Below are 57,671 nucleotides of genomic sequence, written 5' to 3' on the forward strand. Positions count from 1 at the left end.
GAAAAAGATCAATGTATTTTATATTTATGGAAAAATGATAAAACTGTAGTCATAGGTAAAAATCAAAATCCGTGGAGAGAATGTAATATATCACTTTTGGAAGATGAAGGAGTCAAATTATCAAGAAGAATAACTGGAGGAGGAGCTGTTTATCATGGACTTGGAAATCTTAATTTTTCATTTGTAATGAATAAATCTGATTATGACTTGAATAGACAGCTATCAGTAATATTGAATATGTGTGAAAAACTAGGTATCCATGGTAAGCTTACTGGTCGTAATGATTTAACTGTCCATGATAAGAAATTCTCTGGTAATGCATTTTATCACGGCAAGACAGTTTCGTTACATCATGGTACTCTACTTATTAATGAAAACATGAGTAATCTAGCAAGATATCTAAATGTTTCTAAAGAAAAAATAAATTCAAAGGGTGTAAAATCAGTTAAGTCAAGAGTTACTAACTTAGTAAGTTTCTATGAAGGTTTAAGTACTGAGATTGTTAGTGATATGTGTATTAAGAGTTTTGCTGATGAATATGCACATGGAAGTGATGGTATAATTACTGAGAAAGATCCTAAGTGGTTTAATAATGAAGATATTAATAGACTATATGAAAAGAATGCATCATGGGACTGGAGATATGGCAAAGCAGCCAAATTTCAAGTACTATTTGAAACAAGATTTAATTGGGGAGAAATACAGATTCATATAAATACTAAAAATGCTATAATAGATGAAGTAGCAATATATTCAGACTGCTTAGATCAAGATTTTATTGGATTGTTACCTAATATGTTTATACAGGAGAAATATAATTCTTCAAAGATAGCAGTTAAGTTAAGAAATAATAAGTTATCACAAGAAAGACAAAAAATGTTGGATGATATTGCTGATTGGATAGAAAATAAGAAATTTTAGTAATAAATAAGAAGTATAAGGATGATATCGTATGGTAGAAAAATATTTGACTATATATGAAGATAATGAAGCTGAATTAGTAGAGAAAAAATCTCGATTCATAGCCACAATAACACATGTAGAAACAGAAGAAGAAATAAAAGACTTTTTAGAAGGAATACGTAAAAAATATTGGAATGCAACTCATAATGTATTTGCTTACACTATAGGACTCAAACAGCCTTTGGAAAGATGTAGTGATGATGGGGAACCTAGCGGTACTGCTGGTATGCCTATTTTAGAAGTAATTAGAGGTAGCAAATTACATAATGTAATAGTTGTTGTAACTAGATATTTTGGAGGGACTTTACTTGGTACAGGGGGTCTTGTAAGAGCTTATGGTGGTTGTGCTAAGCTGGGAATAGAAGCATCAAATGTTGAAGAGAATATATTATATTATTTAATGGATGTGAAAGTGGACTATACTTTATCAGGTAAAGTACAATATGAAATATTACAGAATAATTATATCATCTATGATACTCAGTATGTGGATCAAGTTTGTTACTCAGTATTAGTTGAATATAACAAGAAAGAATCATTTGTAAATAAAATGGTTGATATAACTAGTGGAGTAGCTAGTATTGTTAATAAAGGAGTACATTACGGAACAGGTACTAATGATGAAATAAAATTAAAAAAAGTAGATCTGCCAGAAGGCTTGTAATTGTAAAACTGATAATTTTGATAAATAATGGCAGCTCTTTTTACGATTGATTAGTGTTTTAATAGAGAATATATACATTTACCATCAATGTTTTTCATTGGTATATTAATTATCTTAGCTATGGTTGGTGCTACATCAACCAGTGTAGCTTGTGGTACATAAGTGTTATTAATGTTATTACCTTTTGCAAAAAGAAGTGTTCTCATATTAGGATGAATAGGTAAAAAACCGTGATCAGCTATATGAGGTCTTGATAATCTGGTTCTAGAGATTATCAATTGATTGCATATGTGATTATTAAAAACATAGCCATCCTTAGCTTCTAGAACAAACTGAAAGCTATTATCTAGGTGGAATAATCTATTGGTTTCTATGCTTGTATATACTTTATTTATTCCACTTTCAGGATTAGATTGTAATGCTAATAATTGAGTATAAACCTTTTTGTATAATTGTATATCTTCTTTAGGTTTGATACATATCTGTGCAGAACCACCACATGCGTTACAGAATGCTTTCCAAGATATAATTCTATTTTTATCATCTGTTATTATTAATTTCTTTTCTTTGAAAAAAGAATTAATACATATATAATTCTTATAGTCATTCATACCATGATCACCTAATATTATGAAGTCTGTTTGATTATATATATTAGCTTTTTTTGTAGAGTTAATAAGTCGTTCTATACGAGTATCCATAGTATTTAATATACTTTTGATTTTAGTTAATTCAGTACCTAGTCTATGCATAGTGTAATCCAGTTGAGTAAAATGTATGAATAATAAGTTTGGTTGTTTTTTTAAGATTAGATAGTTGGAAATATTATCAGCTATATTATCTAAAGTAGGTTGAACTGAACAACTTAATTTTACATTTTTTAATGCAGGAATAATAAGTTTTTTACTACTGTTTTTTATATAATTACTTATAAAACAACTAGGTTCTATAGGCCATAATTCAGGAATGTTATATGTTATAGAAGCACCAGCCATTACTGGCCATAATATAGAAGCGCATGTATATTCCTGTTTCATTGCATAGTCAAAGATAGTTGGAACCTGTATGGAGCTTTCATACCAATACCATTCTGGGTTTTTAGATCTTTCTGGCTGACATTTTTTGTTGGATACAATACCATGTTTATTAGGATATGTGCCGGTTATTATGGAAGTATGACAAGGATATGTTAAGCTAGGATATATACTATACATATTTCTCACATAAGAGCCTTCTGAGATGAATGATTTAAAAGTGGGTAGGTCTTTTATATAATTAAAATGGTGAGCATTTAATGCATCAATACTAATGACTATAATGTACTTATTATATTTGTTCATTGTGTTGCTCCTGTTTTGTTATTATATTATACATCTATGCTCATATATATAAAATTGTGTTAATTATATAGCTATAAATTGTATATATGTAAGTGTTTATAGACACACGATGGATTATTACAAATGATTCTTGACAATAGTATGTATATCATTATATAATTTTAGAAGTGAATCTTATATTATTATACATACCTTTTAGACATCTAGCCATGGGTTGCGTTAACATGGCTTTTTATATTGTAGAAAAAGTTGTTTTCCAAACATATAATCTTTTTCATATGAATTTATTGAAAAGTGGGTTCATTTATAAAGTTTCTATTACAAGAACTAATACATAAAAGGAGAGGCTAGGATTATGAAGAGGTTAATAAAAATATTAGCACCATATCGAGGATTAAAAAGAGAAATATATATTATATTTATAGCAAAAACTGTAAATGCAATGGGAGCTTTTGTTTTCCCATTTCTAACATTATTATTAAATAATAAAATAGGTTTATCGGAAGGAGAAACAGGAACTTTCATAGCGATCGGCGGGTTGTTATATGTACCATCAAGCTTGATGGGTGGGAAGTTATCGGATGTTATAGGTAGAAAGAAACTTATAGTTATTTTTGAGACACTAGGTATATTATGCTATGGTTCTTGTTGCTTTATACAACCTACTATGTTAATGGCTTATTTACTATTATTGTCTGGAGTATTATTTGGTATAGCTGGGCCAGCTCATGATGCAATGACTGCTGATTTAACTACTCCTGAAGAGAGAGAAGGGGCATATTCACTTAATTATTTAGGGTTTAACTTTGGTTATGCAATTGCCATGCTTTTTGCAGGAACTTTATTTGAATATAATCTAAAGCTGTTTTTTCTAATAGATGTTGTAACTGGTTTAATTGGAGTTGCACTTATAGGATTATTTGTTAGTGAGACTCTACATAATAGTTATGAAGAGATACCTAATGAACGTGAATTAGAAAAGAAAGAAGAAGGCTCTATACTAAATGTACTATTCTCTAGACCAATACTTATTGCATTCGCATTGGCACTTTTTGGTTATAGATTTGTGTATTCTCAATGGTCCTTTTTGTTACCATTACATGCAAAAAGTAATTTTCTAACTGATGGAGCAGCTTTGTATGGTACTTTAGGAAGTTTTAATGCAGTTATTGTTGTTGTATTAACACCTGTGCTGACTTCATTATTTGGTAAAAAGACTAATATAATAAGAGTATTTTATGCAGGTATATTATTTACAATAGGATTTGGTATGTTAGGATTTATCTCAACGAAAGTAGCATTCTTCACATCGGTATTTATATTCACTCTTGGAGAAATACTTGAAGCTATAAGTGTAATGCCGTTTATTATGAATCATACGCCTGCTACTCATAGGGGAAGGATGAGTTCAGTTTTACCTATTATCATGGGAGCAGGTTTTAGTGTAGGACCATTAGTAATGGGACATGTTCTTGAAGCAACAAGTTTTTCTACTGCATGGAAAATATGTGCTTTGATTGTAGGTGTATCCACATTGTGGATGATAAGAATCAACAAAAATGAGATTAAAAGTAGAGAAGATTAAGAAGAATCTGTTGTTACTAATTGATTATAGTTAAATAGATATATAAATAGAAAATGCAAAGGGTAATTAAATATATTCTTTGCATTTTTTGATTTAGAATTGTTAACCTTTATTCTATAATAGTTGACAATGTGGATTAACAAATGTATAATACAATTAATTAAATTAATGAGGAGATAAAATTATGAAATTACAACTTAGAGAAATGATTATGATTGGTATTTTTGCAGCGTTAATGGTAGTTGGAGCTAAGTTAAGTATACCTACACCTTTTGGTGTGCCTTTAACATTTCAACTATTTTTTAGTATTTATGCAGGCCTATTATTAGGGGCAAAAGCAGGGTTTTTATCTCAATTAATATACATACTCTTAGGTCTTGTAGGACTTCCAGTATTTACTATGGGAGGGGGTATAGCTTATATTTTTAATCCTACTTTTGGATATATTATAGGATTTGCTGTTGCTCCATTGATTGTAGGTATCTTATTAAACAATAAAAAGGATATTAATTTTGTTAAAGTTTTAGGTATATCTATAGTTGGATTTGCTGCCATTTATATCATTGGTAATGTGTATCTTTATTTTATAAAAGATTTATATCTTAATAAACCAACTTCTCTAGTAGGTATATTTAAATCAATGATACCTTTTATGATAAAGGATTTTATACTAGTTATTATAGCTGCTTATTCTTCAACTATAATAATTCCTGTTCTAAGAAAATCTGGAGTTATGAATTAAGCTTTTAGGCCTATTGTATTATATAATATGTTATTTGATTTTTTCCAGGTATGAAAATTCTAAAAAAAGCGGTATCTAGCTAATTATCTACGTTTAAGGTTGTTTTTGGGATTAAAATATTATTTGGATAATTTAGTTGGAAAAAATTGAGAAAAAGTTGATATTTTAGGCAATTTGTGCTTTAATATTAGATAGAGAATGTTGGATTTGTATTGGTTGAACCTTAACAAGAGTTGTATTGAAATTCAAATTTGGACTGCCAATTCTGTAGTAACGGATTTGTTGAACCTTAACAAGAGTTGTATTGAAATACATTTTAACGAGACACCCACAATATACCAAAATAAGTTGAACCTTAACAAGAGTTGTATTGAAATTTTTCTAGTAATAATACTTTGTTTTCTAAATCTTCATGTTGAACCTTAACAAGAGTTGTATTGAAATTCACATAAGACACAGTAAGATACATAGCCCATGTCTGTTGAACCTTAACAAGAGTTGTATTGAAATATGAGGACAACAAAGAGGTACTTGAATTGCTAAATAAGTTGAACCTTAACAAGAGTTGTATTGAAATCAGACCAACACCCTTTATCCTGTCCAACTGTTAGAGTTGACCCTTAACAAGAGTTGTATTGAAATTGTGCTGTTGTGGGACGGTCTTTTACTGCTTCTGGTTGAACCTTAACAAGAGTTGTATTGAAATTTTAATGGTTCAATTACAGGTATGAGAGGTAATATTGTTGAACCTTAACAAGAGTTGTATTGAAATTGCTTAAAGCATATTGGCTTCTAGCGTATTTTACCTGGTTGAACCTTAACAAGAGTTGTATTGAAATTTTTAAACAACCTATTAATCTAGGTAATGGAAAATTAGTTGAACCTTAACAAGAGTTGTATTGAAATTTAATATATAATAATATAGAGAAAATAGGTGACAAGTTGAACCTTAACAAGAGATGTATTGAAATATGAATACCTACACATCAGCAGACTACTTCCTTGGGTTGAACCTTAACAAGAGTTGTATTGAAATAAGGCTGCTTGTATTGGATTAGCAAACAAGGAAAGGTTGAACCTTAACAAGAGTTGTATTGAAATAGTAAATGAATTACTAGATGTTATGGGCAACGTAGCGTTGAACCTTAACAAGAGTTGTATTGAAATGAAAATGGTATTGAAATAGTAGAGGATAGGGGTTCTAGTTGAACCTTAACAAGAGTTGTATTGAAATTCAAGATATATTTTCCATTTATTTCTCCAGCGTAAGTTGAACCTTAACAAGAGTTGTATTGAAATTGAAGTAATCCACATAGCCTTTCTTATGGCGATGTGTTGAACCTTAACAAGAGTTGTATTGAAATCTTAATGGGGTTAAGTTTAAGACCTTTGTTTGAGGAGTTGAACCTTAACAAGAGTTGTATTGAAATAGATAAAGTTACTAATAGATATTTTATCAAAGGTGGGTTGAACCTTAACAAGAGTTGTATTGAAATAATAGTTTAATGTCTGCTTTTTCTAGGTCCTGTATTCGTTGAACCTTAACAAGAGTTGTATTGAAATATAAAATATCAGAATTTTTTGGAGTAACTGTAGATTAGTTGAACCTTAACAAGAGTTATTGGAATCTAAGTATAATATATAAAAAAGTTTCATGTTATCTTTATTGAAAATATGAAACTTTTTTACTTGCAGATTTATGATGTTACATATAATATGCTATAATAAGAGTGAATATTGTTGATATATGAAAGAAAGGTGATTTATTAATTGAAAAAAAGATTAGAAGAGTATTTGGGTAATTATAAAAAAACCTATGTACACCTAGATGATATGATAAAAATTTATGAGAATAGTTTAAGTTATAGTGAGTTAGCAAGTATCATAAAAAGCATAGAGGTGAATGGTGGTATAGCGCCAGTAAAAAAATCAGGTCTTAATAATATGACAATACCTCTTTATTATAAATATAGAATTAACAAACCCTATTTTCACCAAAGCTATTATACTCGTTTATATAAAAAACAATTAGAAATAAATCTACAACTAAGTTTAGAAGATTATTTTTCATTAAATGAAAACATATTTAATAAAGATGAGCCTTATATTGATTTAATAAGTGATTATATTAATAATAATTCAGATATGAAAGAAGAAAAATTCATTCCTGAATTGTCTTTTGATATGGTTGGAGATGAAAAATGGATACAAGATAAAGGTGGGGAAGCAGTATTAAAAAGACTGCATTTGTGGGATGGATTATTATTCTATGAACGTATTGAACCTCTATCTTTTGCTATTAATAAAAATAAATGTAATGAAGATATAAACTATCATTTAATTATTGAAAATAAGACTCCCTTTTTGCATTTAATTAATTATATAAATGAATCGAAATACTCTACTATTATCTATGGTAAGGGTTGGCAAATTATTTCTAATATTAAACTACTTAGCAAGCAGTTTAATATTAAGGGTCAACATATTTACGAATATTTTGGAGATATGGATAACGAGGGGCTTAGTATATTTGATAGTCTCACTAAAAAGATTAATGTTAAACCTGCTATTAATTATTATACAGCCATGATGGATTATAGAAGTGTTAAAGGTAAAGAAAACCAAAACATGAATGAAGATGCAATTGATAATTTTATTAGTTATTTTCCTACTAAGCAGCAAGAAATAATTAAAAAAGTATTAAAAGATAAAGAATATTATCCACAAGAAATTTTAAGCAAAAATATTCTATTAAAATTATTAAAAGGATGAAAGAATTATGGATTATAGTAATGTGACAAAAGGATATAAGGACAGGATAGAGAGAGTAGCGTTATTTGACTGTTTATTCCGTTTAGAGAAAAAACAGAAAAAAGATAACGATGGTAGTTCCATTGATTTTTTTGGCTTAGGATTACTAACTTTGATGTTTTTCTTTGAAAATATGCTCATAAGGAACAAAAAAACAGGTATTATGGAATTAGCAAATTATCTTCAAGGGGTATCACTTAATAAGATAAAGCTAGATCAAGCAGGTTTCGTTGAAATAAGTAAAAATATTATTGATGTTTTCCGTCCTTCATCAGGAAAAAGAAATAGGAGAGAATTCTATAATTATGAAACTGGAGTAATGGATTATGTTGATTATTCAATATTAAAAGCTGATTCTTGGGATAGTGTTAGAAATATACAATATTATGTTTTAGACGAACAAGGGTTAGAACTTATTTTTGCAACTAAAGAGTATTATAGTGAGTTTCAGATATCTATTAGCCAGTTATTATTGAGAAAACAATTAGAAAAAGGTGAATTTTCCAGTGCATTAAGACAGATTGACGAAATGCGGATTAATGTAAATACTATAAAAGATAAAATACATAATATAAAACATGATATTCAAAGAAACATAATCTCTGATGATACTTATGAAAGATATAAAGAGCTAATAGATGATATTAATAGGAGACTTGCAAGAGAACACGAAGAATTTGAGGAACTAATGGAATTTATTAGAGATACTAAAATAAGGTTAGATGATAATACAGGGCATACTAAAAAAGAAAAAGAAGCTTTAGTTAAAATAGTTAAAATAGATAATGAACTTGGAAATGTCCACTACTTGCATGCAACTTTGCTAGAAGAAAGCATTGAATTAAAAACAACAGCACTTGAATCTGCTACAGAATCTCTTTATTTCGTAGGATTGACGTCTTTTAATTTTGATCAAGAAATAACTAGAAAATATATGAATACTCCGTTACCTTTTGAAAGTGGTAAGATATTGGCTAGTCCTTTTTTAAAACTAAAAAATTATTCAACTTGGTCATTATTAACAATATTTGAAAAACAAAAGATAAGAAGAGAAGAAGAACAGTTAAAAAATGAAGGTTATATAGATGTTGATAATGAAAAAGAACTTAATGAAATTTTAGAACGACAACAAAGATTATACTCATATATAATTGAAGAATTATTAGTATTAATGAAAGATAAAAAGACCATCACAATAAAAGAAATAATTGAAACACACAAACATTCATTGTTTAGTACTAGAGAGTTTTATGATTTCTTCATTATATTACATCAATTATCACCTATAAATATATTAGATATAGCTAATAGTAGGGAGCATGTTTTTGCATTAGCTTTTAAAAAGTTGATAGATATTTGTGATATTATAACAGCTACTGAATTAACAGATGAAATAACTTATGATGGTAATTATTGTCTAAGAAATATGCTAATAGAACTAGGGGGAATGAAGATGATTAATCAGGACTTGGTAATTGAAGCATTTAAAATATTTTCCAAATTAAATGCTAATGGAGAAGTATTAAAAACAGAATGTAATGAATTTTTTACAGATGAAACTGTAAGAAGTTTAGTAATGGAATTCGCTATAGAGGTAGACTGTACCATAATTACTGCTGCTGACTATATATATTTAGTACCTCTAACCAAAAATTCCATTTATCATATAACCAATAGTGATATAAAGAGAATATATTTCCCTGGTAGATCACTTAATATGGACATTTATCTTATGTATGTTGCTATTATTATTTTTATAGGAGAATTCTATGATAGTTATCAATCATCTGATTCAACTAGAGATTTTATTACTATAAATGATTGGCTTGATAGTATTAATAAACGTATGGAAAGCCTGAATCAAGTTGACAAGGAAACTCTTGATAATTTGGAACAAGAATATGAATATAATTGGACTGGAATATTAAAAAAATGGGAAGCTATGGATAATATCAAAGAAGGAGTTCAAAAGCAGACTGCTAAAACAGTAAGCCGTATGGGATTTATGACAATTGTTAAAAAGTTTATGTTAGATCAAAATTTAGTAAATGAGATAGGTCCAGATGAATTGGAATTAACAGAAAAAACTAAAGCTATTGTGGCAAGATATTTTATGGAATACGAATATAACAGGGGTATATTAGATGTTATATATCAATTGGAGAATAAGGAGTGATAGAATATGCCAACAATTTCAAAAATAAGATTTACAAATGTAATATATGAAAATGGAGCAAAAAGATATAATGATATGCTTTTTGAGTTTGATGGACAAAACGGAGCTCTATTATTAGAAAATGGTGGTGGAAAAACAGTTTTTATCCAAACAGCTATACAGGCTATCATTCCTCATATTGATATGGCTAATAGAAAAATAAAAGATACTTTATCTTTAGAAGGTGGACCTGCTCATATTGCCATTGAATGGATATTAAATGAATCACCTAGAAGGTATGCTCTTACAGCTACTAGTTTATTTATTGAAAAAAACACTTTATGTTCTCTAAAATATGCTTATGAATATGGGATGAAAGATGAACATGAAATCGAAAGTATACCTTTTTCTATAGAACAACAAAATGGGAAAAAACGTCCTTCAAGTAAAGGTGAAATATCCGAATATTATCATCGCATGAATAATAGATATATTCAAGCAAAAGTGTTTAATAGTATTTCTGATTACGGTAATTATATAGAAGAACATTTTAAGATTGTTCCATCAGAATGGCGTAATATTGCTTTAATTAATAGTAGTGAAGGTGATGTGGACAAATTTTTTAATGAATGTAAGACAACTACCTCTTTATTAAATAATCTTCTTATACCAGTTATTGAAAAAGCTATTGAAGGGGATCAAGCAAAGGGATTTGTTGATACTTTTGAAAAGCAAAGAGAGCATTTTAAGAAAAACAAATATTTACAAGAAAAGATAGTTCAGAGTAAAAATGTAAAAGAAGAAGTTGATAATTTTGTTATAAAGTACAAGGAATATGATGATTGTCTTAAGGAATACGATGAGAAAAAGAAAAAGGCAAAAACATTAAATAAATATTTACAAGAATTAATTGTTGAAAATGAAGAAAATCAAAGGAAAAATGTAGAGAGAAAAGAAAAATTAATAATTAAAAAAGATAAATATAGACAAAAAGACCTGTCATATAAAATAATAGTTATTGATGAACAATTAAAAAAAGAAACTAATAAGCTTGATATTGAAGAAAAACAATTATGTAAATATTATGAGGAACTAAATAAATTCCAATCAAGAAAACAAAATATTGAATGGACAAAGATACAAGAAAAAATAAAGGTTAATACTGAAAATATCGACCTTTATAGACAGAAATTACAAGAATATGAAGAAGATATATCAATTAGTGAATTAAAAGAGCAGCTTGAATTAAACAACAGTAATCTAAAGGGATATTTTGAAAATGAATTGCAAATGATAGAAAAAGATAAGCAACAATATGATATACAACACGAACGATATGAAACCCAATATACCGAGACGGAGGCTAAATTAAATGAAATTAAAAATAAGGAAGATAAGATAAAAGAAGACATTCATAGATTAGAAGCTCAAAATGAGATGTTAGATATAAGTATGGAGCAAATCGCTAATGGGATGCTTATACAATTAGATAAAGAAAATGTTACAGAAAATATTAGAGAGTGGAAGAATAGACTCACCTCGCTAGAGGAGAAGAAATTAAAGCTTATAGGTAATAAGACAGAATTAAATAATAAAATAGATGAACAAAGGCAGTTGAAGATAAAAATAGGAGAAGTATATTATTCTACTAAGTTAGAATTAGAGGAAAAGAAAAGAGAGTTAAAACAACAAAAACTTGCTGAGGAAAAACTATATCAAGAGTTAATAGAACAAGGACAATATATAAATACACATTCAGGTATATATACGAAAGAAGAAAGTATATTACAAAGATTAATTGAGAGACAAAAATTTCTTAATGAAATTAAGGAAAAATCATTGTTAAAGGAACGCCTTAGTAAGAGATTACAAGATTTGTATGAAAATATGGATATTTTTTGTGCAGAACCTGTTATGGAAAGAATAGTTAATAGCCTTAAGAACAAAGTTGGTTTTATCAGTCTTGGAAGTAATTATTTGCAATCACTTATTAATGAAGATAATTTGTCAAAAGATATCTTGTTTAATAAATTTCCATATTGGGCAATTACTATTATAACTACTGCTAAAGATAAAAAAGAAGTTGAGAAAAAGATAGATTCTTATAGAAAAGAATTAATGTATCCTATTTTTATTATGACCTTAGATGATATGAAAAAGTATTTAGTTAATGAAGATAGTTATTATATATTAGGTGAAAATAAACCTATACTTCCAAGTATATGGCTAGATAATCTATCGAATAAGGAATTTGGAAAGTGGAAGTTGAATAATGAACAATTGGCAAAAGAAACAGAGAATATAAGAAAAAAAGACGAACAAGAGTATATTAATTGTACTGGTGTACTTAATAATGCAAAAGATTTTTTTATACAATATCCTTATGTAGAGATTAGTGATTTAGAAAAAGCTATTAGTGAGCTCGAACAGAAATTAATTAATCTAAAAGAAAACAAAAGTAATATTGATATTAATATTACTAACGCAAATAAAGAGATCAATAGTATTAACAATGAGCAAGAAGAATGCAGACAAGAAATTCAATTATTGGAAGAGTGTGTAACAAAAGCTATAGAGTATAATAATAAAAGCATTGAAAAAACTACAAAATTAAAAAGTCTAGGATCAAAAATGAAATTAATAGAGACTTATAGTAATGATAATAAACTATTAAAAATAGAATTAGATAGAGTTAGGGATATTATAGCTGACCTTTTAGATAATATAGCAAAATTAACTCGAAAAAAAGATGTTATATTTGATAATGAAATATACAAAGATGTCAAAATGTGTGAAACAATATTTAATAATACTTCAAGAGAAGTATTATCTGAAATAAGAAAATCACTTAAAGATAAATTAAGGGGAATAAATGCTAGTAGAAGTAATATTGAAGATGACCTTATACGAGCAGAAAAAAGCTTAGAAGAAAATACAAGAAATGCTGATTATAAAATACAAGAAGCAGATTTTCCATTAAAAATAGTGGACATATATTATGAAGAAGAGATAAGTGAGATTATTAACAAAATAAAAGAAATTAATCAACAAGTTAAACTGTTCGATGTAAAAACTAAGAAGTTAAAAGAGACTTGTAGTAAATTAAATTGGAAGAAAGAAGAAATAATAAATGTTTTAAAAGAAGAAAATAAAGTATTTTATTATTTTAACATTGATATTAACGATATTCCAGACATATTACAAAAAGAAAAATCAGAGATTAATAAGTTAGAAAATGAAATTACAAGAAAACAACAAAATATTGAACTTAGAACAAAGCAATTAATTACTATTAAGAATAGATTTGATGTTGAAAACGCCAAACATAATATTTTACATGAAACAGTTGAAGTAATATCTTTAGAAGAACAGGTTTTATTAGATTTTAATTATCAAATGAAAGATAATATGGAAACCTTATGCAAAGATTTGGAAATTTTACAAGAAAAATGTCATAAGAAATATAATATTATAAAATATAATAGAGAAACTTTTATTGAATATTGTAATGGACATATTGAAGATAGCCGACTTAGAAAAATGGCTGTAAGTGGCATAAAAAATAAAGATGACTATAAAGAACTAGTAGATTATCAATATAGAATGAGCAAAACTATTGTTAATATAATAAAAGTGGCAGAAGATGATAGAAGACAAAGTGATATTGAATTACAGACATTTCTTACACATATTCATGGATATCTAAAAAATGTTGCTAATGAACTTAACGTTATCCAACGTAAAACAAGTGTTAAAGTAGATGGTGAGAACAAGCAAATATTTATTTTTAATATTCCTATATGGGAAGAGGCTCAAGGTAAAGAGGAATTAAGAAAATATATAGACATTATTATTGATGAATTTGACAGAGAGAGTGAAAAGAGTAATGCTGATTCAATATCTATTCGTAAATTAATTGAAAAAAAATTAAGTATAAAGAATTTACTAAATGTAGTAATGAAGGATAAAACTATTAAGGTTAAATGTCGTAAAGTAACTAATGATATGAAAATAACTAAAATACCTATGTCGTGGGAAAATTCTAATAAATGGTCTGGAGGAGAGAAATGGAGTAAGAATATGACTCTATTCTTAGGTTTGCTTAATTATTTGGCAGAGAAAAAACAACATTTAAGTATTGGACAAAAAAACAACCGTACAGTTATACTAGATAATCCATTTGGAAAAGCTTCTAGTAAACATGTGTTAGAGCCAGTATTTTTTATTGCAGATAAGTTAGGCTTTCAGATTATTGCATTAACTGCTCATGCTCAAGGGAAATTTATATCCGATTATTTTCCTATAGTTTATAGCTGTAGATTAAGAGATGCTGTAGCTATAGACAAACAAGTTATGACTAAAGAACGTCATATTAATATGGCTTATCTAAAAGAAAAGTCACCTTTATCAGTTTACAGATTACAAGAAATTGAACAATTGGAATTGTTATAATGATTAATTAGAGTTTTATTAATTTTTTATATGATTCCTGAATAGAATATAATAAAGATTTATAGAAGTGTGATGGAGGTTTATGAATAGAACACGTCTAAATACAAAGGTTTTGATTAGAGTTATAGGTGTATTGTTAATTATTTTAGCAATAATGATGCTTAGTAACGTATTGATTGAAAAAACAATAGCTACGTTATCATCGAGTAAGAAACAATTACCTATTTATTGTGTTAATACAGATGAGAAGAAGATTGCAATTAGCTTTGATGCAGCGTGGGGAAATGATGATACTGAAAATTTGTTAGAGATACTAAAAGAATATGATATTAAAACCACATTTTTCTTGGTTGGTATGTGGGTAGAGAAATATCCTGATGATGTTAAGAGAATACTAGAAGCAGGTCATGATATTGGCAATCATTCAAATACGCACCCTCATATGACACAATTATCAAAAGAAGGTATCAAAGACGAACTTATGAAAGCCCATGAAAAGGTTAAGAACTTGACAGGATATAAAATGGAATTATTTAGACCACCTTTTGGAGATTATGATGATAAGTTGGTGGAGACAGCTAGAGAATGTGGGTATTATACTATTCAATGGGATGTTGATAGCCTAGATTGGAAGGAATATGGGGTAGACCACGAAATAAAAACAGTTGTTCAAAATAAACACTTATCAAATGGTTCAATAATACTTTTTCATAACGATGCCAAATACACACCAGAAGCATTAAGACCTATATTAGATGCTCTAAAAGAAAAAGGCTATGAAATTGTTCCTATCTCTGAATTAATCATTAGAGATAACTATTATATGGATCACACTGGTAAACAAATAAAAAAAGAATAGATACATATTATTATTAAATACAATTTCTAACTAGATATTAACTAGCTAGAAATTGTATTGAAATAGCCTATAATAAAGGAGTACGTATATTATCTAACGAAAAAGCAGAAATGTTTTAAAGGTTTTTATATATTCTTGTCAAAGGAGATACTAATATAGATATTATGGCAATAATTATTAATTAAGCCGTTTTTATGAATAAGCTTAAAATAAATTATTCATTAATATTATCTACCATTTTCTTTAGAACATTTACAAAAACTTCAAGTTCTTCATTTGTAATATTCTTAGATAAAACTTTATTAGCTTTTTCGCCTTCAGGAAGCAATTGTTTTCTTAGGTTAAGTCCTGAATCAGTTAGCTCAAGAGTAGTTATTCTTCTATCATTAGAATCTTTTACACGTTTTACATAACCGTCTCGTTCCATTCTGTCAATTAATCTTACTACGGTAGAACTTTTTATATTCATTTTCTTGGCAAGATCAACTTGACTAATAGATTTGTTTCTTCCTAGATAATATAATGCAATCCATTGAACTCTGGTACTACCTAATTGGATTAACCTTTCATTAAAATAATTCTCCATTTGCTTAGAAACATTATTAGTAATAAATGCAACACAATTATCAAGATTGAACATTAAATCACTCCCTATATTATTAAGTAATTATATTAGTTTATTAAAAGAATATTTTTATAAAAATATTATGTAATTAGTTTTAGCAATCAATTAAATTATATTAAAATTATCTTGAAAAGAAAAGTCTTTTTTCATAAAAATTAATTTTGGGTAATAATTCAGACAACACTAGTAACTTTGAGATATGCAATATTTAATACATAGGGGTTATTGTAAAAAAGGCAACAGATATGTATAATATTCATGTAGCATTTCATGTTGACCGTTGCCTATCTTTTAATACTATTGTAAAATGTATTAAGAATAACTATATAATATAATAATATATATAAAAATAATAGGAGATGATTGTATGTTGAAGAAGATTCCAAGTATTTTATCACCAGAATTGTTGAAAATATTAATGGAAATGGGGCATGGAGATGAGATAGTTATATCTGATGGTAACTTTCCTGCTGCTTCAATGGCTCAGAGATTAGTTAGATTAGATGGGCATGGTGTGCCTGAAGTTTTAGAGGCTGTATTAGACTTGATGCCTTTAGATGTGTATACGGATGAACCTGTTGGATTAATGGAAGTCGTGAAGGGTGATACTTATATTCCAGATATATGGGATACATATAAGGCTATAATTAAGGAAAAAGAGGGAGACAAAAAAATATGTTATGAGGAAAGATTTGCATTCTATGAGAGAGCTAAGAAGGCTTATGCAGTTGTAGCTACTGGGGAGACTTCATTATATGCAAATATAATTCTTAAAAAAGGTGTTGTTGTTTAATAACTCTCTGTTTAATTTCTAATTTGAAAAATTAAAAACCAGATATTTTACTCCTATTAAGGAGCGTTCCAATAATAGACATATGTATTTAAGATTAATTGCAATATAGTTTAATTACTTGCCCTTTAGTTAAATAAACTATATTGCATTTGCATAATTTAATTATGCATTTTTGAATTGTTAACACGAGTAATACATTAACAAAACAGTGAGGTATAGAATACATTATATATAAATGAAAATAAGTAATGATCGAAATGGATACTATATTAATTTTATATCGATAATAATAACCAAATCGTTAACTATATTATAATACACGGTTTGGTTACTGTCAATACCTAAATTTATATTGTGTTATCTTATTGGTTATTACTATTTACAGTGATATTAATGGATTCTAAAATAAATATGAGGTGGTTAGAATGCCAAATTTTAGCAATAGATTAAGAATATTAAGAAAAAATAAAGAAATGACTCAAGAAGAATTAGGAGAAATAGTAGGTAAGACTAAAAATAATATTTCACAATATGAAAGAAATGCTAGACAAGCAGACGACGAAACAAAGATACAATTTGCAAAATTTTTTGATGTATCAATGGATTATCTAATGGGATTAACAGATAACCCAACTCCTATATCAGAACTATGTCATTTCGTAGATGTTGATAAAGAACTTAAAAGATTTATTAATAATGTAGAAAATTTACACGGACTTCGTTTTGGAAATAAGCCAATGCTTGACAGAACAAGATTAATAATAACAAAATCATTAAAGCACACTAATGACATAGCAGAAGATTCAATAAAAAATAAGAAATAATAATTAGATCACCATATTTTTATTTATCAAAAAATAGTACTGTTCCAGTTGTATTATGAAAATATTTGTCACCAAATTCTTGTTTCATCTGATTCATGGCATTTTCTCCTGTACAATGTGAAATGCCTAATTTCTTTATGCCCACAGCTTTTAAATGTTCAATGGTTTGACGAATTCTAACCTCGTCAGCCCTAACTAGATGAGTTCCACCAATGATTGTATTAATACTTTTACCAGTACGCTTAATCAAAGTTTTAAGCATATTGATTACTCCAGGATGAGAGCAGCCTAAAATAACTACTAGACCTTCAGGTGTATCTAACGCTAACATAATTTCATCATCAAAATTATCAAGAGTATATTTATCATTATTTTCATAATAAAATCTAGGATTGATTTTCTCGAATGAAGTAACTCGGTCGAAATTAGAAGTAATATAAATTCCTTTATCTATTTCTAATATATCTTCATCCACAAAATGAGATTCAACATTATTATCTTCTAAAAAATTTTTGTCAAAACTGTTTCCTGAAAATTTGTAATGTGTATTATCAAAGCTATATTTTCTGCTAAATGCATTCTTATGTATATACAGTTTAAAATCAGAAGTAACATTTTCTACAAAACGTCTAAATCCGCCTGTATGATCATAATGTCCGTGACTTAATATAACCATATCGATATCTTTTAAGTCTTTACCAAGAGTAGATGCATTTTCAATAAAATCACCACTTTGACCAGTGTCAAATAGTATTTTCTTATTATTTACTTCGATCAAAAAGGAAATACCATGTTCGTTTAATAAGCTAAGATGTTTTCCTTTAGAATTTTCTATAAGAGTTGTTATAGTTAATTTCATTTATATCTTCCTTTCTAGTTAGTATTATTATACAACACTTATTGCTTTTTATGTTAGCTGATATTTATTTTTTTATTTTTAAGGATTATAAATTACTAAGTTAGACAATAATAAGTGATATAACTATCTTTATATTTTCAAAGGCAGGTTGCTATAAATGAAAAAAATTATTATAACAGGTAATGATAAGTTAAGTAACTTAATATATATTTTTGAAGATATCATGAAAAGAGTTAACGTGAAATATGAAATAGAAGAAGAGAGTAGCTTGGTAACTATTAATGTATTAGATAATGGTGAAACAACCTATTATGCTATCGCTAATGTAGATCATGAATTGAAAGATATTAACCTAGATATCCCTCTATGCAGATTTATTACTCTTGGATTTAATAAAAAATCTAGTGTTACTATATCAAGTTTGGGTGGTGACTTGGATACTAGTAAAACTCTAATCTACTGTATTCAAAGAGAGATAGACGAAGATGATACGATAATTGAGCCACAAGAATTTCCTGTATTCATTAAATCGTCTTGGGGACACGATATATATAATATAATGTCAGCTGTAACTGCTGTCATGTTAATAGATAGGAGTATCAGCGATAATTTAAATTCCATGTAAGAAGAATTCAAAATCTGCTTCTAAAAATCAATTATTTTGAATAAAGATAAATATAGATAAACATTAAACATATGAATATATATTGAATGAGAATTTTTCTAAGAAGAAGGGTTAACGTTTAATATAATGGAAGGGAGATAAGTATCATGGAAGATAATGTTATCAGAAACAATCAAGTCAATTTAATAGGGAAAATACATTCTACATTTGAATTCAGCCATGAAGTATATGGAGAAGGATTTTATAATTTTGATGTGGAAATATCAAGACTAAGTGATAACTCCGATATAATACCTATAATGGTATCCGAACGTCTTATTGACACAACTAGTGATTTGAGAGGTAAGATTGTAGATGTTCAAGGACAATTTCGTTCTTATAACAGACAAATTGAGGGTAAAAATAGATTAGTTTTAACAGTTTTCGCTAGAGAAATCTCTGTTTTGGAAGAAGAAGAGATTAAGAGAAACCCTAATTACATATATTTAGATGGTTATATTTGTAAGCCTCCAATGTATAGAACAACTCCTTTTGGAAGAGAAATTACAGATATTCTATTGGCAGTTAATCGTCCTTATAACAAATCGGATTATATTCCATGTATTTGCTGGGGAAGAAATGCAAGATATGCAGAAAAATTCAATGTTGGTGATAGAATAAAAATATGGGGCAGGATACAGAGTAGGGAGTACCAAAAAAAATTAAGTGAAACTGAGTCCATAAGTAAGGTTGCTTATGAGGTTTCGATATCTAAGATAGAGGTGCACGAGGAAGAGGTTAAGTGAGTTAGGGGAGTTATGTATATATTATAGAGACAACGGTAGTATGTTTAAACCATATATAGTGATAATCACTCTTATTACGTTTTGTATTTTAGGTATTATAATAAGCTGTAAAAGTTGTGATTATCACTATATATGGTTTTTATAGTCTTTTGGATATTAAGGGTATAATCAGCATTATATACTATTTTAATTACCTTCGATTACATTCTGCATATCATACATACCTTCAGATTTTTGGCTTAAGAACTTAGCAGCATTCACAGCTCCAACAGCAAAAATATCCTTTGATAGGGCACTATGGTTAAGTTCAACTATTTCATCTTTTCCAGCGAAAATAATTGAATGCTCACCTACGATTGAACCACCTCTAACAGCATGGATACCTATTTCTTTTGAATCACGTTTAACTCTTTCCTTAGACCTATCATAGGTATATGAATATTCATTATTAAGAGAAGCATTGATTGAATCAGCAATAGCTAATGCAGTACCACTAGGAGCATCAATCTTTTGATTATGATGTTTCTCGATAATCTCAATATCAAAATTAGCTGAGGTAAGGGTTTGTGCGGCTTTCTTTACTAAGTTAAGTAATAAATTAACTCCAAGTGACATATTAGCTGATAAAAGGATAGCAATCTCTTTACTAGCTTCATTAACTATATTAATTTGATCGTGATTGAGACCAGTTGTACATAAAACAACAGGTATTTTTCTAGACTTTGCATAGTCGATTAATGAAGGTACAGCTTTGGCTGTGGAAAAGTCGATTATAACATCTCCGTCAACATCAAGAGTGTTAACATCAGTAAAAACAGGGTATGGGTTATCAATATGATCAGATATATCAATACCTGCTACTATAGAGGCATCATTATCTTCTTCTACTATTTTAGAAATTACCTGTCCCATTTTCCCATTACAACCATGCATTATAATTCTAGTCATTGTAAAACTCCTTTCATTTTAAAAGCTTTCCACGAAAAAAAGTAGTTTTTTCCATAGTATATAAATAACCACTGAATACTGAACCGTAATGTATTCAGTGGTTTTAATGATTTAGATAGTTATTCCTAATTTTTTAATTGCATTCTCAACTCGTAATCTATTAGCTGGTTCCATATCTGTTAATGGTAAGCGACATGGGCCAGATGGAAGACCTAAATAATTCATAGCAGCTTTTACTGGTATTGGATTAACTTCGCAGAAAAGTGATTTAATCAACTCATGTAATTTAAGCTGTAGATCAAGACTTCCTTTTACATCCCCAGCTAAAAACTTGGCTACTATGTCATGAGTTTCTTTTGGTAGAATATTAGCAACTACTGAGATTACACCTTTACCGCCTAGAGAGAGTAGAGGTACTATCTGATCATCATTACCAGAATATAGATCGAGATTACCTTCACATCTAGCAACTAAATCAGTAATATGACCTATGTTTCCACTAGCTTCCTTTATAGCAACGATATTATCCACTTTTGATAATTCTACTGCAGTATCAACATCAATGTTAAGACCTGTTCTTGATGGTACATTATATAATACAATGGGGATATCAACGCTTTTTGCAATAGAAGAAAAGTGTCTAACCAATCCTTTTTGAGTGGTTTTATTATAATAAGGAGTCACTTGCAATAGACCGTCAGCACCAAGCTTCTCAGCTCTCTTAGATAATTCAATACCATGCTTAGTGTCATTGCTTCCAGTTCCAGCTATAACAGGTACTCTATTATTAGTCCTGTCTATTGCTACTTTTATACATTCAAGATGTTCCTCATCATTAAGTGTTGATGATTCACCAGTTGTACCACATATAACAATACAATCAGTTTTATTTTCTATTTGAAAATCAATTAATTTTTCTAGCCCTTCAAAGTTAACACTCATATCATCATTAAATGGTGTTACTATAGCTACACCAGATCCTGTAAAAATAGACATATAACAACCTCCTAAGATTTTATATACAGAATTAATTACCTACATCTATAAACTTTACATTTAGTATTACTTTCTATTTTCCTTGAAATCTTTTACGTGACATAGTCACTCATGTTTATCTTATAGAATAAGTCCTATTTTTCAAGTATATGAAATACTCAAAATAGCTTTTTATTCTACTTTAGTATATCTGTTTTTTACCAAAACATCAATATAAGGTAAGCAAATATTTACGATTTCATGTGGAAATTTATTTTTATGATTATCAAACCTCCTATTTCTATTACTTACATAATATATTATATTACTACTAACCAAAATAATTGTAATTTTTGTTTAATATTTCAGTAATTAGTGGAGGATATAATTTTAATAAAAAACAGTCGGCGTTATGTGCCGACTGTGATAATCAATATTAAATGTCACAAGTAGCACCCCATATATAATATTATATATGACAGTTATATAGCTATTGACTATATACCCAGACAGAAAATAAAACAGGTATTTTCTTCTTCGGCACCTTACCCTTTCAGTAATCATCATTTTTGCCTGAACAAATCAGATTACTTACTAATGAAAAATGCTCCTCTACCATACTAAACTATTAAATTTTGTATTATGATATCACTAATGTAGATATTTGTCAAATATTATCTATTATAGATTAGATTAATTTTTGAAGAATCTTATTACTTCTTTCAATGAATTTAGTCATTGCTTCAGGGGATAACTGTTTATGACTTATCATAGCTAAATCATAAATCTGATTGCAGAATATATCAGTATTTTCATTATCCTTATTATCAATGATATATTTAACTAGCATGTTTTTCTTATTAAGTAGAAGACTTTCATTACTTGGCATAGCTGCGTTATCCATTCCAAACATACCGTACATTTTGCTCATATCCTGCATTCTACGAGATTCTTCAGGTAATATTATCATAGCTGAAATATCTTCTGATTTTAGATTCTCCATAGTTACATTAAGGCTTTCATTAGCAAGAGCTTTTCTGAATATAGTTTGAACTTCTTCACTAAGTTTTTTATTATCTTCTTCACTTGTACTATCTTCATCTTTTAGACTATCAGTAAGGTCAGCATCTATTCTTGCAAATTTTATGTTATTTTCACTTTCCTTCATTTCAATATGTGAGATATAAGGTTGGTCAATAGTTGTATTCATTATGACAGCTTCCATACCATTGTCTTTGAACATCTTGATATATTGAGATTGAAGAGTTTCATCTGTTACATAATAAACTTTGTTTTCATGTTTTTCTTTATTTCTATCTAAATACTCTTGTAGAGTTACATAATCACCTGTTGTTGTTTTATATAAGATGATTCCTTTTGTTTTATCAAAGAATTTGTCATCTTTTAAACAACCGAATTTGATGAATGGATGAATATCATCCCAGAATTTTTCATAGGATTCTTTTTCTTTTTTGTATAATGAATTAAGTTTGTCAGCAACCTTTTTAGTAATGTAGTTAGAAATTTTCTTAACGAATCCATCATTTTGCAAGAAACTTCTTGATACATTAAGTGGAAGGTCTGGACAATCTAAAACACCTTTTAATAATAGTAAGAATTCAGGAATAACTTCTTTGATATTATCAGCAACAAAAACTTGGTTATTATATAACTTGATTTGTCCTTCCATTGTATCAAATTGATTTCCAAGTTTAGGGAAGTAGAGTATTCCTTTTAAGTTGAATGGATAGTCCATGTTAAGGTGAATCCAGAATAAAGGTTCTTTGAAGTCCATAAAAATCTTTCTATAAAATTCCTTATATTCTTCATCAGTACACTCATTAGGTTTCTTTAAGTATAGAGGTGTAGTATCATTTAATGGTTTTGGTGTTTCAGGTTCTTTTACTTCACCATTTTCCTCTTCATTCTCTACCTTAGGTTCTTCTTTATTAGGATTTATAAGATAGATTTCTATAGGCATTAGCGAACAATATTTTTGGATAGTGCTTTTGACTGTCCATTCATTCAAGAAATCTTTTCCATCTTCACCAATACTTAATGTAATCTTAGTTCCTCTTACAGTTCTATCACTATCGCTCATTTCATATTCATTACCACCATCACTTACCCAACGTACTGCTTTTGCTCCTTCTTTATAAGAAAGAGTATCTATTGTAACTTTTTCTGCTACCATAAAGGCAGAATAGAAACCAAGTCCGAAATGACCGATAATCTGATCTTCATTAGCTTTATCCTTATATTTATTAAGAAAATCTTCAGCACCAGAAAAAGCAATTTGGTTAATATATTGTTTAACCTCTTCAACAGTCATTCCGATACCATTATCTATAAAAGTCAAAGTTTTCTCTTTGTCATCAACGATAACTTCAATCTTAAACTCATTATCTTCTGGTAGAGATGCCTCTCCCATTGCATCCAATTTCTTTAATTTAGTTATAGCATCACATCCATTGGAAATAAGCTCTCTTACAAATATATCATGGTCAGAATATAACCATTTCTTAATTATTGGAAAAATATTTTCACTATGGATGGATAAATTCCCTTTTTCAGTACTCATTCTTAACTCCTCCTAACGTTTTTCGTAAAGTAATCTTTATTTATATTGCAGAAATCCTAATGATATACAATTATGATTTAATATCGAGCGTAAATGGTATAGGAGAATATGGAGCAGTGAGCCATGGACGGCGAACTCAGCCATTTAAACATGGACGTTTAATAGGCTGACGAAATATTCCCCTATACCATTGGAGCGACTGTTAATCACTACTTAACTTGTATATTTCATTAGGTATTCCATAAAGTATTAATAATTATGTCTAACTTAAATAGAAAAATTATATGTGTTATTAAAACTTATATAAGATATAATAAATGTATTTTCAATAGATGTCAAGACAAAATTAGCACTCGCCTAAGAAGAGTGCTAACAAAAAGGGATTTTAATGTAGTGAACTGTGTATTTAAGCCCTTAAACAGCTATTCCATGTTTTTTGAAAAATGTTTTTACAGAGTTATCCCAATAATTTTCTAAAGTTTTATCTAACGTAAATATGTTCATGGAGTTTCCAGTAGTACACTTTAGAACGTTATCTTCAAATAAGATATTAATGAATAATCCATTTACATTATCAGCTTTAATATTTAACTCATGTTTTGTAACCATGCTTTCTATTTTATCATGGGGTAGGGCGAAGACAATCTTCAGATACGAAGGGGTCTTATTTCCTTTTATCATATAAAAAGCAATATCCTTTATCTCCCACCATTTAACTAGTTTTCTATCTCCAAGTATCTCTATTTCATCTGACGATAGGTATTTTTTATTTAAATCACAAGATATATTGAACTTAGTGAAAGTATTAAGTTCTACACTTGATACTTCAAATTCATCAAACATTTTTTCTCTTAATAGATTATTCATAAAAAGTTTTATATCAATTACGTTAAAAGATACCATTTAGCACCATTCCTTCCAAATTACCTATCTGTATTATACTCTTATGGTATATCATACAAAATAGAGGTAGAACTTTCAATACTTTTATTGTAATATATTATTAAGTAAGCAGTATATCAATTACTCAACTTTCCCTGGATTAAATTAAAGGTGGGAAAATTGAGTCAATTAAAATACTATATAAATAGAAAAACATGTATAGAAAGTAGAGTTGTCTTCATATGTATAAATTAAGCAGAGATTTCTATGAAAGAGATACATTGATAGTTGCAAAAGAATTATTGGGTAAGTATCTAGTATATAATGATAACGATGAAGAGGTTATAGTGAAAATAACCGAGGTTGAAGCATATAAAGGTATTGATGATAAGGCTTGCCATACTATTACTAAAATGTCTTACAATAGATATAATAAAGCTTATGAAGAGCTTAATAATTATCAAAAGAATAATTTTTCTAATGGACCAGGCAAGCTATGTAAAGCGTTGGCACTTAATCTTACTCATAATGGAATGGATTTTCTATCTGACAATTTATATATATATAATAACAAGGATAAAACTGTAGATATAAAAAGATCAAAACGAATTAATATTGATTATGCCGAAGAAGCAGCTGATTACTTATGGAGATTTTATATATAAGTTTAATTTAATCATAAAAAGAAAGGAAAATATAAGATGAGAACAAGTATGAGTTATGCAAAAGATTTAATGACATTTATTAAAAACAGTCCTTCCCCATATCATGGAGTTATAGAGGGAAAAAAATTACTAGATAGGGCAGGATTTACAGAACTAAAAATGAAAGATGAGTGGCAGATGCAAAGAGGTAGCAAATATTATATTATCCCTTACTCATCAACAATAATTGCTTTTACAGTAGGAGAATTAGTTGATGATATGGGATACAAGATAATATTATCCCATACTGATAGTCCAAGTTTCAAAATAAAACCTATATCAGAAATCAAGACAGAAAATTACATTACACTTAATACAGAAGTCTATGGAGGACCTATATATTATACATGGTTGGACAGACCTTTATCATTAGCAGGTAAAGTAGCATTAAAATCAGATAATCTTATGAAACCAATAATAAAATATATAGACTTCAAGAAATCTGTACTCACAATACCAAGTTTAGCAATTCACATGAATAGAGATGTCAATGAAGGTGTCAAGTTCAATCCTCAAAAAGATACTTTACCTCTAATTGGGCAGATTAATGATACACTGGAAAAAGATAATTACCTAGTATCACATATCGCAAAAGAACTTGATGTGGAAGTAGATGATATATTGGATTTTGAACTCTTCCTTTACTTAATAGGAGAGGGAAATATTATTGGCATTAATGATGAATTTGTACAATCTTCAAGATTGGATAATCTAGCTATGGTATATACTAGTCTTTCTGCAATTGCAGGCACAGATAATAAAAGCGGTATTAATATAGCTGCATGTTTTGATAATGAAGAAATAGGAAGCAGAACTAAACAAGGTGCAGATACAGTAATGTTTGCTAACATATTAGATAGAATATCAATGGCACTTAGTAGAACTAAATCTAAGCATTATAGAATGTTAGATGAATCATTTATGATATCAGCAGATGCTGCCCATGCATTACATCCTAACGCTGTAGAAAAAAATGATCCAACTAACAAACCATTGATTAATGAAGGTATAGTCATAAAACTAAGTGCAAAACAAAGTTATGCTACAGATTGTGAATCAACAGGTGTAATTCAACAGTTATGTGATAATATAAATATTCCTTACCAAAAATATGTTAATAATTCAACTATACCAGGAGGGAAAACATTAGGACCTATCACTACATCTTATGTACCTATAAAAACAGTGGACGTAGGAGTACCTATGCTCGCAATGCATTCAGTCAATGAATTAGTTGGGGTAAAGGATTTATTGGATATGGATAAACTATTTAGTAAGTTTTATAGTTTATAGACATTAAAATATTGATATAAGTGGAACTAAATAATTGCTAAAGAAGCAGCAATTATTTAGTTCTATTAGGCTTATAAAGTCAAGTGAAATAAGTGAACTTATTGTTTGAGTGTATATGTCTTTAAATCCAATATATTTACATAGTATAAAATGTGAAGTTTTACGTAAAATAATTTATATTAATTAACTAAAAAGCTAAAAGAGCCTTTTATTATTTTTACAATTATGGTAATATTAAGTAGTATTAATAACTACATTATGCAGTACAGATGTTGAGGAGGCTATTCATTGAATTTTAAAATCGTAGTAGACAGCAGTTGTGATTTAACTAAAAAGATGAAACAAAATATGAACGTAGAGATAACCCCACTTACCATAGAGCTAGAGGGTACAAGATACAGGGATGATGATTCATTTGATGTAGATAATTTTGTTACGCAAATGAATGCAAGTGCTAGTGTACCTAAGACTGCATGTCCTTCACCAGCAGAATATATTGATAGATTTGCAGGTGAAGAAGAATATATATTCGTTATAACTTTATCAAGTAGATTAAGTGGAAGTTATAACAGTGCTGGAATTGCAAAAGACATATATCTTAGTGAAAATGATAATAAGAATATACATGTTTTTGACTCACTTAGTGCATCAGCAGGTGAAGTATTATTGACATTAAAAATTGACTATCTTGCAAAGATTGGAAAAACTTATTCACAAATAGTAGATATTATAGGAAACTATATCAAAGAAATGAAAACACTATTTGTACTTAATAAACTGGATAATCTTGTTAAAACAGGAAGAATGAGTCTAGTAAAAGCTGCTATAGCTAATGTACTTAATATAAAACCTGTATTAGCTTCTAATGGCAAAGGTGAAATAATTATGATAAACAAAGGTAGAGGTATTAATAAGGCTATTAGCAAAATGATTGCTGCAATAGGAGAGACTAAAGTCAATCTAGAAGATAAGTTGTTGGTAATTGCACATTGTAATTGTTTGAAAAGAGCTAATAAAATAAAAGAGAAGGTTAATGATATGTATAATTTTAAGGATATATTTATTGTAGAGATGAGAGGGCTTTCTTCTACTTATGCTAATGATGGAGGAATAGTTATAGCTTTTTAATATAATATATAGACTCTGTTTAATAGTGCTAGTTAATAAACAGAGTCTTTTTATTATTCATTGAACTTATTTACTTTTTTTTCTGCAAAAACTATGAGTTCATATAGTCCTGTTGCTAATAAAGCTAATAGGATAATACTCATCATTACCCAATCCATCTTGAGTACTTGACTACCATAAACAATTAACTGACCAAGGCCTGCTCTGCCAGCTATGAATTCACCTATGATAACACCAATAAAAGATAGTCCTATATTAACTTTCATTGTACTTATGATATTGGAAAAGTTAGCTGGAATAATAACTTTTTTTAATACATCTATTTTTTTTCCATTGAAAGTATAGATAAGTTTTACTTTTTCTTTATCCACATTAGAAAAGCCATTAAATACATTTATGATTGTAACTACAATAGCAACTGTTAAAGCAGTTACGATTATTGACTTTTTATTATGACCTAACCAAACAATAAAAATAGGGGCTAGTGCTGTTTTAGGCAGACTATTGAACACTATGAGATAGGGTTCAAGTATTTTAGATATTTTATTGTTCCACCATAAGATAATAGCTATAATGATACCTAAAATACTTCCTAGTGCAAAACTAATTATTGTTTCATATAGAGTTACCCATATATGATATAACAGGGAGCCATCCATTAACATCTCTATAAAGGTTTTAACAATTCTAGATGGAGAGCTGAATATAAAAGAATCTATTATTCCATATAATGAACATATTTCCCAGGTAATTATTAGTACTGCCAATATGATTATTTGATATAATAGGATAACTTTTCTTTCTTTATAAACTTTTCTTAAATATTTATTTTGCTCAGGTGACATATTATGATTATTCATTTTTATCTAGCTCCTTCCATATAGCATTGAAATAATTACGAAATTCAGGAGCACTTCTGGAATTAAAAGGTGTCTTATTTTCTACAGTAAGATTGATATCAAATATTTTCTTTATGGTAGCAGGGCGTTTGCTAAGAATGACAACTTTGTCACCCATGCTGATAGCTTCATCTATGTGTAACTAAAAGTTACTCTATAGATTATTAACAGGGAGAAGTTCAACTTCTAATTTCTCACCATCCCATAGAACGTCTTTAATAATTTTTTTTATCAATATCTTTTTTTGTTCATTGGATAATAGATTATGTATACTGCCATGAGCAAGGTAATTAAGATTATAATCATTATCAGTACCATTGGTGGTGGTATCAGTGAGCATTTTTAACTGTTTATTTAGTGATTCTAGTTTATCATCCATTTGTTCAATTTCATATATGATATATTTTGATGCCGAAGAAGTTTTACTTGATAATATTAAAGTCAGTTGATAGATTGCATTTTTGATTTCATTTATTTCTTTTTCTAACTTGCTTATTTCTTTATCTTTATCAAAATCAGTTTTTGTAGTAATATAGTTTTGTAATTTATCAATAAGCTTATCAACTGATAGATATTGTTCTATGGAGTCAAGAATTATTTCTTCACATAGGTTTCCTTTAATATTTTTTACGTGGCAGTCAGTATTATGAGTAGATTCTTTCACACGGCATTTATAATAAAAATGCTTCACATGCTTATCTTCATATTTGCAGATTATTTTCAGTGGTACTTTACAATTTTTACATTTGATAAGAGGTGTTAAAATTGCCGTCTTACTACCTAAAGAGTAATTTCTATGTATATTGGATAATAATATTTTTTGGACTTTTATCCAATTGGTTGATGTAACAATAGGACGATGAACACCAATAGAAATAATCCAACTGGACAGCTCTCTTTTATGAGGAGAATATTTTTTCTCATTATTCTTATTGTAAGCCATAATTCCATAGGTTCCATCAAAATCTTTACTACTTAATTCTTTATTGATTAATGAATTATTTTCTAGGAAATAATTATAAGCTTCATTATCTGCACCCATATAAACTGGATTAGTCAATATGTTCTTTAGAGAACTAATATTAAAATCTTTATTATTTCTAGTTTTTAAGTTGTTTTTTAGTGTATATAGCTGTAATTTGGTAAGAGAACCAAACTCTAAATACTTCTTGAAGATTGTTTCAACTAATTTACTTTCTTGGGGTACATTAGAGAGTATGGATATTGATTTTTTAGTACTTTTGTCTACCATTCTTGTTGATTTATAGCCTAGGGGGGTTATACCTCCTAGCCATCTACCTGTTTCAGCTAATTTGTACATGTTGTCTTTGATTCTTTCAGCGATGGTTTCACGCTCCAGTTGTGCAAAGACGCTTGCTATATACATCATAGCACGCCCCATAGGGGTAGAAGTATCAAAATGATCTCTGATACTAATAAATTCAATATTATGGGAGGTTAGTAGCTCTAATATATTGGAGAAATCCAACACATTTCTACTGACTCTATCCAATCTATAACATATGAGAACATCAAATCTTCTTTCTTTTGCGTTTAGAAGCATTTCTTGATATCGGGGACGTTTGGTATTACCACCTGAAAAGCCTTCGTCTTCGTATATGTATAGATTTTTTACATTGAAATTATTATAAGCATATTCTTTGCATAACTCTATTTGGTTTTTTATTGATTCGCCAGATTCTGTTATTTTAGATTTTCTTGAATAGATTCCTATATTCATTTAATTACTCCTTATATTTATTATATATAAGTATATGAATATAATTAGAGATTAAGAGCAGAAAAATAGTTTTCTGCTCTTAAGAAAGTGTAGAGTATGATATTATTAAATATCGATAAGGATATTCACATTCATAATTACTGCTTAGTAAGATTAACTTTATTTCCATGCATTTCTTCAGCAATTTCCCTTGCATGGATTATAGTTTTTAAGATAATACTTCTTGTTTGTTCATCAATAAGTTCTCCATGGAATTTTAGACCATCAACTTCTTCTAATTTTTTAATAAAAGTATCAAGATCAACATCTATGGATTTATTATCGTCTAACTCTCTAATGGGAAGAGAATTATTACTTCTTCCTAGCAGATAATCAGTGGTAGTATTTAAAGCTAAAGCAATTCTATTAATTATTTCGCCCTTAGGCTCTCGAAGGTTATTCTCATATCTTGACATTGTTGCTTCTGTAACATGAACTTTTTCAGCTAATTCTTTTTGTGTAAGTTGCTTTTTTTTTCTAAGATTTAAAACTCGATAACCAATAGAATTATTATCCATTATAAACACCACTTTAAATAATTATTTTTGTTATATATATACCCTTTGAGATATTTCATTATTAGTATAATACTTACTTACCAAAATTAAAATTAGTATTACCAAAAATACAAACTATTAGTTGACACTTACCAATTGGTATGGTACGATTTACTTGTTCGAATGGTAAGTGCTGGGAGGTGAATGTATGAATACTTATAGATTAAAATCTGCCAGAGCTTCTATGGGATACACACAGGTAGAAATGGCAAGAAAACTATCCATAACACAAAAAACTTACAATAGAAAAGAACTTGGAGTAGTCGATTTCAATTTACGTGAAGTAACTAAAATTATTGAAATTTTGAAGCTAAATGTTGATAATGTGTATGGTATTTTTTTTAACGATAAACTTACCAGTTGTATATCAAATGAAGCTTCCGAAAATGCTTAGTCAGAAAAAATATCACTATAATAAATATATTAAAGCAAATATATATTAAAAAGTAGATATATATTGATGTTTAATAATATTTTCTTGGAAAAAGACATTTAAGCTACTAAACATAAAAAGTTATAATGACCATTAGAGTTTTAGTTCATTTCTATTAAGTTTAACACATGGTTAATACATTTACTTATAATATTATTGGCTTATTTAAATAAATTATGTTAGAATTTTAATAAAAAATAATAATTTATGTATAATAGATATTATAACAAATTAATAAAAATAGGTTACTACAGTATTTAATGTGTAGTGACCTTTTTATTTTATCCAATCCATTTTTACATAGAATATGAAATAGCCATTATTATGGTTAATAAGAACAAAATACTTTTTCAGATTTACTTCTATTAAAATTCAATTATTGAAAATCTTTTGTGTTGAAGCGATTAATTAAATGGTATATAATTAATAAAAGTAAAGTCAAAAATATAATTGAAACAATAAGAGATTAATAATTATGTGAATTGAGAAATAGAATATAATTATGGTATTTTCATTCATATTTTAGATGTTACATGGTATAATTACTCTAGGCTATATGGAGTTTTACTATTATTACATTATTTTAATAAGAGATATAAGGTGATATTATTGAAAATTGGGTTTTTTGATTCAGGGATAGGTGGAATAACTGTTTTAAATGAAGCCATTAAAATGCTACCAAATGAAGAATACATATACTATGCGGATTCAAAAAATGCTCCTTATGGGATCAAACCAAAGGAAGTAGTTAAGAAATACATATATAATGTGGTTGAATTTCTTATATCTGAGGATATTGATGTTTTAGTTATTGCGTGCAATACAGCTACTAGTATAGCAGTCAAGGAATTAAGGAAAATCTATGATATTCCAATAATTGGAATGGAACCTGCTGTAAAATATGCTGTAGAACATGATAAAGATATGAGAGTTCTCGTAACAGCAACTGATTTGACTCTAAATGAGGAGAAATATCAGAAGCTGGTGGAGAGATTTGATAATGAGTCGAGAGTTGATTCGTTAGCACTTCCAAAGCTAGTAGAATATGCTGAGGATTTCATATTTGATAAGGAAGAAGTTGTACCTTATCTAAGAAAACAGTTAGAGCCTTTTGATTGGAGTAAGTATGGTTCAGTTGTACTTGGTTGTACACATTTTCCGTATTACAAAAAATATTTTAGAGAAATTTTACCTGAACATGTAGAGATATTGGATGGCAATGTGGGTACTATCAGGCACCTAAAAGATATCTTAGATAAAAATAGTAATTCTTATGGTAGTGTAGACAAAAAATTGACATTCTATTATTCTGGTATAAAAGATGAAGATAACAGTATTTTGAAGAAATATCTTAACAAACTATAGAGTTATAGTTCTGGTAATTTAAGATGAAGATTGGAGTAGAAATGAATGGTTAAAAAAATATTAAAAGAGGTAAAAGATATTATAATATTTGCAGTTATAGTTATTGTTAGTGTAGTAGTTATTCAGAGTTACGTATTGGCATCTACTAAGGTTCAACAACATTCTATGGAAACTACTTTAATGGAAAATGATTTTTTATTTGCTGAGAAGATATCATATATTTTTACAGAAACTAAAAAAGGAGATATCATTGTATTCTTACAAGAGAGACCTGAAGGTTTTTGGGGGAATCCAATAGGTATCTGTATTGAAGACACTCTAGGAAAATTCAAGAGAGATGATCCTAGAATGAGATATGTAAAAAGAATAATAGGTTTATCAGGAGATAAAATTGACATAAGAGATGGTAAGGTATATGTTAATGAGGAGCAGTTAGAGGAAACCTATACAAAAGGTATGACAGATGCTAGAAATATTGAATTTCCTTTAGTAGTTCCAGAAGGACAATTGTTTGTTCTTGGTGATAACCGAGAATATAGTTGTGATAGTAGAAATTTTGGATGTATAGATAAAGATAATATAGAAGGTAAAGTAGTTTTTAGACTATGGCCTCTTAATAAGATAAGAGCATTTTAAGACTATCAGCTTTATTAGATAAGTTGAATTAAATAATTGCTATAGAGCCAGCAATTGTTTAGTTCTATTCAACTTATACAATCAAGGAAAATAAATATATTGAACTTTTTTATTGGATGTATATATGATATAGTTTAATATATAGAGTAACTTTTTATTAAATATAGCTTCTGCTATGTCATGTGTTACTAATAAAGCTGTTTTATTTTCATTTTTTATTATAGTACCGATTTCATCTCCAGCAGATAGCCTTGTCTGGTAATCAAGTGCAGCAAAAGGTTCATCTAATAATAATATTTCAGGTTTTAATGCTAGAGTTCTTATAAGAGCTGCTCTTTGTCTCATTCCACCTGAAAGTTGCGATGGTTTATAATTCTTAAAATCATATAAACCATATTGTTTGAGTAAACTATCTATATATTCAAGATTCTTGGCAGTAAGTTTATTATTTATTTCTAAGCCAAGTAATACATTTTTATACACTGTTCTCCATTCAAAAAGGTGATCCTTCTGTAGCATATATCCTATATAATGAGAATCATTATTCATCAAAGACTTATCAAGGACAACTTCTCCGATTGAAGGCTGTATCAGACCGGATATAACCGATAATAGAGTCGATTTGCCACAACCACTTGGACCTACAATACTAATAAAATCTCCTTTATTAATCATAAGGTTAATATTTTCTAAAGTCTTTGTTTCGCCTTTTGGGGTGTGATACGTATATGATAGATTTTGAATCTTAACTAAAGGAGACATATGAACCTCCAACATATTTTTATATATACTATATTGTATTAAAATATATATTGTTATGTGTAAGATAAAATATGAAATGGTATTGATTTTCTATACAATACCATTTTTGTAAGTTATTTTTCATAAACTTGAACTGTTGATTTTATTCTATATTTACCTGATGGAACATTACCAATTAAATATTTACCTTCATTATTTGTTCTAGTTATTTGTATTAAGGTTTCAACCGTATCTTCAATAGAATAAAGTGCAATGAGTGCATTATTAATAGGCTCTTTTGTAGCATCATCAACTATAGTTCCGCAAATTATTCCAGTATTGGATTTGTCAGGTACTAAAATAATATCTAATGCTAAATATTCTTTGTCAGTAATAGCTGTTGTTTGAGATTGAGCATCAAAATATCCTATTTTACTTACTTTTATATAATAACTACCATCATCAAGATCAATAAATAGATATTGGCCTGCATTATTTGTTACGGACATTCCTATATAAATGTCTTTTGCTTTTTCAGTTTTATAAAGTTGTACAAATGCTTCATCTATAGGTACGTTTTCAGATTTAACAATACCGAAAATAATATTTTTATTAGCATTAGTGTCAGCTTTGATTTTAATATTTACGTTCGTTTTTTTATTCTTTCTAACTGTTATTGAAATAGGATTTGCAAGAGTATAACCTTCTTTAGTTGCTGCTATCATATATGAGCCTGCTGGAATTGATGTAAGAATAAACTTACCAGTAACATTAGTGGTAGTATGTGCATAAGGTTTTAAGTCGGCAGTACATAATTTTACAGTAGCATTAGGAACAGGCTCGTTATTTGATATAACAGTACCTGTAATGATACCTACATTTTTGTTGGCATTTTCTTCTAATTCTAAATTGATATGATTTTCTTGTCTACCTTCAGAAATAAATTCATCACTATAAGAAATTTTATATTCATCATAACTGGTCATGATTTCACCTCTTTCTATTTTTTGATTTAATTTCATAGAAAATAATTTCAGCATCATACTCTTTAACTACTAAGTCAAAATTGGAATTAACACTTTTTTTAACTCTATTTAGCTTAAAGATAGTTTTATTATTGTTCTTTAAGATCCTACATATTGTTTTAGGTATATACTTAGGATGTGAAACTGTTATTATATAATTATTAGATGGAATATTATATATTAAATAGTGACCTTTTTTATTGGTATAAGTTGTTGTGATAATTTTATTAGGGTTATCTTCTAATCTTAGAGTTATCTTTGCATTAGGGATATATCTATAATTATAGTTATTACAAACAGTACCATAGAGTAATACTTTTCTAGTAATAGATTTTTTATGTAAATTAAAATTTAATCGTTGTATAATATCGGGATATATTTTGATTTTTTTAATAGAAGATGTGAAAAACCGATCTTTAGTTGCAATTAATTGATATTTACCTGGAGCTAATATATTTTTGAAACTATATATTCCATATTTATTACTTTTTGTACAGTATAATGGTTTAGAGTTAATGTTCAATACTTGAATAGTCGCATTTTGAATTGGTATATCTTTATATTTTATAGTTCCAGTCAACATAGTTTTTTGCATAGATATTTTATCTAATTTCAAATCTATTCTTTTCTGCTGAAAAGGAGATAAATTAAAAGTTTTACTTTCTTTAAGTTCATAGATATCTGTAATTCGCATAATAATGTCTCCTTTAATTTTTACTATTAAACTATAGCTATCTATAATAATATATGTTTCTTTGAAAAGAAAGGTGACAGGTTGTCTAAGTAAAAGTAATTTATAGTAGAAGTATTTCTTGAAATGTGATATCATATATATTAGTTAAACTATTATATATAAAAGTAAAGGTGGGTATATGAAAAAAATTAGGCTAGAAATCAAACAGAAGAATGTTTTTTTATTATGTATTACATTACGAAATATCTTTGAAGCAATAGCTATGCCGGGGAATCTAGTGTTAACAAGTTTTATGATTTTTTTAGGGTTGGCGGATTATGAGATGGGATATATTCTTGGATTCATAGCTTTAACGAATGTGTTTCAATTATTTTCACCATTAATATATGAAAAATTTGGAAGTCCCAAGAAGATGGTATTAGTTACAAGAATCCTAAGATTTGCTATATTTTATTTGATAATGCTATTGCCTTTTTTAAAGAGTTCACGGTTTATCATTCTATTATTTATTATATTCACATCTATGTCCTTTACATCTTTCATGGGAGGAACCTTTTTAGCTTGGAATGATAGAATAATACCTATGGACAGGAAAGGAAGATATTACTCTACACGTAACTTGATAAGAAATGGTGTTGGAATAGTTATCCCATTATGTGTTGGTAGGATTCTTGACAGTTATGTACATACCACAGGGTTATTCATGATAATATTTATTGTTAGTATCATATTTGCTGTTGGAGAAATACTTATTATTGCTAAATTGGAAGATTATCCATTAGTGACTAAGGGTAAACTATCTTTGAAACAAACATTGACCTTGCCATTAAAAGATACTAAGTACAGACAGTTTATTATATTCTCATTATTATGGATGTTCGCATGGAATTTCGGTAGACCATTTTTTAATATATATGCAATAAAATATGTGAAGCTTTCCTATGGTTTCATTGCTTTTACATCTAGCTTTACGGCTATTATAAAATTACTTCTTGCAAAAGTTTGGGGAGCAGGTGTTGATCGTTATGGTTTCAAGAAGATTCTTAAGTATACAGGATTATGTTATATGGCAACTCATTTTTTATGGTTTTTTATTTCAATAAATTCTCATATAATTTACTTTTTATTTTTCTTATTAAATGGTATATTTATGATAGGATTTAATATAGCTAAGTTCAATGTTAACTTAAAATTAACTGATCATCAGCATAGACTTTCATATATGGCAGTTAATGCGGCTATAACAGCAGTATTTTCTTTTTTTAGTACTAACATTAGTACGATAATCATTAGAGTAATCGACCCAACATGGAAAATATTTTCATTAGATATTTTTCAAGTACTTTTTGGTATGGCAGGTATATTATATTTGATTGCTCTCGTTTACATAACTAAAAAAGATTTATAATACATAGAAAGGTACGGTGATAAAATGTCCTTAACGCCAGCACCAGCTTTAGAAAAAGGGCTAAAAATATTAGAAATAATAGCAAGGGAAGAACAAGTAAGTTTTAATCAGCTTCAATCAATGACGGGTTATAATGTAAGTAGTTTGAATCGTTATCTGCATACATTACGTTATCTGGACTATATACAGAAGAATTTGAACAATAAATATATAATAGGATTAAAGTTTTTTAGTTTGGCAGAGAAGAGTAATAGATGGCATTTCCTTAAGGAAGTAGCTAAAAAATATTTAGTTGATTTAAGTAATAAATACGGTATTAGTTTATTGCTAATAGGATATTCTAATGATCAGTTTATTGTTTTAACAAAACAAGCTCACAAGGATAATATTACAATGATGAGTGTTGATACTTGTCGTTACTATGAAGAATCTATTACATGGGCTTTACCATATATTGTACACTTGGAAGAAGAAGAACAGAGTCGTATTGAAGAAATATATGTAAGTAAGAATAATAATATTTTAGAACATATGAATCAGTTAAAGTCACACTTCTTAGATAATGGATATGTTCTTGATAATGGGTTCATTAATAAGAATATATTACGTATCGGAGTACCATTATATGCTGGCGAATCTAAACCTATTGCTGTATTGGGAGCAGGAACTTTCAAGCAGCATTTGGAGGATAATGTAGATGATGTAATTGAAGCTATGAAAGATACAAGTAGTAAGATAAGTGAGTTGGTTTTTTAAATATAATTAATGATTACAAAACAGGATATTAAAACTTCTGAATAGACCACCCGTATATACGGGTGGTCATGATTATTCAATATTCTTAATCGCCTCTTCAGCAAACTCTGTTGTAACAATATTATCATATTCTACTCTTTTATCTAATTCACCAGCTGAATCAAGAATGTTTTGAAGTAGGTCAAGACCTGCTTTTTCAAAATATGGGTCTTTTCTCCAAGTATCTTGTTCTTTATATCTTTGCACAATCTGAATAAGCAATTCCATATCGGTATCTTTAAATTGTGGTTTAATAACTTCAGCAATTTCTTCAGGTGTATGTTCATCAACCCAGAGTTGACTTTTATAGATAGCATTGGTGAATTTTTGTATAGTTGCTGGGTTGGCTTTAATATAACTTTTTTCAGCCATGTATGCAGTATAAGGAACTAAACCGCTTTCTATACCTAAAGATGTAACTACATGACCTTTGTCTTCATTTTCAATTTTTGAAGCAGATGGCTCGAATTCTGCTGTATAGTCTCCTGTACCACCAATAAATGAACCAGCAGTAGCTGTGAAATCAATATTAGTAATAATCTCTACATCTTCATATGGTTTGATATTATTCTTTTTCAAGATGTATTCTAGAACCATCTGAGGCATTCCACCTGGGCGACCACCAATTATTGTTTTGCCTTTCAAATCTTCCAAGTTAAATTCTTCATCAGTTCTTCCTATTAAAAAATTTCCAGCTCTTTGGGTAAGTTGTGCGAAATTGATTATATAGTCCTCTTTGCCTTCATTGAAAACGTAAATAGATGCTTCTGGTCCCATGAAAGCTATGTCTGCGTTATTTGATATTAGAGCTGTCATTGATTTATCTGCACCCCATCCTGTTGGTTATATTAGTCCATAACTATATTTTTATCACTATGTAACTTAATAAATTAAATATAATGTTGTGTTTTTATCGGAAGAGACCAGATTCTCTTGCTTTGTAGATATAAGAAAAGCCATTTTTTCTTATATCTTTATCTTTAACATTACCACAATCATATAATCCAATACCAATGGCTAGTAATGTTGTTGAAGCTATGGCGGTTAGTTTAGACCATGGAGGGAAAGGTACTCCAACAATATTTGATGCAGTTACTAGGGTTGTGGGTATACTTACTTTTAGCATTGAGTTTATTAAAGTTTTTCGTATACTCCATTTATGTTCTTTCATAATTCTTTCAATATCGTTTATTGCCATTTCTATTGATTCTTTAAAAGTGATAAGAGTTTCTTCTAATTGCTCAGGACATTCAGCTATAGCTAACTCTCCTTCAAATCTAGTAAATTCTTTTCTTAATGCCAAAAGCTCATTTTTATGTTTAAGTTTAAAATCAATTATTGCATCTAGAGGTATATTACGATTTGGTATAGGCATAGCATTACCAAAATATGATAGAAAGACTTGCTTTCCTGTATTACGTGAAGCCTTATAAGCTATATTCTGTGCAGGTCTTGAATCAGTACCAATAACCATACCATTGTCATTAGCAATAGCTAGATATTTAGCTAAAATAGACATATACCTAAAAAGAACATTCTTGTCAATTTGTAACCATCTTCCATCTAGTTCTTGTTCTATATGACCTGTTTCTTGCAACATATCTAAAATGACATTTGTAGTTTTACTTCTATGTAATAAATGCTGTTCATTAGGTAAATTAAGTTTCTCATGATGAATTAACTGTCTATTATCTTTTCTATAAGTTTGTCTATGTCTTTTTAGAACTCTTTCAAACTCAATACGTAATTCTGACTCAAAATCATGATAATGCTCCGAACAAAAAAGAGCGTCGGGTCTTACAGCAGTATATAAACCACTATCTCTTAAATATTGTAACTCTGGACTTATATAAAAGTCATTCTCATCATAAGGCATAATTGATGCTACTTCATCCCAATATAAAAGTGCATTTCTGAGCCAGATTCCATCTTTAATATCTATTTCAGGGTAATATAAAATGCTTCGCTTCATTAATTTCCTCCTCGTGGTTTTTAGTATTTTAACTGAAAAGAACTATTTTTATAGTATCAGATGAGTCATCCCAAAGCAATGATATTTTAGATTATAGTAAATAATACATTTCTAAAAGAAATTCTAAGTTTTTTATTATTATCAATAAAAAAATAACATTTTGTTCAAATAGGGTGGGTATAGAAATAACGGTTATTCATAAAAGGGGTGTGAAGCCCTAAAAAAAGAGAATATAGTGATATCTAGTATATGCATTTAGGGTATAGCCTAAATAAACATATGGAAAGGAGAAGTAGCTATGAACAAAATGACCAATAGTAAGACATCTTTTGAAAAGGAGGTGTCAGCTACAAGGAACCAAGATGATTCAAATCAAGTTATAGTTGATATGAGGTATTGCGTAGGTAAGGATGAATCAGAAGGACATTATCTTGCAATAACACGTCGATTAAGGGAAGGGGGATTACTAATATTTCAGAACCTTAGTGAATTAGGTAAAAACTCCCATCAAATACAACGTGAGTGGACAAAGTTAATACGTGAGGAGAAAGTAGATATCATTGTTCTTGAACCTCAAATAATTAGTACAATAAGCAAAGGTGATTTAGAAGCAGAATTAATATATGACACTATTTTAGGTATCTTAAGACTAGCAGGCTAGAGAGGAGAAATAGTTATGAACCAAATAACTAATAGCAAGACGTTTTTCTATGGGCGAGTATCTACAAAAGAACAAGACCCAGATAGACAAATTACTGCTGTAAAAAAGTATTGTGTAGATAATGATATATCATTAGATGAAAGAGATATATACATTGACAGACAATCGGGAAAAGATTTTCAAAGAGAAGGTTATATAACATTGAAGCGTCAATTAAGAGAAGGATACTTGCTACTTATCAAGGAACTTGACCGATTAGGTAGAAATTATTCTCAGATACAGGAAGAATGGAGAGAATTAACACGTGAGAGAAAAGTAAATATTATTGTTTTAGAAACAGACCTACTTAATACAGTGAATAAAAGTGAACTTGAGTGTACTTTGATAGCAGACATATCACTAAGTATTTTAAGTTATGTAGCTCAAAAAGAGAGAAATAAGATGTTGATTCGCCAAAGGGAAGGAATCGCAAAGGCCAAATTACAAGGAAAATATACTGGTAGACGCCCGATTGACGTTGATATGGAATTATTTGCTGAGTTATATACTAAATGGCGAGTTAATAAAGAACTTAAGGCGGTTGATTGTATGCGTCTGCTGGGAATTAAACCAGGGGTATTCTATAAGCATGTAAGAGCTTGGGAAAAGAAAAATAACATACAACTTGAATCCAAGTAATAAGAAATTGAAAGGAGAACGAAAGATGATAAATATAAGATTAAGTAAAGTGATTAAAAATATAACAACAATTTCATTAGCAGCATCAATTATGATAAACCCTATTCAAGTACTAGCTAATAATCATCAAGAAGCATTGTTAAATAGTGGAACTATAACATCAACATTAGTATTTGAAGATTTAAAAGCAAACTATAAGAAGATATTAATTGACAATGAGCAGAACATAACGAAGGAACTATATGAATCCTTATTTGTGACATGTACGCAAGAGAATTACAAACAGAAAAGCAATATGGCAAGTGCCTTTGATATTGGTTCTAGAATAAAAAGTATGGATACAGTAGATAAACTTACGGAATTTACAATAAGGCAATATAAAGATTTATCTAAAGATGCATGGTATGCAAAGGATGTAGCTCTAGCATCTGCATTAGGAATTACATATGGGTATCCAGATAGTACTTTTAGACCTAATGAAAAAGTAACAAGATTACAATTTATGGTGTTACTAGGACGAGCCACATTAGGTAAAGGTAATATGACCAAGAGAAGATTTATGTGGGAAAATGGCGATATAGATGGGACAAGTCCCTACCACTTATCCAATAATATAGCTACAAATCAGTGGTTCGAGAACGAATATAAGACAATAGCCACAAAGTTATTTCCTGATAAGGTTTATACACTAGAACAACTTAAACAGCCAATAACAAGGTATGAAGCGGCATATTGGATATACAATGTATGGGATTATATATCTATAGATAAAGAACATGATGGTAAAGTGTTGGAATATGCTATGAAAGAATCTGTTAAAAACTTTAGATTCTTTGGTGATAATATAACTGTTGCAGAAGCTGGATTATCAATGAATCAATTAAAAGAAATGAAAGGTCAGCATACTCATATTAAGAAAGAGGAAACCATGTTTGGAGAATATTACATTAATCCTATTGATGTTAAGGCTAAGATAGAGAAAGTGCCAGAATGGTATGCACTAGAGCCTATATTCTTAGAGAAGCATGGCATTATACAGGGGTATCCTGACGGAGAATATAAAGGATATAATCAAATGACAAGAGCAGAAGCTGTAGCATTTATTAATCGTGTAGCAACACCTATTCTTAGAAAAAACAAGCTTAACCAAACACCAGAAGAATATATCTATGAAAAGACAGGTGTAGAGGAATTTAAATATAGGTTAAGCATTCTATATCCTGATATAAAAGTCGTTGAGAGTAACAGGGTAGATAGGTCTAAATGGAGTATTACTATAGATGTAAGAAGAGACTTAGAACCACAATATAAGCAGACAGAAAAGTATCTATTAAGCAAGGGATATAGTAGTAGCGATATAGAACGTGTCTTAAACTACATTAAACAAAAGCAACGACTTCAAGAAGGTTTACCTGATAGGTCAAGAATTATAAGTATAGAGAATAATGATAATATTGGAATACAAGGACTCAAATGGAGTGCATGGATAGTAATAGATGAAATTCAAGAATAGGAGACGATAGAATGAACAGAACAATAAGGTTATGTATATGCATAATATTGGTATTTTCCATGATAAATATTAACATAGACGCTGAAACTATTACGTTAGATAGTATTCTTCATCAAGCAAATATTGATTTTTGTGAGATACAACGAATAGATATTAAGGTATTAGAAGACGATTTACCATTTAAGAAAAGTGAAACAGGTAAAATATCTAACGAATATGTGAATGTTGAAGTATACAATAAGTATGGATTAGTCGTATTTGGAGAACCGTATGGGGATATGGATAGTAAAGGAGAACATAGATACTTAGGTGTGACGCTTGATGGACAACCCTTCCCTAACCCTCAAAAGGAACAGGATGTAAAAGGAGTAAGTCTATTCAATTTTAAGAATTGGATAGAGAATCCTTGGAATGATAAGCAAGTAAAACAAAAGGGGGTACAAAGACCATCAATATATGATGGTGATAATGGAGAATTAAGAAAGCAATATGAAGATAATATTCGGGCAAGTTTAATAGCAAGTAAGGACTATTCACATCGATACAAGGTAAATAACTTAGATAAAAATGGAAACGATATACAATGGTATAAATATTTCCATATAGTAACACCACCAACAACTTATACTAAAGGCCTATCGTGGGCATGGTATAAAGATAACAAAGGAAAACTATGGTACATAACATTGCCTTTAGTAACAAGAGAAGAAGAAAGAAAAATAGTTATTGAGGAAGAAGAACCAGAGGATGATAGCAGTTCCATACCACCTGTAGGAGAATATCAATTCATAATACCAGAAAACTATCTCACCAAATATGTATCTGATATTTATGCTTGGGATAGCAATGATTTTAATGAAAGAGATAAAATTACATATGCAGGAACACCCCAATATCTCAATGATAATGGTAGTAAAACCGTATATGTGTCTCATTCTTGTTCTCGACCATATTGTCACACAGAGCATGGTACATACACAAGCTATTCCTACAGATCGGGCTGGGATGAGCATGGTAGTGTAGAATATGACCCCAAGGACAAAACAAAGGTACTAAGTGATGATAGATATTGGACAAAGGACTATACAGACTATTACCATTCAGATACTTGGAATCATAAATGGGATAATCAAGGGGTATTCTCATTAGCTCATAGTGTAGGAAGTATAGCTAAAGACAGTACTATAAGAAACAATAGTTTTTTTACTTCAAACGAAACAGACAGCTTTAATTTAGCTAATGTAAACGGAACAATGTGGTTATCAAGATTCTATCTACCTGATAGACCAACAATAGCATCATGGAAAAATAATAAACCTAATGCATTAAATGAATTTAATATAGGATTAATTCCAAGTACAAGTAGAGGAACTGTTGGCATAGTGAACAATAGCTTTTCAACAAGCATTTCAGCCAATGAAAGAAAATATATTAGAGACTGGAATCTAGGTGCATTCTCAAATACAACAGACTATACAACCTACTCCATTAGCAATAATAATAACAATGTTGCAGCTAATGTGCATGTGGGAGTAAAAGTATCACAGAGCTCAAAAGTTATAGGCAGTATTGTTAATAGTGGTAAATGGAGTGGTAGTACATATAAAATAATTGAAACAGATAATGATAATATAAGATTTTATCCCGAGTATAAAATGAAATATCAAGATAATACTGGGGCTGAATATGACATTTATATGGTAGGTGACAAACTTAGAGAATTTAAGGCATTGAATAGACATGATATTAAGATAACAAAAGGTAAAACATATATGGAAGGGGTATTCGCTAGAGATATTCGAGCAAAAGAATTATCCAAAAGAAATTATGGATATCCAGTCTTACCTAAAGCTGGAGCATATAATATCAAATCTGTTGAAGATATGAAAGTGACTATAACATCATATATCCCAAGGGTCAAATCATCTGTAGCATCAAGTTGGGGGTATACTGATAATTCCCAGAAAGTGCATAGTGATATTGTTAGTGATATATACAATGATTTGAAGAAAGAAAAATATGTGTTATATGTTAAAGGTAAGTATATATCACCTAAATCAAGGGATTTTAGTGGTCGATTTGGATTAGATACCGGTGTAAGCGTTAGTTCTAAGAATAATGGTTCTAAGGTGTATAATATAAAATATGATGGTACATTAAGAGCAAGTAGTTCAGCCGATAATATTCTGGTAGATTTGGATTTAAAAAATAGAATTTCAGGTGCTTTAGAAAGAGGTACTGGAACAGGTGGCTGGTATAATGAAGAAGTATCTAATGTTGAGGTAGTGAGATATGAAACGGTATTAACTATTAGAAAGCCAAAAGCAATGAGTGCTATATCCTATGGATTAGGACCTTCTATAGTAGATAATATTAGGTATATTCTAGTGGTGATGTAGCAAAATTAGCTTATGAGCCAAGGATAAAAGGGGTAACTATCAATGGATACAATATGGACTTTTCAATTAATGAGAACTTAACAGGGTTTGTTAATGGTTTTATTATTCCAGATGTGAGTGTTAATGATTTGAAATAATAAATTATGATAAATGGGGTTCAATATCCCACTTTTATTTACTTTTATATATCCCATATCTATATTTCCTGTAAGAATCCTTTAGGTGTTTGTATTTCTGATTTTAATTTATCTAAATTTATTGCTTCCACGATAATTACTCCTTTTGGTTTTTTATTTATTTTACATCTAAACTTTGATAAATGCAAATAGTTGAAGTGATGGAAAGATGATTTTTAAACTAATAGACTGTACGCGCAAAAAGAAATATGAAGTATCAATAACTTAAAATAATCACAAAATGTGAGGATGAATGTTGAATGTGAGGAAAAAAAATATCACGCGGCCCTTTTTTCTGAAAAAGGGTGTAATTTCTGGGGTTTTAAAAATAAAATAATAAGGGTAATGAAGTGTGAGGTGAAAAAGTAATAAAAATCTTCACGCGAGGGGTCTTTCTTACCTTGTGAGAAATTTATATGACATTAATTGAAAGTGATAACTGTGAAAATAAGATGATTTTTTGCATTGTTACAACAAATAGTTACTTAACATACGATAAAATTATTTCAAAAGATACGGTTAATAGGATTTCAAATAATATTTGTTACATATATTTCTTATCGTACAATATATACGAATCATAGTAAAAACCATAACGGTTCCCATTGAAAAGAATGGCGTAAGAGTAGACAAATTATATTATTGAATATAACAAAATATAGTTGTGAATGAAGATGATATATTGTAAAACAAAACGTTTCATATTATAGAAGAAGGTAAAACATAGTAGCAATAATACAAAATATAGTAGATGAGTATTTTTGATATTATGTTCGACAAAAAATGGTAAGGGAAGGGGGAAGAATGTGACTAACGATAGATTAAATAAACATGAACTGAATCATTTGATACAGATGCGAACTGAAGCATTAATAGATTCGCTTAATATTCAGACAGAAAGAAAATATCCAGAAAAACAACTAAGGGATTTTGTTAATCAAAGTCAATATTATATTGCTATGAAGGATAGAGAATCGACATGGTTTTGGACTTCTGAAGCAATTATTGCTCGTAAGATTATAAATGAACTTAATTTATAGCTTACTTGGAAATTGAAGAATAATATATATACTCTAAACGAGCAAATTAGATTGCAAATATTTACAGCACCTAGTTAAACTAAGCCCTACGCAACTTTAAAAGCTTTTAAAACGCTATCCAAAGGAACGTTGTTTTTGGCACATTGATAAATCCAAGAGATATTATTAACTTTAGTTTGGCAACGGGATTTACGTAATCCTTCACTAAACTGCATGATACTTCCAGTACCTATAGTACAAAATAAATGCACTAAGGATAGTTGAAGCCAAAGCCTCTTAATTCCTTTTATAGAACGTATTTAGTATTTATCAAATCCTATTTGATTCTTCTCTTGCTTAAAGAATACTTCACTTACTGGCAGCTTTTTGTATGATTTGATTAACAATTGAAGATTTATTAAAAAATCTTTATTGACATTTTAGTCTATAAGGCGTAGACTAAAACACAAGGTCGATAATATATAGACTAAGGAGGTTTAGCATGATAGATTATAAACTAACTGAAAGTGAAGAAAAGTTTGCAGATATCATTTGGAAGAATGAGCCTATTGGTTCTGGTGATCTCGTAAAGCTATGTGAGAAAGAAATGAATTGGAAAAAGTCCACAACATATACAGTGTTAAAAAAATTATGTGAAAAAGGTATTTTCCAAAATAAAAACGCTCTTGTTTCATCTCTAATTACAAAGAATGAATATTGTTCAAAACAAAGTATACGTTTTGTTGAGGATACTTTTGGAGGGTCATTGCCGAAATTTTTAACAGCTTTTATTGGAGCAAGAAAATTAAGTAAACACCAAGCTGAAAAGTTGAAAAGAATGATTGATGAGCACAAGGAGGTGTAGCAATGAGTGGATTATTTCTTAATATTTTAAATATAAGCCTTATGGCAAGCTATGTAATTCTTTTTGTGATACTTGTAAGACTATTACTCAAAAAAGCTCCAAAATTCATCTCATATATTTTATGGGGTGTGGTGGCCTTTCGCCTTATAATCCCATTCTCATTTGAGAGTATGTTTAGTCTTTTACCACGAAACACAAAAACTGTACCAATCCCCCATGATATCATCTATCAGCAAAGTCCACAGATTAATAGTGGGATAGAAGCAGTTGATTCATTTGTAAGTCAATCACTTCCCGTACCGACTGTTGGGGCTAGTGTAAATCCATTGCAGATTTATGTGGAAATAGGGGCATATGTTTGGATTTTAGGTATAATAGCATTGCTTGTTTATAGCTTTGTTTCTATTTTGAGCTTATATAAACAGCTTAAAAGCGCACAATTAATTGAGAAGAATATCTTTGAAGCTAACAATTTGAAAACACCTTTTGTACTTGGATTGGTACGTCCTAAGATATATTTGCCGGTTGGACTTAGTGCCACTGAAAAAAGCTATATTTTGCTACACGAACAGACCCATATTCATCGGAAAGATCATATTATTAAGATATTAGCCTTCTTAATATTGTCCATACACTGGTTTAATCCTCTTGTGTGGGTTTCGTTTATATTGATGAGTAAGGATATGGAGCTTTCTTGTGACGAAAGAGTATTAAAAGAAATGGATGAAGATATTAAAAAGCCTTATGCTATTTCATTATTGTCACTTGCTACCAGAAAGCATATTTTAAATGGGAGTCCACTTGCCTTTGGCGAGGGAAATGTAAAAGTGAGGATTAAAAACGTGTTAAATTATAGAAAACCAAAGTTTTGGGTGATTGCTGTTGCTTTAGTTGTAGCCATAGTAGTTGCGGTTGGTTTGTTTACCAACCCAATTACAGTTAAACAAGATAATAACAGTCTTACTTCGCAGCTTTTAAAAAATAAAACCGAGTATGTAGGCGATAACTCAAAGGTTGGAGGTATCATCTCTTTATTAACATTTTCTAAAAACATAGCTTATGATTCCTTTGAGCTTTTTACTGATAGTAAGCCTTTTTCAATAACTGTCAATCTAAAAACAGATACAGAAACCAGAAATTTATATAGTGGTGAAGCAAATCAGCAACAGTTTCAAGATAATGCTATGATTATGTTTGCTCTGATTGGAAACGTAGAATATATCAATTTCAACTTAGATGATGGGTTAACCCCATATTCTATGCAGTACACGCGAGAATGGGCGAATGATCAATATGGAAAAAATGTGCGTGATTTTGCCAAAAGCAAAGAAGAATTTAGCAAGCTGATTAATGGCAATCTGCTATTGGAAACAAATGAAGACATTAAAAAGTTTGTAGAAGACGATTTAGAAAATAATAATATAAACAAACCAAATAATGAAATTAAATTTGGCTTCTATGAATGTAAGCATGATGAAATCTATTATTGGATAAGGTTAGAAAGAGATTTCACATGTCAATGGGGGATTTTTAACATAAGTTATGTTCACGATGGAGAATATGATATTGTTAATGAAAAAGTGCTGCTACATGTAACAGAATTTGATCTTGTTTTGAAAATAAACGAAGATAATATCTTGGAAATCATTGAGGCTGAAAATGAAGATTGGATAGGAGATTTGTACATATGGCGTATAAATAGCCTTGAGCCAACTATACCCAAATGGTCGATTGATCAGAACATAGGCGCTGATATGGCTTTTCTTGACTTTGCTTCTGATGATATTGTGATTTTCCATGGTTATTTCGGACTATTTGTATATGATATTAAATCACAACAAATTATACGTAGCCTAGACTTAAAGCCTTTAAAGTGTAATTACACTCAAGGAGATTATTATTGTGATGTTTCTGTCAGCATGGATGGAAATATAGTGCAATTACACCCTATGAACAGTAAAAATATGTTCGTATATACCATATCAGATAATACATTATATGAAAAAACATATGAGCCAATGGATAAACCATTTAGCAGTCAGTTTGTTTCCATAGATGAAGTGATTAATTCAAAAAAGTTTGGCAATTATAGTTTTGAAGTTGTAAGATTCGACACAGGCGAGTATGGGTATCTACATACTTCAGATTGGACGCTTGGCTCACTCACCTATGTACGTGGCGATATGGTTTACACGCTGTTTACAGAAAAAGAATCAGACAAAAGCAATACTTTATCTGATAAAACAACTGACTGGGAACCTACAACATATGAAACTGTAAACAACTTTGATGGTGTTACAATGACTCTAAAGGAAGGTACAGATTCCTCTACTAGTTTGACATTAGTAATTAAGAATAACTCTAGTAGTCAGTGTACCTATGGTGAATACTTTTGGTTGGAAAAGAAAATTGATGGAAATTGGTATCAGGTTCCTGTTGTTATTGATGGTAATTACGGATTTAATGATATTGGATATGATTTGGCTTCTGGAGAGGAGAGGGAATGGCAAGTTGATTGGGACTGGCTTTACGGAAATCTGGATACTGGTGAATACCGTATAGTCAAAGATATACTGGATTTTAGAAGCACGGGGGATTATGATAAATACTATTTGACAGCGGGGTTTGCAGTTGATTAAATGACAAAATTAATACACTTTTTATCGCGTTTAAGATGCAATATTTACATAAAGCTAATGTAGTGGATATGTTCCCGCCTACCGATAGTACAAAATAAATGAACTAAGGATAGTAGAAGCCAAAGCCTCTTAATTCCTTTTATAGAACGTATTTGGTATTTATCAAATCCTATTTGATTCTTCTCTTGCTTAAAGAATACTTCAATAGGCCAACGATTAGTTTCATCAAAAAACTTGTTAATAAGATCATTATTTGCTAAGATAAAGTTCGACATCCAAAACATCCTTTTCAGTGTGATTTTGTATAGGAACTTTAACATACACTATAATGTTTTGGGTGTCTTTAATTATTTGTTAATATTGTAAGCTAATTTGCTCGTCTAGAGATATATAGAAATTTTTTGTACTATAATTTATCTTATGATACAATAATTAAAGCTAATATTGTACATAAGAAGGTGAACATAATTGTCTATACATATTGATAAAGAGTTAGTACGCAAGTATATGAAAGAAAAGGGGATATCCAGCCAGACAGAATTAGCAGCATTAATGAATATAACGAAGGGGCAACTGTCCGTTATACTATCTAAACAGTTTCAGCCTGTCAAGAAAAATGTTATGAAGCTCTGTGATACATTAGGCTTAGACTTTATTGATATACTTAATATCAATAAAGATTATAGCATATTTGACATGAAGGAATTAACTACCAAACCCGATAGGTATATAGATACATCTAAGGTTATAAAGAAGCGTAAATATACAACAGTTGAGGTTTTTGCAGGTGCTGGGGGACTTGCTCTTGGCCTTGAACAGGCTGGATTTCATACATTAGGACTTATAGAAAAAGATAAACATGCCTGTCAGACATTAAGGCTAAATAGACCAAATTGGAATGTTATTGAAGATGATATTGTGAATGTAACAAAAAGAGGTCTTATGAATTATTTTGATAATGATGATATATCTAATATTGATCTATTGGCTGGTGGTCCACCATGCCAATCATTTAGTACTGCTGGTAAAAGACGTGGGCTTGATGATACAAGAGGAAATATGTTCAAATATTATGTTAGAGCATTAGATGTGCTTAGACCACGTATGTGTTTATTTGAAAACGTTACGGGCTTAGTTCATAACAATAAAGGACGTGCATTAAGGACTATTATAAAAGCGTTAAGTAATGCAGGGTATACCCTTAAATACAAGGTGTTAAATAGCTGGGATTATGGAGTGGCACAACGAAGAGAGCGTATTATAATTGTGGGTATACGTGATGATTTATTAGAGCAATATAATGTGGAATATCGATTCCCAAAACCTTATAAATATAAGCCTGTATTAAGAGATATACTTAACAATGTGCCAGCATCAAAAGGAGCGAAATTTACTAAAGAAAAGAAAGAGATATTAGAATTAATCCCACCTGGTGGAAATTGGAGGGACTTGCCAGACGATATTGCAAGGAAATACTTAGGTAAAATGTATGATATGTCTGGTGGTAAAGCTGGTATAGGACGTAGGTTAAGTTGGGATGAACCTAGTTTAACAATAACATGTGCACCATCTATGATGAAAGCAGAACGTATTCATCCTACAGAGACACGTCCATTTACTGTAAGAGAATGTACACGTATACAAAGTTACCCAGATGAATGGGTATTCGCAGGGTTTATGACAGAGACATATAGACAAATAGGAAATGCTGTTTGTGTTTCATTAGCAAAAGCGATTGGACTTTCTATTATACATACTTTGAATGAAATTGAGGAGAAGTGATGTAACAATAGATTAAGGGGACTATGATTAATATATGTATTGAAATAACAAATAGTATTTTTTTAGGACTACAAATCATCAAATAGATTTGTGGTTCTTTTTGCAAACATAGCATATATTTCTTAGGGAACGAAGTAATAACAAATGAATTTAATGATTCAGTGCATGGTAATAAATGGTATGCGACTAAATAAAATGTAAAACGTAAAATTGGATTGGTTAGATTATGTTAGGTAGCAAAGTTCTGTTTATTGAGAAATGCAAAAGGATGGACATTATATGAAATTATCTATTGTTTATTGGGATATTGGATAAGGGTTGCAAGATATATGGGACTTTTTTATCAAAACATACCTTGAAGTTAGTAAGAGGGTCTTTTCATTACTATTTATTACAATGTTAATGATTTTCTAGAATAAGTTCTAACATAAAATAGCTCAATAACATGGAACTTATATATAAGGTCTTACATGTAACCTAAATAACTAAGGAGAATAAGGTAACTAGAGAGAAACTAAGTGTACATTGAACCTGTCAGTCACTAGCATTTCTATACATTAGCTGATACCTAAGCGTATTGTGATGCTAATGCTCATAGCTTACATAGGCAATGTATGGTAAGACTTTAGAAGATATATTTCAATATAGCAATTTAGATAGTGAAAGGGAGAGTTAACATTTTATAATAACAATTAAAGACCTACCTAGTAGCTAGATAAAATTGAATTAATGGTAGTTTCTATTATAAGCAATAAAGATACTATCTATAATGAGCTGTTGATAAAATCGTACTATATCTTTTTGGTGTCAAATGATTTGCCAAGAAAATCATTTGTAAAAAGCTACCTAGAATAATTAATACACATTGCAATTATATAATATGAACATATTTTATCAGAAAAAGGAGTTTATATTATGGAGCAATTATTCTTAAACGAAGAGCATATTACAAAATATAATATCTTAATCCAAAAAGGTGGTACCAATAAGAACGATAGTGAAAGGAATGCGTTATTTTTTATCCTATCAGGCAATATAGATTTATATCAAAAAGCAGATTATATCTATGATTTTGTGGAACGATGTATTGAACCTGAATGCCTAAATAATACAAATATTGATTTCTGTACATCATCAATAGCACTTATCAAATTAGCATATAATCTATATAATGGATATAAGACGGAAGAAACCATATTGTGTATTCTGAAATGCTTAGATAAAGATAACCTTAACCTATGCATAAATGGATTAAAGGTTAGATTTACATACTGAAAAAATGAGAAAACAGCACTAATCTCCTGTTTGTACGTTTTATTTATGGACGATATATGTTATCATATTTATAAAACTAAAACAAAGGAGAGTTCATTTCATGAAAAAGTGTATTTATTTAGTAACCAATATGGTTACATTATCTGTATTGCTAACAGTTACTATCTCTGCAAGTATGATACAACATCAACCAAAAGCAGAAGCATTAAAGGAACTTGGATTATTCAAAGGTAGTGACAAAGGCTTTGAATTAGAAAGAGCACCATCAAGAGTAGAAGCCATGGTAATGTTGGTTAGGCTTTTAGGAAAAGAAGAAGAAGCTAAAGAAAACAATTATGAACATCCATTTACTGATGTACCAGAATGGGCTAATGTACATATAGCTATTTATATAAAGAAGATTTAGTACAAGGGGTTGGAAATAATCTCATAGGGTCATCTGATATGATGAGTGCTAAATCATATGCAACGTTAATGTTGAGAGCATTAGGGTATAATGACAAAAATGGAGATTTTAATTGGTCTACAGCATTAGAGACAGCAAAAGAAAAAGAAATTTTATCAGAGAATGAGTATAATCTACTAAAAGATAAGCAGTTCTTACGTGATGATATGGTATCTCTATCTTATAACACATTGACGGTTAAAATCAAAGACAATAATGATAAAAGTTTGATTGATAAATTGATAGAGGAAGAAGTTGTACAAAAGGATATAGGGGTAGCCTTACATTTAGTCAAGGAAATAGCTGATTCAACGATAGAAGCATCTAAAGTGGAGAAAGATATTATAGAAGAGCAACCTAAGACAAATCTAGATAAAATAAGAGAGCATAATGAATTAGTAGATAATGAAATAACTGTTACTATAACAGAGGGAAGTGTCCACCCAAAATATGGGCAGGTCATGACAAGGAAAATTAAGGTGGATATGAGTAAATTACCTAATGCGTATGCCATCTTTTCAACAGAACAAGATAGCATAAACAAACTTAGTTGGGATAATATTACTGAAAAAGAAATACATTGGGTATTAAACAATGGAGTTCTTGAATCCAACATATCCCCACCAAATGGGAAAATTGTTTATGTAGTTTTTGACAGTGAATATAATATTATGGGTTACAGCATACAATAAGTTATGAAATCCACGGTGGGGCTAGGTTAGAACAATACCTAGCCCTTTTACTATGCAATATTATGTACGACTATTAAGTTTGAATATAGAAGTTAACATAATGCGTACTATATACAATGACTGATTATACAAAATATCTTCTATGGTTATTGAAAATGACATAGAGTCTGATTAAAAGGCTTCGGATGGGTATACTGAAATTGATTAGGAGCTGCTTTAGTTAATGTATATAGTGCAAAATAAGACTTTTTTCATATTATTTAATACTCTAATCAAAGGTATATTACAGTAATAAAAACACCAAAACAATGAATAGGTTTCTGGTTACACATTAAAATTATGAGGATTTATGTAAAACATCAACATTTGATAGACAAGTTCTAGGACAGGATAAAAAGTTCAACTGTTAATCGCTAATATGAATAATTCATGAAAGTGATAAAATTCGGGATTACGATTAGAAAAAATCATGAGAAAATAAGATTGAGTAAAAGAATCATGAATATATCTATGTTCTGTTGGTTTATAAAAGGGTAATAAGTAAACCAAAGGAGGATTTGAGCATGGATGTAACTCTTAATAATAATCAAATACATCAAATAATATCAACCATATTAGAAAGAGGGTTATATAGTATTGAAGAAGTATGTAGGAGAAGCAATATAACTCAAAATGCGTTATATACATATGTCCAAAAGAAGGGTATCCCTAACTTAGAAACAATGATAGCATTAAAGAAATATATTATTGAACAATATAGCATATCCAGAGATATTAAATGGATTTATCTTGAAACAATACAGAACAGAAGAATAGAAACCATTAATGGGTTCCAAAGGGAAATATATAGCCTATTAGCTGAGAAGAACAAAGAATACAGAATTATATTTAACAATAGCATATTTGTGACCAATAGATATATTCTTGGGATTGAAGAAACACCTATAGTGATTAATTTATTAGAAGTTTTAGGATTTTGATAATAATGACTATCTTATGATTTTTAAGATATACAGAATGAGACAGGTAAATGATGGTGGTGATAAGTATTATCTTCTAAAAGCAATAGTATCAGTGGATGATATACAAAATAAAATGTATGTAACTTTGGATGGTTCATATCTGTTTAAAAATGATTTGGCTTTGCTCGATATTATATATATGCTATTAGAGGATAAGTTAAATACATTAACAGATACTTTACATATCAGTAGAGTTAAAGCGTTGGTAGTTAGCATTATGCAGAATGAGTGTGAACCAATTATAGATAGATTATATAGAAGGTTCAAGATATCTAATGATTATGAAAATAACATGAAGGGTATACTTGAACCATTTTAAGTAAGATTTAAGCAGCCTATTAGAATGCAACCTAATAGGCTGCTTTTTATTGCAGAAAGAGCAAGTGGACATAAGAGTATAAAAGTGACCTGGGCGTTAGGAATCACTTAACTAATTCAATTCACAAGGTAATTAGTTTAGAAAAAACAAGTACAAAGTGAGGAGACTATAGTGATGATTCTAAAAGTGATTAAGCAAACAGGTCAATCAACAAAAATAAAAGAAATAGTACAAATTCCTTCAAGCATAAACTTTATTATGAAGGAGGGTATTTAAATGGCTAATCCAGCACTTCAACAACAAAATCATGAAGTCATAGAAATTGATGGATTCAAAATAGTGTGTTATTATAAGGGAAATGATGAAGAAAGAAATAAAGCAGAAGATAACGTACTCAATATTTTAGCAGGGATAAATATTGATGAGCAATATACAGACTTAGGAGGTAGTGGATGTTAGTAAATAAACTGGATGGATTAAGAGCCATTGCTTTATGTAGAATAAGTACAATCAAGCAAAATGATGGAGTATAAATACAAAAAATAGAAGATTATTGTATAAAAAATAATATTAAGTTAGTACATAGCTATATTGAAAAGAATATTTCGGCTTACAATACCGATTTAGATGATAGCAATGAATTAGTGACGATATTAGGTAGAGCTACTAATAGTAAAGATTTTGATATCATACTTATTCACAGCTTAGATAGGTTAATAAGAAGAGTAAAAGATAAGGGAATTATTGATAGGCTTAAGCAACAAGGAGTTAGAATTATTGAAGTAAATACTGATACAGAATTATAGAGTATATTAAATGTATATAGCAGAATAACTACTGGGGGTAATCATGAAGCAATTTAAGTATGCAAAAATGAGAGCGTATGCATTGTATAGAGTTAGTACAGAGCATCAAGACGAAGAATTACAAAGAAAGAGTGTCAGAGATTTTTGTAGCAGACATAAGATACAACTTATTCAAGAGTTTACAGAAAAAGATGTGTCTGGATATAAAACAAAGCTAGAGGATCGAGAAGAATTAGGGAAAATACTAGCTCGTGCTACAGAAAGTAGAGATTTTGATATATTGCTTGTGTTTAAGCACGATAGGATAATAAGGCGGTCAGAAGAATGGTTGATGATTGTCAAAATGTTATCTTCTCGTGGGATAAAGATTATAGAGACAGATACAGAAGAAGAAATAAATAATGATACACATGAAAGCACAATAATAAACTTTCTAAAAGGATGGTCTTCAGAAGGAGAGAGCGTTAAGATATCACAGAGGG

General features: G+C 29.3%; 53 protein-coding genes, 1 CRISPR repeat array and 1 riboswitch (2 of these 55 cut by a window edge). Of the genes, 36 read left to right on the plus strand and 17 right to left on the minus strand.

Going from position 1 to position 57,671, the window contains the following annotated elements; genetic code table 11:
- Positions 1-921: the 3' portion of a lipoate--protein ligase gene (locus N4A55_RS04465; RefSeq protein ID WP_293754302.1), read on the plus strand. It extends 84 nt beyond the left edge of the window; the window shows 921 of its 1,005 coding nt (coding positions 85-1,005); its start codon lies off the left edge, out of view; the stop codon is at positions 919-921.
- A 31-nt stretch (positions 922-952) separates the two neighbouring features.
- A complete protein-coding gene (locus N4A55_RS04470) occupies positions 953-1,627 on the plus strand; it encodes a YigZ family protein (protein WP_293754303.1) in 675 nt (224 codons plus the stop codon).
- 50 nt (positions 1,628-1,677) lie between these two features.
- On the opposite strand, the gene N4A55_RS04475 is transcribed toward N4A55_RS04470, so the two are convergent.
- Positions 1,678-2,967, minus strand: a complete 1,290-nt coding sequence (locus N4A55_RS04475) for an alkaline phosphatase family protein (RefSeq protein ID WP_293754304.1) — start codon at positions 2,965-2,967, stop codon at positions 1,678-1,680.
- 355 nt (positions 2,968-3,322) lie between these two features.
- On the opposite strand from N4A55_RS04475, the gene N4A55_RS04480 reads away from it, so the two are divergent.
- The 6 genes from N4A55_RS04480 to pdaB all read left to right on the plus strand — a co-directional run bounded on the left by N4A55_RS04480 (position 3,323) and on the right by pdaB (position 15,571).
- Complete coding sequence (locus N4A55_RS04480) at positions 3,323-4,552, plus strand: MFS transporter (RefSeq protein WP_293754305.1); 1,230 nt, start codon at positions 3,323-3,325, stop codon at positions 4,550-4,552.
- A 184-nt stretch (positions 4,553-4,736) separates the two neighbouring features.
- The gene (locus N4A55_RS04485) at positions 4,737-5,294 is read left to right on the plus strand and encodes a biotin transporter BioY (RefSeq protein WP_293754306.1); all 558 of its coding nucleotides are present in this window, start codon (positions 4,737-4,739) and stop codon (positions 5,292-5,294) included.
- Positions 5,295-5,509: 215 nt separating this feature from the next.
- Positions 5,510-6,857: a CRISPR direct-repeat array (repeat unit 30 nt; unit sequence GTTGAACCTTAACAAGAGTTGTATTGAAAT).
- Between the two features lie 207 nt (positions 6,858-7,064).
- A complete protein-coding gene (locus tag N4A55_RS04490) occupies positions 7,065-8,066 on the plus strand; it encodes a Wadjet anti-phage system protein JetD domain-containing protein (protein ID WP_293754307.1) in 1,002 nt (333 codons plus the stop codon).
- Between the two features lie 7 nt (positions 8,067-8,073).
- Positions 8,074-10,281 carry a DUF6063 family protein gene (locus N4A55_RS04495; RefSeq protein ID WP_293754308.1) on the plus strand — a complete coding sequence of 736 codons (2,208 nt, stop codon included), beginning with the start codon at positions 8,074-8,076 and terminating at the stop codon, positions 10,279-10,281.
- Between the two features lie 6 nt (positions 10,282-10,287).
- The gene (locus N4A55_RS04500) at positions 10,288-14,712 is read left to right on the plus strand and encodes a hypothetical protein (protein ID WP_293754309.1); all 4,425 of its coding nucleotides are present in this window, start codon (positions 10,288-10,290) and stop codon (positions 14,710-14,712) included.
- 82 nt (positions 14,713-14,794) lie between these two features.
- Entirely contained in the window at positions 14,795-15,571 is a 777-nt protein-coding gene (gene pdaB, locus N4A55_RS04505; protein ID WP_293754310.1) for a polysaccharide deacetylase family sporulation protein PdaB, read from the plus strand.
- Positions 15,572-15,785: 214 nt separating this feature from the next.
- On the opposite strand, the gene N4A55_RS04510 is transcribed toward pdaB, so the two are convergent.
- Positions 15,786-16,211 (minus strand): MarR family winged helix-turn-helix transcriptional regulator, encoded by a 426-nt coding sequence (locus N4A55_RS04510; RefSeq protein WP_293754311.1) that lies wholly within the window; start codon positions 16,209-16,211, stop codon positions 15,786-15,788.
- A 352-nt stretch (positions 16,212-16,563) separates the two neighbouring features.
- Here N4A55_RS04510 and fucU point away from each other — a divergent pair, with 352 nt between their 5' ends.
- Together fucU and N4A55_RS04520 are read left to right on the plus strand one after the other, a co-directional pair.
- Entirely contained in the window at positions 16,564-16,989 is a 426-nt protein-coding gene (gene fucU / locus N4A55_RS04515; protein WP_293754312.1) for an L-fucose mutarotase, read from the plus strand.
- A gap of 425 nt (positions 16,990-17,414) precedes the next feature.
- Positions 17,415-17,813: a helix-turn-helix domain-containing protein gene (locus tag N4A55_RS04520; protein ID WP_293754313.1), complete on the plus strand. Its 399-nt coding sequence runs from the start codon at positions 17,415-17,417 to the stop codon at positions 17,811-17,813.
- A gap of 19 nt (positions 17,814-17,832) precedes the next feature.
- Here N4A55_RS04520 and N4A55_RS04525 read toward each other — a convergent pair whose 3' ends face one another.
- On the minus strand, positions 17,833-18,672 hold the full coding sequence (locus tag N4A55_RS04525; RefSeq protein WP_293754314.1) for an MBL fold metallo-hydrolase: 840 nt from the start codon (positions 18,670-18,672) through the stop codon (positions 17,833-17,835).
- A 157-nt stretch (positions 18,673-18,829) separates the two neighbouring features.
- On the opposite strand from N4A55_RS04525, the gene N4A55_RS04530 reads away from it, so the two are divergent.
- Positions 18,830-19,297, plus strand: coding sequence for a hypothetical protein (locus N4A55_RS04530; RefSeq protein WP_293754315.1), 468 nt, complete (start codon positions 18,830-18,832; stop codon positions 19,295-19,297).
- Between the two features lie 146 nt (positions 19,298-19,443).
- The gene (locus tag N4A55_RS04535; RefSeq protein ID WP_293754316.1) at positions 19,444-20,082 is read left to right on the plus strand and encodes a single-stranded DNA-binding protein; all 639 of its coding nucleotides are present in this window, start codon (positions 19,444-19,446) and stop codon (positions 20,080-20,082) included.
- A 186-nt stretch (positions 20,083-20,268) separates the two neighbouring features.
- On the opposite strand, the gene dapB is transcribed toward N4A55_RS04535, so the two are convergent.
- From dapB to N4A55_RS04555, 4 genes are all read right to left on the minus strand, one after another.
- Positions 20,269-21,030 carry a 4-hydroxy-tetrahydrodipicolinate reductase gene (dapB, locus tag N4A55_RS04540; RefSeq protein WP_293754317.1) on the minus strand — a complete coding sequence of 254 codons (762 nt, stop codon included), beginning with the start codon at positions 21,028-21,030 and terminating at the stop codon, positions 20,269-20,271.
- 111 nt (positions 21,031-21,141) lie between these two features.
- The gene (gene dapA / locus N4A55_RS04545) at positions 21,142-22,026 is read right to left on the minus strand and encodes a 4-hydroxy-tetrahydrodipicolinate synthase (protein WP_293754318.1); all 885 of its coding nucleotides are present in this window, start codon (positions 22,024-22,026) and stop codon (positions 21,142-21,144) included.
- 421 nt (positions 22,027-22,447) lie between these two features.
- A riboswitch (Lysine riboswitch) is annotated at positions 22,448-22,628 on the minus strand.
- Between the two features lie 65 nt (positions 22,629-22,693).
- Positions 22,694-24,586: a molecular chaperone HtpG gene (gene htpG, locus N4A55_RS04550; protein WP_293754319.1), complete on the minus strand. Its 1,893-nt coding sequence runs from the start codon at positions 24,584-24,586 to the stop codon at positions 22,694-22,696.
- Between the two features lie 414 nt (positions 24,587-25,000).
- On the minus strand, positions 25,001-25,489 hold the full coding sequence (locus tag N4A55_RS04555) for a DUF5721 family protein (RefSeq protein WP_293754320.1): 489 nt from the start codon (positions 25,487-25,489) through the stop codon (positions 25,001-25,003).
- Positions 25,490-25,710: 221 nt separating this feature from the next.
- On the opposite strand from N4A55_RS04555, the gene N4A55_RS04560 reads away from it, so the two are divergent.
- The 3 genes from N4A55_RS04560 to N4A55_RS04570 all read left to right on the plus strand — a co-directional run bounded on the left by N4A55_RS04560 (position 25,711) and on the right by N4A55_RS04570 (position 28,593).
- Complete coding sequence (locus N4A55_RS04560) at positions 25,711-26,133, plus strand: DNA-3-methyladenine glycosylase (protein WP_293754321.1); 423 nt, start codon at positions 25,711-25,713, stop codon at positions 26,131-26,133.
- Between the two features lie 36 nt (positions 26,134-26,169).
- A complete protein-coding gene (locus N4A55_RS04565) occupies positions 26,170-27,465 on the plus strand; it encodes a M18 family aminopeptidase (protein WP_293754322.1) in 1,296 nt (431 codons plus the stop codon).
- A gap of 288 nt (positions 27,466-27,753) precedes the next feature.
- Positions 27,754-28,593 carry a DegV family protein gene (locus N4A55_RS04570; RefSeq protein WP_293754323.1) on the plus strand — a complete coding sequence of 280 codons (840 nt, stop codon included), beginning with the start codon at positions 27,754-27,756 and terminating at the stop codon, positions 28,591-28,593.
- A 53-nt stretch (positions 28,594-28,646) separates the two neighbouring features.
- On the opposite strand, the gene N4A55_RS04575 is transcribed toward N4A55_RS04570, so the two are convergent.
- From N4A55_RS04575 to N4A55_RS04590, 4 genes are all read right to left on the minus strand, one after another.
- Positions 28,647-29,453, minus strand: a complete 807-nt coding sequence (locus tag N4A55_RS04575) for an ABC transporter permease (RefSeq protein ID WP_293754324.1) — start codon at positions 29,451-29,453, stop codon at positions 28,647-28,649.
- Positions 29,446-29,610, minus strand: a complete 165-nt coding sequence (locus tag N4A55_RS04580) for a hypothetical protein (protein ID WP_330666315.1) — start codon at positions 29,608-29,610, stop codon at positions 29,446-29,448. Before N4A55_RS04580 ends, N4A55_RS04575 begins: the two co-directional genes overlap by 8 nt.
- 36 nt (positions 29,611-29,646) lie before the next feature.
- Positions 29,647-31,233 carry a recombinase family protein gene (locus N4A55_RS04585; RefSeq protein ID WP_293754325.1) on the minus strand — a complete coding sequence of 529 codons (1,587 nt, stop codon included), beginning with the start codon at positions 31,231-31,233 and terminating at the stop codon, positions 29,647-29,649.
- Between the two features lie 137 nt (positions 31,234-31,370).
- Entirely contained in the window at positions 31,371-31,790 is a 420-nt protein-coding gene (locus N4A55_RS04590) for a helix-turn-helix domain-containing protein (protein WP_293754326.1), read from the minus strand.
- A gap of 187 nt (positions 31,791-31,977) precedes the next feature.
- Between N4A55_RS04590 and N4A55_RS04595 the strand changes: the two genes are divergently transcribed.
- The 3 genes from N4A55_RS04595 (at position 31,978) to lepB (ending at position 34,263) form a co-directional block, all read left to right on the plus strand.
- On the plus strand, positions 31,978-32,223 hold the full coding sequence (locus N4A55_RS04595; RefSeq protein ID WP_293754327.1) for a helix-turn-helix transcriptional regulator: 246 nt from the start codon (positions 31,978-31,980) through the stop codon (positions 32,221-32,223).
- Positions 32,224-32,871: 648 nt separating this feature from the next.
- Positions 32,872-33,627 (plus strand): glutamate racemase, encoded by a 756-nt coding sequence (gene murI / locus N4A55_RS04600; RefSeq protein WP_293754328.1) that lies wholly within the window; start codon positions 32,872-32,874, stop codon positions 33,625-33,627.
- Positions 33,628-33,672: 45 nt separating this feature from the next.
- Positions 33,673-34,263: a signal peptidase I gene (gene lepB / locus N4A55_RS04605; protein WP_293754329.1), complete on the plus strand. Its 591-nt coding sequence runs from the start codon at positions 33,673-33,675 to the stop codon at positions 34,261-34,263.
- Between the two features lie 81 nt (positions 34,264-34,344).
- Here the strand turns inward: lepB and N4A55_RS04610 are convergent, their stop codons facing one another.
- The 3 genes from N4A55_RS04610 to N4A55_RS04620 all read right to left on the minus strand — a co-directional run bounded on the left by N4A55_RS04610 (position 34,345) and on the right by N4A55_RS04620 (position 36,723).
- A complete protein-coding gene (locus N4A55_RS04610) occupies positions 34,345-35,025 on the minus strand; it encodes an ABC transporter ATP-binding protein (protein WP_293754330.1) in 681 nt (226 codons plus the stop codon).
- Positions 35,026-35,138: 113 nt separating this feature from the next.
- The gene (locus N4A55_RS04615; RefSeq protein ID WP_293754331.1) at positions 35,139-36,047 is read right to left on the minus strand and encodes a carboxypeptidase regulatory-like domain-containing protein; all 909 of its coding nucleotides are present in this window, start codon (positions 36,045-36,047) and stop codon (positions 35,139-35,141) included.
- Positions 35,995-36,723 (minus strand): carboxypeptidase-like regulatory domain-containing protein, encoded by a 729-nt coding sequence (locus N4A55_RS04620; RefSeq protein ID WP_293754332.1) that lies wholly within the window; start codon positions 36,721-36,723, stop codon positions 35,995-35,997. Before N4A55_RS04620 ends, N4A55_RS04615 begins: the two co-directional genes overlap by 53 nt.
- A 178-nt stretch (positions 36,724-36,901) precedes the next feature.
- Between N4A55_RS04620 and N4A55_RS04625 the strand changes: the two genes are divergently transcribed.
- Together N4A55_RS04625 and N4A55_RS04630 are read left to right on the plus strand one after the other, a co-directional pair.
- Complete coding sequence (locus N4A55_RS04625) at positions 36,902-38,131, plus strand: MFS transporter (protein WP_293754333.1); 1,230 nt, start codon at positions 36,902-36,904, stop codon at positions 38,129-38,131.
- 24 nt (positions 38,132-38,155) lie between these two features.
- Positions 38,156-38,887, plus strand: coding sequence for a helix-turn-helix domain-containing protein (locus N4A55_RS04630; RefSeq protein WP_293754334.1), 732 nt, complete (start codon positions 38,156-38,158; stop codon positions 38,885-38,887).
- Between the two features lie 72 nt (positions 38,888-38,959).
- On the opposite strand, the gene N4A55_RS04635 is transcribed toward N4A55_RS04630, so the two are convergent.
- Complete coding sequence (locus N4A55_RS04635) at positions 38,960-39,742, minus strand: ABC transporter substrate-binding protein (RefSeq protein WP_293754335.1); 783 nt, start codon at positions 39,740-39,742, stop codon at positions 38,960-38,962.
- 94 nt (positions 39,743-39,836) lie between these two features.
- The gene (locus N4A55_RS04640; protein ID WP_293754336.1) at positions 39,837-40,898 is read right to left on the minus strand and encodes a DUF6236 family protein; all 1,062 of its coding nucleotides are present in this window, start codon (positions 40,896-40,898) and stop codon (positions 39,837-39,839) included.
- Between the two features lie 298 nt (positions 40,899-41,196).
- Here N4A55_RS04640 and N4A55_RS04645 point away from each other — a divergent pair, with 298 nt between their 5' ends.
- From N4A55_RS04645 to N4A55_RS04675, 7 genes are all read left to right on the plus strand, one after another.
- Complete coding sequence (locus N4A55_RS04645) at positions 41,197-41,559, plus strand: hypothetical protein (RefSeq protein WP_293754337.1); 363 nt, start codon at positions 41,197-41,199, stop codon at positions 41,557-41,559.
- A 15-nt stretch (positions 41,560-41,574) separates the two neighbouring features.
- Entirely contained in the window at positions 41,575-42,237 is a 663-nt protein-coding gene (locus N4A55_RS04650; protein ID WP_293754338.1) for a recombinase family protein, read from the plus strand.
- A 25-nt stretch (positions 42,238-42,262) separates the two neighbouring features.
- Complete coding sequence (locus tag N4A55_RS04655; RefSeq protein ID WP_293754339.1) at positions 42,263-43,750, plus strand: S-layer homology domain-containing protein; 1,488 nt, start codon at positions 42,263-42,265, stop codon at positions 43,748-43,750.
- Positions 43,751-43,761: 11 nt separating this feature from the next.
- Positions 43,762-46,149, plus strand: coding sequence for an Athe_2463 domain-containing protein (locus tag N4A55_RS04660; protein ID WP_293754340.1), 2,388 nt, complete (start codon positions 43,762-43,764; stop codon positions 46,147-46,149).
- 982 nt (positions 46,150-47,131) lie between these two features.
- Positions 47,132-47,365, plus strand: coding sequence for a hypothetical protein (locus N4A55_RS04665; protein ID WP_293754341.1), 234 nt, complete (start codon positions 47,132-47,134; stop codon positions 47,363-47,365).
- 481 nt (positions 47,366-47,846) lie between these two features.
- Positions 47,847-48,209: a BlaI/MecI/CopY family transcriptional regulator gene (locus N4A55_RS04670; RefSeq protein WP_293754342.1), complete on the plus strand. Its 363-nt coding sequence runs from the start codon at positions 47,847-47,849 to the stop codon at positions 48,207-48,209.
- Between the two features lie 2 nt (positions 48,210-48,211).
- Positions 48,212-50,848, plus strand: a complete 2,637-nt coding sequence (locus N4A55_RS04675) for a M56 family metallopeptidase (protein ID WP_293754343.1) — start codon at positions 48,212-48,214, stop codon at positions 50,846-50,848.
- 44 nt (positions 50,849-50,892) lie between these two features.
- Here the strand turns inward: N4A55_RS04675 and N4A55_RS04680 are convergent, their stop codons facing one another.
- On the minus strand, positions 50,893-51,123 hold the full coding sequence (locus N4A55_RS04680; protein ID WP_293754344.1) for a hypothetical protein: 231 nt from the start codon (positions 51,121-51,123) through the stop codon (positions 50,893-50,895).
- A gap of 193 nt (positions 51,124-51,316) precedes the next feature.
- On the opposite strand from N4A55_RS04680, the gene dcm reads away from it, so the two are divergent.
- The 9 genes from dcm to N4A55_RS04725 form a co-directional block, all read left to right on the plus strand.
- Positions 51,317-52,630 carry a DNA (cytosine-5-)-methyltransferase gene (gene dcm, locus N4A55_RS04685; RefSeq protein ID WP_293754345.1) on the plus strand — a complete coding sequence of 438 codons (1,314 nt, stop codon included), beginning with the start codon at positions 51,317-51,319 and terminating at the stop codon, positions 52,628-52,630.
- Between the two features lie 915 nt (positions 52,631-53,545).
- On the plus strand, positions 53,546-53,905 hold the full coding sequence (locus N4A55_RS04690) for a DUF6075 family protein (RefSeq protein ID WP_293754346.1): 360 nt from the start codon (positions 53,546-53,548) through the stop codon (positions 53,903-53,905).
- Between the two features lie 100 nt (positions 53,906-54,005).
- Positions 54,006-54,311 carry a hypothetical protein gene (locus N4A55_RS04695; RefSeq protein WP_293754347.1) on the plus strand — a complete coding sequence of 102 codons (306 nt, stop codon included), beginning with the start codon at positions 54,006-54,008 and terminating at the stop codon, positions 54,309-54,311.
- Positions 54,312-54,349: 38 nt separating this feature from the next.
- Positions 54,350-55,042, plus strand: coding sequence for a hypothetical protein (locus tag N4A55_RS04700; RefSeq protein ID WP_293754348.1), 693 nt, complete (start codon positions 54,350-54,352; stop codon positions 55,040-55,042).
- 563 nt (positions 55,043-55,605) lie between these two features.
- Complete coding sequence (locus N4A55_RS04705) at positions 55,606-56,022, plus strand: hypothetical protein (RefSeq protein WP_293754349.1); 417 nt, start codon at positions 55,606-55,608, stop codon at positions 56,020-56,022.
- Positions 56,023-56,059: 37 nt separating this feature from the next.
- A complete protein-coding gene (locus N4A55_RS04710; RefSeq protein ID WP_293754350.1) occupies positions 56,060-56,383 on the plus strand; it encodes a hypothetical protein in 324 nt (107 codons plus the stop codon).
- 276 nt (positions 56,384-56,659) lie between these two features.
- Positions 56,660-56,842, plus strand: coding sequence for a hypothetical protein (locus N4A55_RS04715; protein ID WP_293754351.1), 183 nt, complete (start codon positions 56,660-56,662; stop codon positions 56,840-56,842).
- Positions 56,843-56,925: 83 nt separating this feature from the next.
- The gene (locus N4A55_RS04720; RefSeq protein ID WP_293754384.1) at positions 56,926-57,189 is read left to right on the plus strand and encodes a recombinase family protein; all 264 of its coding nucleotides are present in this window, start codon (positions 56,926-56,928) and stop codon (positions 57,187-57,189) included.
- Between the two features lie 43 nt (positions 57,190-57,232).
- Positions 57,233-57,671, plus strand: the 5' portion of a protein-coding gene (locus N4A55_RS04725) for a recombinase family protein (protein ID WP_293754352.1). It continues 1,229 nt past the right edge of the window; the window shows 439 of its 1,668 coding nt (coding positions 1-439); it begins with the start codon at positions 57,233-57,235; its stop codon lies beyond the right edge, outside the window.

Source organism: Vallitalea sp. (assembly GCF_025211055.1).
In the GTDB taxonomy this organism is placed as follows: domain Bacteria; phylum Bacillota; class Clostridia; order Lachnospirales; family Vallitaleaceae; genus Vallitalea.

Bases quoted from the DNA above. Each gene is read 5' to 3' on its own strand.
- N4A55_RS04470 (WP_293754303.1), top strand. From the start codon at position 953: ATGGTAGAAAAATATTTGACTATATATGAAGATAATGAAGCTGAATTA.
- N4A55_RS04475 (WP_293754304.1), bottom strand. From the start codon at position 2,967: ATGAACAAATATAATAAGTACATTATAGTCATTAGTATTGATGCATTA.
- N4A55_RS04480 (WP_293754305.1), top strand. From the start codon at position 3,323: ATGAAGAGGTTAATAAAAATATTAGCACCATATCGAGGATTAAAAAGA.
- N4A55_RS04485 (WP_293754306.1), top strand. From the start codon at position 4,737: ATGAAATTACAACTTAGAGAAATGATTATGATTGGTATTTTTGCAGCG.
- N4A55_RS04495 (WP_293754308.1), top strand. From the start codon at position 8,074: ATGGATTATAGTAATGTGACAAAAGGATATAAGGACAGGATAGAGAGA.
- N4A55_RS04500 (WP_293754309.1), top strand. From the start codon at position 10,288: ATGCCAACAATTTCAAAAATAAGATTTACAAATGTAATATATGAAAAT.
- pdaB (WP_293754310.1), top strand. From the start codon at position 14,795: ATGAATAGAACACGTCTAAATACAAAGGTTTTGATTAGAGTTATAGGT.
- N4A55_RS04510 (WP_293754311.1), bottom strand. From the start codon at position 16,211: ATGTTCAATCTTGATAATTGTGTTGCATTTATTACTAATAATGTTTCT.
- fucU (WP_293754312.1), top strand. From the start codon at position 16,564: ATGTTGAAGAAGATTCCAAGTATTTTATCACCAGAATTGTTGAAAATA.
- N4A55_RS04520 (WP_293754313.1), top strand. From the start codon at position 17,415: ATGCCAAATTTTAGCAATAGATTAAGAATATTAAGAAAAAATAAAGAA.
- N4A55_RS04525 (WP_293754314.1), bottom strand. From the start codon at position 18,672: ATGAAATTAACTATAACAACTCTTATAGAAAATTCTAAAGGAAAACAT.
- N4A55_RS04530 (WP_293754315.1), top strand. From the start codon at position 18,830: ATGAAAAAAATTATTATAACAGGTAATGATAAGTTAAGTAACTTAATA.
- N4A55_RS04535 (WP_293754316.1), top strand. From the start codon at position 19,444: ATGGAAGATAATGTTATCAGAAACAATCAAGTCAATTTAATAGGGAAA.
- dapB (WP_293754317.1), bottom strand. From the start codon at position 21,030: ATGACTAGAATTATAATGCATGGTTGTAATGGGAAAATGGGACAGGTA.
- dapA (WP_293754318.1), bottom strand. From the start codon at position 22,026: ATGTCTATTTTTACAGGATCTGGTGTAGCTATAGTAACACCATTTAAT.
- htpG (WP_293754319.1), bottom strand. From the start codon at position 24,586: ATGAGTACTGAAAAAGGGAATTTATCCATCCATAGTGAAAATATTTTT.
- N4A55_RS04555 (WP_293754320.1), bottom strand. From the start codon at position 25,489: ATGGTATCTTTTAACGTAATTGATATAAAACTTTTTATGAATAATCTA.
- N4A55_RS04560 (WP_293754321.1), top strand. From the start codon at position 25,711: ATGTATAAATTAAGCAGAGATTTCTATGAAAGAGATACATTGATAGTT.
- N4A55_RS04565 (WP_293754322.1), top strand. From the start codon at position 26,170: ATGAGAACAAGTATGAGTTATGCAAAAGATTTAATGACATTTATTAAA.
- N4A55_RS04575 (WP_293754324.1), bottom strand. From the start codon at position 29,453: ATGAATAATCATAATATGTCACCTGAGCAAAATAAATATTTAAGAAAA.
- N4A55_RS04580 (WP_330666315.1), bottom strand. From the start codon at position 29,610: ATGGGTGACAAAGTTGTCATTCTTAGCAAACGCCCTGCTACCATAAAG.
- N4A55_RS04585 (WP_293754325.1), bottom strand. From the start codon at position 31,233: ATGAATATAGGAATCTATTCAAGAAAATCTAAAATAACAGAATCTGGC.
- N4A55_RS04590 (WP_293754326.1), bottom strand. From the start codon at position 31,790: ATGGATAATAATTCTATTGGTTATCGAGTTTTAAATCTTAGAAAAAAA.
- N4A55_RS04595 (WP_293754327.1), top strand. From the start codon at position 31,978: ATGAATACTTATAGATTAAAATCTGCCAGAGCTTCTATGGGATACACA.
- lepB (WP_293754329.1), top strand. From the start codon at position 33,673: ATGGTTAAAAAAATATTAAAAGAGGTAAAAGATATTATAATATTTGCA.
- N4A55_RS04610 (WP_293754330.1), bottom strand. From the start codon at position 35,025: ATGTCTCCTTTAGTTAAGATTCAAAATCTATCATATACGTATCACACC.
- N4A55_RS04615 (WP_293754331.1), bottom strand. From the start codon at position 36,047: ATGATGCTGAAATTATTTTCTATGAAATTAAATCAAAAAATAGAAAGA.
- N4A55_RS04620 (WP_293754332.1), bottom strand. From the start codon at position 36,723: ATGCGAATTACAGATATCTATGAACTTAAAGAAAGTAAAACTTTTAAT.
- N4A55_RS04625 (WP_293754333.1), top strand. From the start codon at position 36,902: ATGAAAAAAATTAGGCTAGAAATCAAACAGAAGAATGTTTTTTTATTA.
- N4A55_RS04630 (WP_293754334.1), top strand. From the start codon at position 38,156: ATGTCCTTAACGCCAGCACCAGCTTTAGAAAAAGGGCTAAAAATATTA.
- N4A55_RS04635 (WP_293754335.1), bottom strand. From the start codon at position 39,742: ATGACAGCTCTAATATCAAATAACGCAGACATAGCTTTCATGGGACCA.
- N4A55_RS04640 (WP_293754336.1), bottom strand. From the start codon at position 40,898: ATGAAGCGAAGCATTTTATATTACCCTGAAATAGATATTAAAGATGGA.
- N4A55_RS04645 (WP_293754337.1), top strand. From the start codon at position 41,197: ATGAACAAAATGACCAATAGTAAGACATCTTTTGAAAAGGAGGTGTCA.
- N4A55_RS04650 (WP_293754338.1), top strand. From the start codon at position 41,575: ATGAACCAAATAACTAATAGCAAGACGTTTTTCTATGGGCGAGTATCT.
- N4A55_RS04655 (WP_293754339.1), top strand. From the start codon at position 42,263: ATGATAAATATAAGATTAAGTAAAGTGATTAAAAATATAACAACAATT.
- N4A55_RS04660 (WP_293754340.1), top strand. From the start codon at position 43,762: ATGAACAGAACAATAAGGTTATGTATATGCATAATATTGGTATTTTCC.
- N4A55_RS04670 (WP_293754342.1), top strand. From the start codon at position 47,847: ATGATAGATTATAAACTAACTGAAAGTGAAGAAAAGTTTGCAGATATC.
- N4A55_RS04675 (WP_293754343.1), top strand. From the start codon at position 48,212: ATGAGTGGATTATTTCTTAATATTTTAAATATAAGCCTTATGGCAAGC.
- N4A55_RS04680 (WP_293754344.1), bottom strand. From the start codon at position 51,123: ATGTCGAACTTTATCTTAGCAAATAATGATCTTATTAACAAGTTTTTT.
- N4A55_RS04690 (WP_293754346.1), top strand. From the start codon at position 53,546: ATGGAGCAATTATTCTTAAACGAAGAGCATATTACAAAATATAATATC.
- N4A55_RS04695 (WP_293754347.1), top strand. From the start codon at position 54,006: ATGAAAAAGTGTATTTATTTAGTAACCAATATGGTTACATTATCTGTA.
- N4A55_RS04700 (WP_293754348.1), top strand. From the start codon at position 54,350: ATGATGAGTGCTAAATCATATGCAACGTTAATGTTGAGAGCATTAGGG.
- N4A55_RS04705 (WP_293754349.1), top strand. From the start codon at position 55,606: ATGGATGTAACTCTTAATAATAATCAAATACATCAAATAATATCAACC.
- N4A55_RS04710 (WP_293754350.1), top strand. From the start codon at position 56,060: ATGAGACAGGTAAATGATGGTGGTGATAAGTATTATCTTCTAAAAGCA.
- N4A55_RS04715 (WP_293754351.1), top strand. From the start codon at position 56,660: ATGGCTAATCCAGCACTTCAACAACAAAATCATGAAGTCATAGAAATT.